Origin of the sequence: Streptomyces californicus (assembly GCF_000717645.1) — a bacterium.
Classification (GTDB): domain Bacteria; phylum Actinomycetota; class Actinomycetes; order Streptomycetales; family Streptomycetaceae; genus Streptomyces; species Streptomyces californicus.
The window spans coordinates 514,512-570,739 of the sequence record NZ_JNZZ01000002.1 but is presented as its reverse complement, the minus strand read 5'-3'; the positions used below and the strand labels follow the sequence as shown (position 1 = coordinate 570,739).

The 56,228-nt window shown below is 73.4% G+C and carries 49 protein-coding genes and 1 pseudogene (2 of these 50 cut by a window edge); 21 read left to right on the top strand and 29 right to left on the bottom strand.

Annotated elements, in window-relative coordinates; all coding sequences use genetic code 11:
* From IF19_RS0104980 to IF19_RS0104965, 4 genes are all read right to left on the bottom strand, one after another.
* On the bottom strand, positions 1-4,629 hold the 5' portion of the coding sequence (locus tag IF19_RS0104980) for a hypothetical protein (RefSeq protein WP_030116071.1). Its footprint begins 567 nt before the window's first position; the window shows 4,629 of its 5,196 coding nt (coding positions 1-4,629); the start codon lies at positions 4,627-4,629; its stop codon lies beyond the left edge, outside the window.
* A complete protein-coding gene (locus IF19_RS0104975; protein ID WP_030116070.1) occupies positions 4,626-5,486 on the bottom strand; it encodes a DUF4132 domain-containing protein in 861 nt (286 codons plus the stop codon). Before IF19_RS0104975 ends, IF19_RS0104980 begins: the two co-directional genes overlap by 4 nt.
* A gap of 471 nt (positions 5,487-5,957) precedes the next feature.
* The gene (locus tag IF19_RS0104970) at positions 5,958-6,737 is read right to left on the bottom strand and encodes a S1 family peptidase (RefSeq protein WP_030116069.1); all 780 of its coding nucleotides are present in this window, start codon (positions 6,735-6,737) and stop codon (positions 5,958-5,960) included.
* Positions 6,738-7,564: 827 nt separating this feature from the next.
* The gene (locus tag IF19_RS0104965; protein WP_030116068.1) at positions 7,565-9,025 is read right to left on the bottom strand and encodes a dihydrolipoyl dehydrogenase family protein; all 1,461 of its coding nucleotides are present in this window, start codon (positions 9,023-9,025) and stop codon (positions 7,565-7,567) included.
* 120 nt (positions 9,026-9,145) lie between these two features.
* On the opposite strand from IF19_RS0104965, the gene trxA reads away from it, so the two are divergent.
* Positions 9,146-9,544 carry a thioredoxin gene (gene trxA, locus IF19_RS0104960; RefSeq protein WP_030116067.1) on the top strand — a complete coding sequence of 133 codons (399 nt, stop codon included), beginning with the start codon at positions 9,146-9,148 and terminating at the stop codon, positions 9,542-9,544.
* Positions 9,545-9,827: 283 nt separating this feature from the next.
* Here trxA and IF19_RS0104955 read toward each other — a convergent pair whose 3' ends face one another.
* Both IF19_RS0104955 and IF19_RS0104950 read right to left on the bottom strand, forming a co-directional pair.
* Positions 9,828-10,103, bottom strand: coding sequence for a hypothetical protein (locus IF19_RS0104955; protein WP_030116066.1), 276 nt, complete (start codon positions 10,101-10,103; stop codon positions 9,828-9,830).
* A 55-nt stretch (positions 10,104-10,158) separates the two neighbouring features.
* On the bottom strand, positions 10,159-11,181 hold the full coding sequence (locus IF19_RS0104950; RefSeq protein ID WP_030116065.1) for a LacI family DNA-binding transcriptional regulator: 1,023 nt from the start codon (positions 11,179-11,181) through the stop codon (positions 10,159-10,161).
* Positions 11,182-11,326: 145 nt separating this feature from the next.
* Here IF19_RS0104950 and IF19_RS0104945 point away from each other — a divergent pair, with 145 nt between their 5' ends.
* On the top strand, positions 11,327-11,794 hold the full coding sequence (locus IF19_RS0104945) for a type II toxin-antitoxin system PemK/MazF family toxin (RefSeq protein WP_030116064.1): 468 nt from the start codon (positions 11,327-11,329) through the stop codon (positions 11,792-11,794).
* Positions 11,795-11,859: 65 nt separating this feature from the next.
* Here the strand turns inward: IF19_RS0104945 and IF19_RS0104940 are convergent, their stop codons facing one another.
* Complete coding sequence (locus IF19_RS0104940) at positions 11,860-12,681, bottom strand: TIGR02452 family protein (RefSeq protein ID WP_030116063.1); 822 nt, start codon at positions 12,679-12,681, stop codon at positions 11,860-11,862.
* 146 nt (positions 12,682-12,827) lie between these two features.
* Here IF19_RS0104940 and egtA point away from each other — a divergent pair, with 146 nt between their 5' ends.
* Genes egtA through egtD form a run of 4 tightly spaced genes read left to right on the top strand, consistent with a single transcriptional unit; the run spans position 12,828 to position 17,417 of the window.
* Positions 12,828-14,285, top strand: coding sequence for an ergothioneine biosynthesis glutamate--cysteine ligase EgtA (gene egtA / locus IF19_RS0104935; protein WP_078580459.1), 1,458 nt, complete (start codon positions 12,828-12,830; stop codon positions 14,283-14,285).
* Positions 14,282-15,703, top strand: a complete 1,422-nt coding sequence (gene egtB / locus IF19_RS0104930) for an ergothioneine biosynthesis protein EgtB (RefSeq protein ID WP_030116059.1) — start codon at positions 14,282-14,284, stop codon at positions 15,701-15,703. Before egtA ends, egtB begins: the two co-directional genes overlap by 4 nt.
* On the top strand, positions 15,703-16,458 hold the full coding sequence (gene egtC, locus IF19_RS0104925; RefSeq protein ID WP_030277961.1) for an ergothioneine biosynthesis protein EgtC: 756 nt from the start codon (positions 15,703-15,705) through the stop codon (positions 16,456-16,458). The genes egtB and egtC overlap by 1 nt, the downstream gene beginning before the upstream one ends.
* Complete coding sequence (gene egtD / locus IF19_RS0104920) at positions 16,455-17,417, top strand: L-histidine N(alpha)-methyltransferase (protein WP_030116056.1); 963 nt, start codon at positions 16,455-16,457, stop codon at positions 17,415-17,417. Before egtC ends, egtD begins: the two co-directional genes overlap by 4 nt.
* On the opposite strand, the pseudogene IF19_RS1000000135870 reads toward egtD, so the two are convergent.
* From IF19_RS1000000135870 to IF19_RS0104900, 3 genes and pseudogenes are all read right to left on the bottom strand, one after another.
* Positions 17,360-18,240, bottom strand: a pseudogene (locus IF19_RS1000000135870) (lysophospholipid acyltransferase family protein). The gene egtD and the pseudogene IF19_RS1000000135870 overlap by 58 nt on opposite strands.
* Positions 18,237-19,061, bottom strand: a complete 825-nt coding sequence (locus IF19_RS0104905) for a GNAT family N-acetyltransferase (RefSeq protein ID WP_030277959.1) — start codon at positions 19,059-19,061, stop codon at positions 18,237-18,239. Before IF19_RS0104905 ends, IF19_RS1000000135870 begins: the two are co-directional and overlap by 4 nt.
* Before the next feature lie 320 nt (positions 19,062-19,381).
* Complete coding sequence (locus tag IF19_RS0104900; protein ID WP_030116053.1) at positions 19,382-20,641, bottom strand: extracellular solute-binding protein; 1,260 nt, start codon at positions 20,639-20,641, stop codon at positions 19,382-19,384.
* 205 nt (positions 20,642-20,846) lie between these two features.
* Between IF19_RS0104900 and IF19_RS0104895 the strand changes: the two genes are divergently transcribed.
* Positions 20,847-21,062, top strand: coding sequence for a dodecin (locus IF19_RS0104895; protein WP_030116052.1), 216 nt, complete (start codon positions 20,847-20,849; stop codon positions 21,060-21,062).
* Positions 21,063-21,082: 20 nt separating this feature from the next.
* Here the strand turns inward: IF19_RS0104895 and IF19_RS0104890 are convergent, their stop codons facing one another.
* Entirely contained in the window at positions 21,083-21,571 is a 489-nt protein-coding gene (locus tag IF19_RS0104890; protein WP_030116051.1) for a phosphatase domain-containing protein, read from the bottom strand.
* A gap of 158 nt (positions 21,572-21,729) precedes the next feature.
* On the opposite strand from IF19_RS0104890, the gene IF19_RS0104885 reads away from it, so the two are divergent.
* Complete coding sequence (locus IF19_RS0104885) at positions 21,730-22,782, top strand: MsnO8 family LLM class oxidoreductase (RefSeq protein ID WP_418952759.1); 1,053 nt, start codon at positions 21,730-21,732, stop codon at positions 22,780-22,782.
* Between the two features lie 105 nt (positions 22,783-22,887).
* On the top strand, positions 22,888-25,305 hold the full coding sequence (gene uvrA / locus IF19_RS0104880) for an excinuclease ABC subunit UvrA (protein ID WP_030116049.1): 2,418 nt from the start codon (positions 22,888-22,890) through the stop codon (positions 25,303-25,305).
* A gap of 173 nt (positions 25,306-25,478) precedes the next feature.
* Here the strand turns inward: uvrA and IF19_RS0104875 are convergent, their stop codons facing one another.
* From IF19_RS0104875 to IF19_RS0104865, 3 genes are read right to left on the bottom strand one after another with little or no spacing between them, the layout of a single operon-like run.
* Positions 25,479-26,225, bottom strand: coding sequence for a succinate dehydrogenase/fumarate reductase iron-sulfur subunit (locus IF19_RS0104875; protein ID WP_030116048.1), 747 nt, complete (start codon positions 26,223-26,225; stop codon positions 25,479-25,481).
* Positions 26,222-28,171 carry a fumarate reductase/succinate dehydrogenase flavoprotein subunit gene (locus IF19_RS0104870; protein WP_030116047.1) on the bottom strand — a complete coding sequence of 650 codons (1,950 nt, stop codon included), beginning with the start codon at positions 28,169-28,171 and terminating at the stop codon, positions 26,222-26,224. The genes IF19_RS0104875 and IF19_RS0104870 overlap by 4 nt, the downstream gene beginning before the upstream one ends.
* A gap of 1 nt (position 28,172) precedes the next feature.
* On the bottom strand, positions 28,173-28,841 hold the full coding sequence (locus IF19_RS0104865; protein WP_030116046.1) for a succinate dehydrogenase cytochrome b subunit: 669 nt from the start codon (positions 28,839-28,841) through the stop codon (positions 28,173-28,175).
* 132 nt (positions 28,842-28,973) lie between these two features.
* Between IF19_RS0104865 and IF19_RS0104860 the strand changes: the two genes are divergently transcribed.
* Entirely contained in the window at positions 28,974-29,858 is an 885-nt protein-coding gene (locus IF19_RS0104860) for a LysR family transcriptional regulator (protein ID WP_030289865.1), read from the top strand.
* 104 nt (positions 29,859-29,962) lie between these two features.
* On the opposite strand, the gene IF19_RS0104855 is transcribed toward IF19_RS0104860, so the two are convergent.
* Positions 29,963-32,137, bottom strand: a complete 2,175-nt coding sequence (locus IF19_RS0104855) for a putative bifunctional diguanylate cyclase/phosphodiesterase (RefSeq protein ID WP_030118229.1) — start codon at positions 32,135-32,137, stop codon at positions 29,963-29,965.
* Entirely contained in the window at positions 32,134-32,952 is an 819-nt protein-coding gene (locus IF19_RS0104850; protein WP_030118228.1) for an SAM-dependent methyltransferase, read from the bottom strand. Before IF19_RS0104850 ends, IF19_RS0104855 begins: the two co-directional genes overlap by 4 nt.
* Before the next feature lie 983 nt (positions 32,953-33,935).
* Here IF19_RS0104850 and IF19_RS1000000137570 point away from each other — a divergent pair.
* The 3 genes from IF19_RS1000000137570 to IF19_RS0104835 all read left to right on the top strand — a co-directional run bounded on the left by IF19_RS1000000137570 (position 33,936) and on the right by IF19_RS0104835 (position 35,638).
* Entirely contained in the window at positions 33,936-34,100 is a 165-nt protein-coding gene (locus IF19_RS1000000137570) for a hypothetical protein (protein ID WP_032745544.1), read from the top strand.
* A gap of 13 nt (positions 34,101-34,113) precedes the next feature.
* The gene (locus IF19_RS0104840; protein ID WP_030118226.1) at positions 34,114-34,878 is read left to right on the top strand and encodes a bestrophin-like domain; all 765 of its coding nucleotides are present in this window, start codon (positions 34,114-34,116) and stop codon (positions 34,876-34,878) included.
* A 196-nt stretch (positions 34,879-35,074) separates the two neighbouring features.
* Positions 35,075-35,638 (top strand): hypothetical protein, encoded by a 564-nt coding sequence (locus IF19_RS0104835; protein ID WP_030118225.1) that lies wholly within the window; start codon positions 35,075-35,077, stop codon positions 35,636-35,638.
* A gap of 91 nt (positions 35,639-35,729) precedes the next feature.
* On the opposite strand, the gene IF19_RS0104830 is transcribed toward IF19_RS0104835, so the two are convergent.
* Positions 35,730-36,209, bottom strand: a complete 480-nt coding sequence (locus IF19_RS0104830) for a hypothetical protein (protein ID WP_030118224.1) — start codon at positions 36,207-36,209, stop codon at positions 35,730-35,732.
* 361 nt (positions 36,210-36,570) lie between these two features.
* Here IF19_RS0104830 and IF19_RS0104825 point away from each other — a divergent pair, with 361 nt between their 5' ends.
* Entirely contained in the window at positions 36,571-37,233 is a 663-nt protein-coding gene (locus IF19_RS0104825) for a class F sortase (RefSeq protein ID WP_030118223.1), read from the top strand.
* Between the two features lie 78 nt (positions 37,234-37,311).
* On the opposite strand, the gene IF19_RS0104820 is transcribed toward IF19_RS0104825, so the two are convergent.
* Positions 37,312-38,163: a polysaccharide deacetylase family protein gene (locus tag IF19_RS0104820; RefSeq protein ID WP_030118222.1), complete on the bottom strand. Its 852-nt coding sequence runs from the start codon at positions 38,161-38,163 to the stop codon at positions 37,312-37,314.
* A gap of 198 nt (positions 38,164-38,361) precedes the next feature.
* Between IF19_RS0104820 and IF19_RS0104815 the strand changes: the two genes are divergently transcribed.
* Positions 38,362-38,829, top strand: a complete 468-nt coding sequence (locus tag IF19_RS0104815) for a universal stress protein (protein ID WP_030121455.1) — start codon at positions 38,362-38,364, stop codon at positions 38,827-38,829.
* A gap of 21 nt (positions 38,830-38,850) precedes the next feature.
* Here IF19_RS0104815 and IF19_RS0104810 read toward each other — a convergent pair whose 3' ends face one another.
* Positions 38,851-40,050, bottom strand: coding sequence for a CapA family protein (locus IF19_RS0104810; protein ID WP_030118220.1), 1,200 nt, complete (start codon positions 40,048-40,050; stop codon positions 38,851-38,853).
* A 267-nt stretch (positions 40,051-40,317) separates the two neighbouring features.
* On the opposite strand from IF19_RS0104810, the gene IF19_RS0104805 reads away from it, so the two are divergent.
* Entirely contained in the window at positions 40,318-40,890 is a 573-nt protein-coding gene (locus IF19_RS0104805) for a sigma-70 family RNA polymerase sigma factor (protein ID WP_030118219.1), read from the top strand.
* Here IF19_RS0104805 and IF19_RS0104800 read toward each other — a convergent pair.
* Positions 40,824-41,021: a zf-HC2 domain-containing protein gene (locus tag IF19_RS0104800; protein WP_030118218.1), complete on the bottom strand. Its 198-nt coding sequence runs from the start codon at positions 41,019-41,021 to the stop codon at positions 40,824-40,826. The two genes, IF19_RS0104805 and IF19_RS0104800, sit on opposite strands and share 67 nt — an antisense overlap.
* Before the next feature lie 112 nt (positions 41,022-41,133).
* On the opposite strand from IF19_RS0104800, the gene IF19_RS0104795 reads away from it, so the two are divergent.
* Positions 41,134-41,649 (top strand): hypothetical protein, encoded by a 516-nt coding sequence (locus IF19_RS0104795; protein WP_030118217.1) that lies wholly within the window; start codon positions 41,134-41,136, stop codon positions 41,647-41,649.
* A 31-nt stretch (positions 41,650-41,680) separates the two neighbouring features.
* Here IF19_RS0104795 and IF19_RS0104790 read toward each other — a convergent pair whose 3' ends face one another.
* From IF19_RS0104790 to IF19_RS0104760, 7 genes are all read right to left on the bottom strand, one after another.
* The gene (locus IF19_RS0104790) at positions 41,681-42,871 is read right to left on the bottom strand and encodes a sensor histidine kinase (RefSeq protein WP_030118216.1); all 1,191 of its coding nucleotides are present in this window, start codon (positions 42,869-42,871) and stop codon (positions 41,681-41,683) included.
* Positions 42,868-44,373 carry a sodium/solute symporter gene (locus IF19_RS0104785; protein WP_030118215.1) on the bottom strand — a complete coding sequence of 502 codons (1,506 nt, stop codon included), beginning with the start codon at positions 44,371-44,373 and terminating at the stop codon, positions 42,868-42,870. The genes IF19_RS0104790 and IF19_RS0104785 overlap by 4 nt, the downstream gene beginning before the upstream one ends.
* The gene (locus IF19_RS0104780; RefSeq protein WP_050490716.1) at positions 44,370-44,732 is read right to left on the bottom strand and encodes a hypothetical protein; all 363 of its coding nucleotides are present in this window, start codon (positions 44,730-44,732) and stop codon (positions 44,370-44,372) included. Before IF19_RS0104780 ends, IF19_RS0104785 begins: the two co-directional genes overlap by 4 nt.
* Positions 44,733-44,860: 128 nt before the next feature.
* Positions 44,861-45,613 (bottom strand): LytR/AlgR family response regulator transcription factor, encoded by a 753-nt coding sequence (locus IF19_RS0104775; protein WP_030118213.1) that lies wholly within the window; start codon positions 45,611-45,613, stop codon positions 44,861-44,863.
* A 177-nt stretch (positions 45,614-45,790) separates the two neighbouring features.
* The gene (locus IF19_RS0104770) at positions 45,791-46,651 is read right to left on the bottom strand and encodes an Fpg/Nei family DNA glycosylase (RefSeq protein WP_030118212.1); all 861 of its coding nucleotides are present in this window, start codon (positions 46,649-46,651) and stop codon (positions 45,791-45,793) included.
* 112 nt (positions 46,652-46,763) lie between these two features.
* The gene (locus IF19_RS0104765; protein WP_030118211.1) at positions 46,764-48,827 is read right to left on the bottom strand and encodes a SpoIIE family protein phosphatase; all 2,064 of its coding nucleotides are present in this window, start codon (positions 48,825-48,827) and stop codon (positions 46,764-46,766) included.
* A gap of 134 nt (positions 48,828-48,961) precedes the next feature.
* Entirely contained in the window at positions 48,962-50,047 is a 1,086-nt protein-coding gene (locus tag IF19_RS0104760) for a DUF6777 domain-containing protein (RefSeq protein WP_030275995.1), read from the bottom strand.
* Between the two features lie 177 nt (positions 50,048-50,224).
* Here IF19_RS0104760 and IF19_RS0104755 point away from each other — a divergent pair, with 177 nt between their 5' ends.
* Genes IF19_RS0104755 through IF19_RS0104745 form a run of 3 tightly spaced genes read left to right on the top strand, consistent with a single transcriptional unit; the run spans position 50,225 to position 53,164 of the window.
* A complete protein-coding gene (locus IF19_RS0104755) occupies positions 50,225-51,097 on the top strand; it encodes a YndJ family protein (protein ID WP_030118209.1) in 873 nt (290 codons plus the stop codon).
* Positions 51,094-51,651: a DUF1990 domain-containing protein gene (locus IF19_RS0104750; RefSeq protein ID WP_050490715.1), complete on the top strand. Its 558-nt coding sequence runs from the start codon at positions 51,094-51,096 to the stop codon at positions 51,649-51,651. Before IF19_RS0104755 ends, IF19_RS0104750 begins: the two co-directional genes overlap by 4 nt.
* 58 nt (positions 51,652-51,709) lie before the next feature.
* Positions 51,710-53,164 (top strand): lipase maturation factor family protein, encoded by a 1,455-nt coding sequence (locus tag IF19_RS0104745; RefSeq protein WP_030118207.1) that lies wholly within the window; start codon positions 51,710-51,712, stop codon positions 53,162-53,164.
* 49 nt (positions 53,165-53,213) lie between these two features.
* On the opposite strand, the gene IF19_RS1000000137565 is transcribed toward IF19_RS0104745, so the two are convergent.
* Positions 53,214-53,390 carry a hypothetical protein gene (locus tag IF19_RS1000000137565; protein WP_156095448.1) on the bottom strand — a complete coding sequence of 59 codons (177 nt, stop codon included), beginning with the start codon at positions 53,388-53,390 and terminating at the stop codon, positions 53,214-53,216.
* A gap of 359 nt (positions 53,391-53,749) precedes the next feature.
* Positions 53,750-55,234 (bottom strand): SDR family NAD(P)-dependent oxidoreductase, encoded by a 1,485-nt coding sequence (locus IF19_RS0104735; RefSeq protein WP_030118206.1) that lies wholly within the window; start codon positions 55,232-55,234, stop codon positions 53,750-53,752.
* A gap of 257 nt (positions 55,235-55,491) precedes the next feature.
* Here IF19_RS0104735 and IF19_RS0104730 point away from each other — a divergent pair, with 257 nt between their 5' ends.
* Positions 55,492-56,228: the 5' portion of an RNA polymerase sigma factor SigF gene (locus IF19_RS0104730; protein ID WP_030118205.1), read on the top strand. Its footprint extends 160 nt past the window's final position; only the first 737 of its 897 coding nucleotides appear in the window; its start codon is at positions 55,492-55,494; its stop codon lies beyond the right edge, outside the window.

The window sequence follows — 56,228 nt, the reverse complement described above, 5'->3', positions numbered from 1 at the left end:
CTCGACCAGGCCGAACGCCGGATCGTCGGGGCCGGTCAGACCGGCCGGGCGGATCAGCAGCTTCTCGCTCTCGCCGTACCCCGGGGTGAGGAGCAGCGCCGTTCCGGCCCGGACCAGTCCGTCGGCGTCGGCGCCGCCGGACTCGGGGAGCCCGTGGGCTTCGCGGATCACAGCACCTATCGAGGTCCCCGATTCGGTCCAGTCCAGGCCGAGGTCCAGCACCAGGCCGGGGTCGGCGAGGCGGTTGCGCAGAGCCGCGAGTCCGACGGGCAGGTGGTCCCGCAGGGGGTGGCCGTACGGCAGCGTGTAGGCGAGCGTGCGCAGGGCGGTCAGGGCGGTCACGATCGCGCCGCGCCCGCTCACCCGGTGAAGGGCCGGGCTCGCGCCGCCGCCCGGTACGGGGGTTCCGTGGGCGAGCCAGGGCCGGGAACCCGTGTTGAGGACCAGGTCGACGGAGGAGGCCAAGGCTCCGGTGAGGTCGAGGTCCAGTTCCTCGGGGACGCGGACGAGGGAGCCCAGGCGCTCGCGCCACACCTCGGCGGCGGCCCGGACGTCGGGGCCCGTGGTCCACAGCTCGGCCGGGTCGGCGGGCAGCAGGGCCTTGAGCACGGTGTGCCGGTCGTCGCGGGGCAGGGCGTCCAGCCGGTCCTGGGCGGCCTCGAAGGCCCGGGTCTTGGCGCCCAGCACGGCCAGCGCCTCGGCGCCGGGCTCCTCGATGGCCGCCGACAGCAGTGCGGTGGCCTGGAGGGGGCCGATTCCGGTGGCCGCGTGGAACGCCTCGGCGGCCTCCGGACGCCAGGGCGCCGCGCCCTTCTCCCGCACCAGCGCGGTGAGCCGGACGAGCCGGTCGGGGGCGATGCCCTCCCGCAGGACGTGCTCGCGGTCGAGGGTGAAGCCGGGAACGGGTCCGAAGGCTCCGGTCGGGTCGTGGTCCAGGGCGAGCCAGCGGGCCGAGTCGCTTCCGCTGTGGCGGCCGTGGTCGGCGAGGATCACGACGGTACGGGATCCCTTGCGCAGCACGTGGCCGAGGCGGTGGACGGCCTCGGGGCGTCCGGTCCTTCCGGGGGTGGTCGTGTCGAGGGGCTCGATGAGTTCCACCCTGCGGACCGTGCCCGCCGGGTCGGCCAGCGGGCCGGCGGCGAGGGCTTCCAGCAGGACGAGGAGGCCGGCTCGGTGCCCGGGGGCGGTGGCCTCCGACGCGGCCCGGTAGGCCAGTTCCGGCAGTCGGTCGAGGAGGTGCGTCCAGGACAGGTTCTCTCCGGGCACCGTGTACGCGTCGCGCTGCCAGCCGTCCACAGGGGTGAAGGGGACCTTAGTCGGAACGGGCGGGCCGAACGCCGGCTCCCCGCCGAAGACGTGGTTGACGGCGAGGACCTGCCGGATCGCCGACCACCGGTCTCCGCCTCCCCACCACGACCCGCGCATCCGCTCGGGGCCCCAGGCGGTGGCCTCCCGCAGGGTCGTGTCGTCGCCGTGCTCGGGCTCGTGGTCGAAGAACATGCCCTTGGTGCGTGCGCTGTCCTGGGGCGTGACCGGCCGCGCGGGGGCGGGCGGCTCCAGGTACCGGGCGACCGATACGGCGCGGTCCACGGCGGTCCGCACGAGTGCGGCGACGCCCGCGCGGAGCCGTGCGTCGGTCACCTCGGGCAGCACCCGGGCGACGGCCTCCTCGGTCAGCTCGCGTGACGAGGGCCCGGTGTACGTCTCGACCGCCCGGAACGCCTCCAGGTGCCGGGCGACCGCCGTCGCGACCTCGTCGAACAGCTTCTCGGCCCGATCGTCGCCCAGCTTCCGCAGGACGGCGGAGCCCTGTCCGTCCCTCGGGCGCAGGGCGTGCCAGTAGGAGACGGGCGGCACGTAGGGGGTGCCCGCCGCGTCGCTCCCGCCGGAGGAGTCGGTGCTGACGGACCACATGCCGGCGGTGCCGTCGGTGTCCGCCGGATGGCCTTCGACGGACCGGTGGCGCAGGATCATGACGGGCCGTGAGCCGCCGGGCAGGGTGAGAGCGCCGAGCGGTGTCACCGAGGCGCCGTCGCGCAGCGGGTGCGGCAGGGAGACCGTGTGTCCGTCGGGAGTGCCGGCGACGGTCCGGCCGGTGCCGGCGGGGTCGGCCGTACCGGGCTCGGTGACGCTGCGGCGGACCCAGCGGCCGAGCACGGCGCCGTCCGTGCCGAAGGGGGTGGTCTCCAGACCGGGCTGGAGGGGCAGCACCTGGCAGTGCTCGGCGAGCAGCCGGGTGCCGTCCTGGATTCCGGAGCGGAGGAAGGCGGGCAGTGACGCGCGGCCGTGCGCGCCGGTGGCCGGGTCGTACTCCAGCCACACGTGCTGGGTGCCCTGGTGGCCCTCCCGCCAGTGGCCTGCGCCGTCGGAGAGCACGGCGCGCTGCGGCGGGAGGGTGGTGTCGCCCGCGTGCAGGGCCTTGCCGCCGGTGGCGCTACCGCCACCGGGCAGCGGCACGGACACCTCGTCCGAGAGGCTGGGGCGGCCCCAGCGGGGGACCTGTTCGCCGCCCACCGCGAACACCTCGGCGGGGCGGTGCGACCAGTAGCCGCGCTGCTTGCCGTCCTCCCACCAGATCACCAGCAGTTCGCCGTCGACGTAGCGGTAGGCGACCGTCCGCCACTGGTCGGTGGTGGGCGGCAGGCGCAGGGTGTGGCGGAGCAGGACGCCTTCCGGTCCGACGACGACGGCCCGTTCGAAGGTGCTCAGAATCAGTGCCGGCCAGGCGCCGGTGACGCCGATGCCCTGCGACCGGTTGTTCCCGCTTCGCGACGCGGCGGCGGCGGCTTCGGCGGCCAGTTCGTCGTAGGTCTCGTCGAGCGCGGGCCAGCCCAGTTCGTCCAGGACGCCGGTGCGCAGGGTGGCGGCGAGCAGCGGCACGATCTCGTGGTCCGCGAGGAGGCGCGCGGCCTCGGGGGCGACGTCCGCGACGACGGCGCGGAACGGCGAGAGCTTGTTGAGCGCGACGCGCAGTCCGGGAAGTCCTCGGGCCGCGGCGTACTCCTCGGCACAGGCGGTCAGCCACTCGCGCAGGAGGACGGAGAGGACCGGGTGGGAGGCGAGCTTCGTCATGCCGGCGTCGCTCAGCCGGCGGCCGTGTCCGTCGCCGAGACCGCCGACCTCCTGGCGCAGCAGGGCGCGGAAGTCCGGGTGGGCGGCGACGGCTTCGAGGTCGCGCCGCCCGGACTCGTCGTCGGCGAGCCAGGGGCCCAGCGCGAAGCCGTGCGACCGCGTGCGGCCGGGGCCGGTGGCCTCGTGGTCCGGTTCGGCCACGGTGATGCCGGAGGCGAGGCAGAGGTCGAGGAGGTCGAGGTCGGCCGTGCGCCGCCAGCGGCCCTGGAACAGGTCGACGGGGCGCCCGTCGGCGCGCAGCCTGTCGGCCATCCGGGTGACGAGGTCCAGGGTGCGCGTACTGCGGCCGGACGTCGCCCGGTTGCGTCGCCGGTACGCCTCCCAGCGGGCGAGCCAGTCCGCCGGGGAGACGGACGCGTCGGGGGCGGCGGACGCCGGGTCGCGGAGAGAGGTCAGCATGTCCTCGGCGCCGGACGCGGCCAGCAGGCCGAGCCAGCCGGATTCGCCGTCCGTGTCCTGGCCGTCCTCGCCGAAGGTCTCCGGGAAGAAGCCGAGGAGCCGGGCCCGCACGGTCTCGTCGGTACGGGCGAGGGCGGTGAGCGCGGAGCCGTACGCCGACCAGAACGAGGCGGGGGCGCGGACGACTCCGGGAGAGCCGACGAGGTCCGCCACCAGCTCGCGTTCGGCGCTCTCGCGGTCCAGGCCGGCGGCCTTGACCAGCGTGCGGACGTCCTGCGGCAGCGCGGCGTAGGGCGGCATGCCCGCGGCGCAGCGCTCCACGAGCAGCCGGCGGAACTGCGACCAGGCGTCCTCGGGGGCGAGCCGCGCCACCAGGTCGCGTACGTACTGCCGCAGCGCCTTCACGGTCAGCGCGCCGGCGAGGGCGAACTCCAGGAAGACGGCCCGCTGCCGGTCCTCGTCCACGACCAGGCCGTGGACCCGCTCGGCTTCACGGGCCTTGCCGAAGAAGGAGGCGGCGTAGGTGGCGTTCTCGGCCTGGAGGAAGAGGCGCGCCACCTGCTCGTAGTAGGTGGGGAGGAAGTGCGGCACGGCACGGCCGAGCCGGGTGCCCAGTTCGTCGAAGCCCTCCTTGGCCGCGCCGGCGCGGGTCTTGGCCTGCCGGCCGAGCCGTTCGATGTCCTTGACCAGGGCCAGTGCGTGGTGGCCGTTGGCCGGGTCGTTGACCAGGGCCCAGGCGGGGAAGCCGAGTGTCTCGCGGCGGACCTGTCCCACGACGGGGGCTTCCTCGGTCCGGGCCAGCCCCAGGAACTCCAGGGCGAGGTCCTCGGCCTCGCCGAGCGTGCCGGGGACGAGGCGGACCAGCGGACGGTCCCCGAGGGCGGTGTGCGTGTAGGTGCGGGCGGTCAGCGCGTCGGCGTCGTCCCGGTCGGTCGTGCCGGCCGGGAGGATCGCGCCCGCGTCCAGCAGGGCGGCCGTACGGGCCCGGGCGGCACGGTCGGAGGCACCGCGGCCGCCGCTCTGGGCGGGAAGGGACGCCGTGTCCGCCGTCGCCGTGTTCGTGCCGGTCTTCGTTCCGGTGTTCGTCGTGGTGCTCATGCCGCCCGCTCCTCGTCCTCCACGTCGCGACCGGCGTAGAGCGCCGCCGCCATGCGCATGCCCTCGGACCACGCCACGGGGCCGACCTCGGCCGCCGTCAGCGCGCGCCCCGAGGCGTCGGTCCAGCCCAGCGGGCCGGTCTCGGTGTCGTACGCGTCGTATCCGTCGTGTTCGCCGATCCAGATCCGCGCCTCGACCGCGGCGCCGTCCTCGACGACCGGACAGACCGCGTAGCCGCCGCGCGACCGGTAGCCGAGCTGGGTGACGCGGCCGTGCAGGAAGCGCAGTTCCTTGAAGACGCCGCCGGCGTACGTGTCCACGGAGGTGGCGTCCGGGGCGAGGTCCGCCGGGCGGTGCCACACCTCGCGGAACAACTGCTCCACGTTCTGGCGCACCTCCAGCTCGACGGCGAACTCCCGCAGTTCGTCGAGGTCCTCCAGCAGGACGGGGTGAGGTACGTGGACGATGTCCGGGGTGATGCGGACCGTGTCGCCGTCCAGGTCGACGAGGCCGAGGCCCCGGTCGGGGTCGACGTCGCGCAGGAATCCGGCGACTCCGCCGTCCGCTCCGGTGACCACCACGTCCCGCAGGGCCGTCTGCCACGCCGGATCGGGCCAGACCCGGGCGAGCACGGCGGTGGGAACGGGCAGCGAACGCACCATCCACTGCTCGACGTCGCTCAGGCAGCGGCGCTCGTGCCGGTCCAGCCACTCGGTCAACTGGCGGAGACCGACGACCGCCGGGTCCTCCTTCAGCTTCGCCGGAACGGACTTCAGCCGCCGGCCCTTCCCGTTGCGGCAGACCACTTTGCCCGCCTCCAGGGCGACTTCGTAGTCGCCCGCCGAGACCCACCCCATGCGCTGTTCTCCCCGTCGTTCCGGATGGCCGCCGCGCCGGCGGCACACTGAAGAATCCCGTCGACGGCGACGCACCGTGACGATTGGGAGAGACTCTAAGCGGAGCCAGTGACAACGCGTCCGGGCCCCTGCCGGACCGGCCCGGAGCAGCGGACGGCCGGGGCGGGGCCGGCGGGTGCGGAAGCGGGCGACGGCCGGGCGGCCGGACGGTCGGCGGCCCGCTCACCGGACCCGAAGGCCGGGCTGCGGGACGGCTCGTGGTCCGAAGGCGGCGGCCCGGTGCGCCCCCGGAGAGCGACGGCCGGCGCCCTCGCGCTCGGCCGCCCTCCGGCAGCACGGCGCAACGGCGACGGCCCCCGGCGGCGAGGCCGGGGGCCGTCGAGGGCGCCCGTGCGGACGGGCGCCCCGGGTGGTTCAGCCGTGATCACCCGAGGGCGACCGGGCCGGGGCGGGGCGGGGCGGGGCGGGGTGTCAGAGGGTGCGGGCCGCCGAGGCGATCGCGGACGCGAAGGTCGAGACCTCGGTGTAGACGCCCGGATAGCCGGGGCGGGCGCAGCCGTAGCCCCAGCTGACGATGCCGACCTGGATCCACTCGCCGGCGTTGTCCTTGCGGAACATCGGGCCGCCGGAGTCGCCCTGGCAGGTGTCGACGCCTCCGGTGTCGGGGTATCCGGCGCAGATCTCCTCGTTGGCCACGAGTTCGCTGCCGTAGGCGGAGCGGCAGGCGGCGTCGGAGACGAACGGGACGTTGGCCTTGAGCAGGTAGCGCTGCTGGCTCCCGCCCTCGCGGTTGGCGCCCCAGCCGGCGACGGTGAACGTGCCCTGGTTGAAGGCGGTGGTGGTGGCGATCTTCAGGGTGGGCTGGTTGATGGGCTGGGCGAGCTTGATGAGCGCCCAGTCCTTGCCGGTGCCGTTGTAGCCCGGAGCCTGGAGGACCTTGGTGGAGCGGACCTTGACCGCGCTGGACGACTGGAGGTCGACGACGCCGCCGGTGGCGGTGATCGAGGTGTTGTTGCCCGATCCGCTCACGCAGTGCGCGGCCGTGAGGACGATGTCCTTGGCGTACAGGGCGCCGCCGCAGCCCATGGAGAGCCGGACCATGAAGGGGAACTCGCCCTGGGCGGCGCGGGTTCCGCCGACGACCGGGTTGGGGGCGGCCGTCGCGGTGGCGGGCTGGAGGCCGACGACCGCGATGGCGACGGTGGCGACGGCGACGGAACATCTCTTCAGCGCACGGAGGAGGTGCTTCACGGGGTGCCTTCTTTCGGTGGGGGGTCGCTGTGGGAACCACGACGGCGCACGGCGACGATGTCGTCATGCACCCGTCAAGGCGATCCGATTGTGAAGACCCGGTGACCCCCGCCACAAGGCACACTTTTCGGCCAATCCCCCACGCGGCCGCGCGAAGGAGTTCGGCGGCCCGGCCACGGGCGGGAAGCCACGGAGTCCGATCACCGGCCAGCGGGGCCGAGACGCGGCGGATGCCGCCGTACGGGCGAAGGGGGATTCGCCGCTCCCTCACGCATGCGGAACTCCCTTGCCCCGCGAGGAGTCCGAAGCGGGATGGCCCGAGCCCGATCCGCGAACCGGAGCCGTTCGCGGCCGGGTCGCTGAACCGTCATGTCGCTGCGACTCGGGAACGATTCCCCCATCAGTACGTGCCGCGGGGCGCCGACCGGGACGTCGACGGCCCGCTGGAGGGCGAACCGTGGCGGGAGGGCCGGTCCCGACTGGACGGCGCCAGTTCGTCCGATCCCCCGCCTCGGAGCGGTCGCCCTGGTGGCCGCGGTCGCCGTGACAGCGGCTCTACGCATATGGGTCTAGGACGTACGGAATCGTCGGCCGGTCGACGTCCCCGGCGGGCCGGTCTCTCTCCCCCCCGCCCGGCTGCGACGCCGTGGTGGTGCTGTCGACGACGGCGGCCGGGACACCTCCGTACCGCACCGCACAACGCCTGCGTCATCAACCGGGGTTACGAGGAACTGGCGGAGGGCACAGCTCGGTGGGCCCCCGGAGTGACTGCCTCCGGGGGCCGACCCGTAGGGGCGTCTCCCGGTGTGTGTACCCGACGGCGGTTCCTACCCCCGGTACGTCTCCAGCAGCCGCAGCCACACCTCGCTGATGGTCGGGTACGCCGGGACCGCGTGCCAGAGGCGGGCGATGGGCACCTCCCCCGCGACCGCGATCGTCGCCGAGTGCAGGAGTTCGCCGATGCCGGGGCCGGCGAAGGTGACGCCGAGGAGGGTCTCGCGGTCCAGGTCCACGACCATCCGGGCGCGGCCCCGGTAGCCGTCGGCGTAGAGGCCGGCGCCGGCGACCGAGCCGAGGTCGTAGTCGACGGCGCGGACGCGGCGGCCGGCGCGTTCGGCCTCGGCGAGGGTGAGGCCGACCGAGGCGACCTCGGGGTCGGTGAAGACGACCTGGGGGACCGCCGCGTGGTCGGCGGTGGCCGCGTGCGCTCCCCAGGGGGCGGTGTCGACGGCGGCCTGTCCGGCGCGGGCCGCGATCGCCGCGCCCGCGACGCGGGCCTGGTACTTGCCCTGGTGGGTCAGCAGGGCGCGGTGGTTGACGTCCCCGACCGCGTACAGCCAGTCCGTGCCCTCGACCCGGCAGCTGTCGTCCACGGTGAGCCAGGCCCCGGGTTCGAGTCCGACCGTCTCCAGCCCCAGGTCGTCCGTGCGCGGGGCCCGGCCGGTGGCGAAGAGGATCTCGTCGGCCTCGACGTGGTCGCCGTCGTCCAGTTCGACGGTGACCGGGCCGCCCGGGTCCCGGCGGCGTACGGCGGTGACGGAGACGCCCGTACGGATGCGGGCCCCGGCCTCCCTGAGCGCGTCGGCGACCAGTTCGCCCGCGAAGGGCTCCATCTTCGGGAGCAGGCCGCCGTCCCTGATCAGCAGGGTCACCTCGGAGCCGAGACCCTGCCAGGCGGTCGCCATCTCCACGCCCACCACTCCCCCGCCGACGACCACGAGCCGGCCGGGCGCCCGGTCGGCGCTGGTGGCCTCGCGGCTGGTCCAGGGGCGGGCCTCCGCGACGCCCGGCAGATCGGGGACGACGGCCCGGGTGCCGGTGCAGACGGCGACGGCGTGCCGGGCGGTGAGCCGGTGCTCCGTGCCGTCCGGGGCGGTGACGGTGACCTCGCGGGGGCCGGTGAGGCGGCCCGTACCCCGGAAGACGTCCGCTCCGACGCCGTCCAGCCAGGCGACCTGGCCGTCGTCCTTCCAGTGGCTCGTCTCCTCGTCCCGGTGGGCGAGGACGGCCGCGGTGTCCAGGGGGCCCCGCACGGCGGCGCTCAGCCCCGGGACCCGGCGCGCGTCGGCGCGGGCGACGACGGGGCGCAGGAGCGCCTTGCTCGGCATGCACGCCCAGTAGGAGCATTCGCCGCCGACCAGTTCCGACTCCACGACCGCCGTGGTGAGCCCGGCGGCACGGGCCCGGTCCGCCACGTTCTCCCCGACCGGCCCCGCCCCGATGACGACGACGTCGTACGGGGAGCCTTCGGTTGTGGTCTTTCCTGCGTCAGCCGTGGAATCAGTCATGGAAACAGTCTCCACATGGGTGTGCGCCCCGGCCACATGGGCAGGCGGAATAGCTCAAGTGCAGTCACCGTTGTGCCGGAGAGGTCCGTCAGGCCACCGGCAGAGGAAGAGGTACCCCGCATGAGCACCGTCGAGCTCACCAAGGAAAACTTCGATCAGGTCGTCACCGACAACGACTTCGTCCTGATCGACTTCTGGGCTTCCTGGTGCGGCCCCTGCAAGCAGTTCGCACCGGTCTACGACTCGGCGTCAGAGCGCCACCCCGACCTCGTCTTCGCCAAGGTCGACACCGAGGCCCAGCAGGAGCTGGCGGCGGCGTTCGACATCCGCTCCATCCCGACGCTGATGATCGTCCGCGACAACGTGGCGGTCTTCGCGCAGCCGGGCGCCCTGCCCGAGGCGGCCCTGGAGGATGTGATCGGGCAGGCCAGGAACCTGGACATGGACGAGGTCCGCAAGTCCGTCGAGGAGCAGAAGCGGGCGGCCGAGGCGGGCGAGGGACAGCCGGAGACCCCGTAGCGGACCGCGACGCGCAGCGACTCGAAGGCCCCGGACGGTGCCATGGGCACGGTGGACGACACCGTGGACCAGGTGCGCGGCCCGGGGCCTTCGCCATGCCGTTCCCGCGAAGCACCCGGCGCACGGCCGCGGCGCTCGGCGCGTACGCGGACGCCTTCCCGAGCGGCGTGCCCGGACAACTCCCCGGGTGCCGTGACCGGACGGCCCCCCGGCGCCGTCACCGGGCGGGTTCCGGGCGGGCCGCGGCCTCGCGTCCGTACGGCAGCGGGGAGCCGGGCCCGCGTCAGCGAGCGGCCGGGCGTTCGCCCTCCGCGTCGGCGACCTGGACCGACATGCCGTAGTCCAGTTCCTCCCCGTCGATGAGGACGGCCTCCACCGTGCGGGTCGCCGGGTCGACGTCCGCCTCCATGCCCTCGCCCGCGTACCGGGGGTAGCCCGAGGCCCCGGTCTCGCCGGTGGCGGCGACGATCGCGGAGCGGATCGGCCGCCCGGGGGCGCCGGAGCGCGTGCGGCTGTGGTCGGGGATCAGGAGCAGCTCGTACCTCTGCGGATGGCTCATGCCTCCGACGCTAGACACGCGCCCCGCCCGGCGCATGTCGTCGCGTCGGAGGCGGTCAGCTGGACTCCCGGTGGACGGCGCTGGTGCGCAGCAGGTCGTGGTGGACCGGCGGCCCGCCCGGGTGCTGGACCATGCGGTCGATCGTCTCGGCCAGCGGCTGCGGCATGGCGAGTTCCATCCGGACGGTGCTCAGCCGGGGACGCAGCAGCCTGCCGATGAGCGAGTCGTCCGCGCCGATCATCGCCGTGTCGGCGGGGACCTCGATTCCCGCGTCCTGGAGGGCCCGCATCAGCAGCATCGCGTACGCGTCGTCGTAGGCGAACACCGCGTCCAGCCCCAGCTCAGGCCAGCGGGCGGCCAGCCGGTGTGCCGACTCCTCCTCGTACCGGAGCGGGAGCGGGCGTATGCGGGCTCCGGCGGCCTCGGCCGCGCGGCGGGCCCCGGCGAGGCGGGTCTCGGCGAAGGACTCCGGGCACGGCTGCTCGGGCATGACCACGCCGATGTGGCGGCGGCCCCGGGCCACCAGGTGCTCCACCGCGCTGCTCCCGACCCGGCGCTGGTCCATGACCAGTCCGTGCGCCCCCGCCACCGGGTCGGGGCCCAGGGTGATCACCGCTTTGGCTCCGGAGCGGGTCAGGATGCCGGTGCCGTGCGGGGTGAGGGCGATGCCCGGCGGTACGACGACGGCGACGGGCCGCAGTTCGGCCCAGGCGGTGGCCGCCTCGTCGGCGGTGAGGCCGGCGCTGCCGTACTGGACGACGGTGTAGTCCAGCCGGCGCAGCCCCGCCTGGAGTTCCTCGAAGAAGTACTGGTGCGGCGGTCCCGCCGGTATGTGTCCGGAGGGCAGCAGGACCATGCGGCTGTGTCCGGCGCGCAGGCTGCGGGCCGCCGCGTGCGGGACGTAACCGAGTTGGAGGGCTGCCTCCCTGACGCGGCGCCGGGTGGGATCGCTGATCCGGACGGTGGCGTTGTTGTTCAGTACGTACGACACGGTGGCCCTGGACACTCCGGCGAGCCGCGCGACGTCGGCGCTGGTCGGGACGGTCACTTCGGCGGGCTGTTTGGGTAACTGGCTCATGGCTCCGGGCAGTCTTCCAGACCCGTGGGAGCGGGTTTCGGCCCGGGGGCGGCAGCATCGGTCACGCTGGCCGGAACGCCGTCCCGCCACCCCGGCGGAGTGCCCCGCTCCGCCGCGCGGGCGGCCGGGGTTCTACGGTGTTGCGATGACGTTCCACGACAACGCCTACCGTTCCGACAACCCCTTTGACGTGCCCGGCAGCAGCGGCCCGACCGCCACGGCGCAGGCCGATCCCGACGACGTGGGTCGCGTGCGCACGTCGTACGCCCCGGATCGCGACGGCGATCCCGACCCCGGCGAGATCGTCTGGACCTGGGTGCCCTACGAGGAGAACGACGGGCGCGGGAAGGACCGGCCGGTGCTCGTCGTGGCCCGTGAGGAGACGGGCACGCTGCTCGCCGTCCAGCTCTCCAGCAAGCAGCATGACGGGGACCACGAGTGGGTGGCGCTGGGCGCGGGCCCCTGGGACAGCTCGGGGCGGCCGTCCTGGGTCGATCTGGACCGGGTCCTGCGGGTCCACGAGGCGGGGATGCGCCGGGAGGCGTGCGCGCTGGACCCGGAGCGGTTCGAGCGGGTCACCGGGCGGCTGCGCGAGCGGTACGGCTGGAGCTGACGCGCACGGCACGGCTGGAGCCCGACGGCGACCGGGCCGGGCCCACGGACGCCCGCACCCGTGGCTCAGGCGAAGAAGCGGTCGAAGGCGGCCCGGACGGGCGATGCGGGGTCCCGGTCCAGGATGCCGAAGACGATCTGCTCGAAGTGGCCGCCGAACCTGCCGCCCTCCCCGAGGTGATTGTGGAAGGCCCCCGCCACATCGGCCGGGTCGTTCCGGAAGACTCCGCACCCCCATGCCCCGAGGACGAGCCTGCGGTAGCCCCGTACGGCGGCGACCTCCAGGACCCGTTCGGCGCGGGAGGCCAGGGCGGCCGGGACACGATGGGCCTCCTCGGGGGTCTGCCGCCGGATCACCCCGGCGTTGGGCGCGGGCGAGGTGAGGAACCCGACCGTGTACGGGGCGTCCAGGAAGGCGCCCCGGTCGTCGCGGAAGACCGGCACCGCGGGCGAGTGGATCACCCGGTCGGTGTAGAAGGCGCTGCGTTCGGCGCGGTGGTGCGCGTAGTAGTCGGGGGCGCGCAGCAGGGTCGCGTGGAGCGCCGATCCCCGGCACAGGGCTTCCTCCTGGGCCTGCGCGCCGTTGAGGTAGCCGCCGCCGGGATTGCGGGCCGAGGCGAAGTTGAGGACGGCGATCCGGCCGGGCGCCTCACCGGCCATCCGGCGGGCCGCGGCCAGACTGCTCTCGCCGGTGACCTCGAAGCGCGGGACGCGGTCGGTGTCCAGGGCCGCGACGTGCACCGGGTCCGGGCCGTAGAGCCGGGTCCCGGACAGGGCGGCGGTCACGGCGCGTTCGATGGACACCTCCTGGCCTGCCGCGTCGCGGTACCGGCCGGCCGCGACGGCCTCTTCCGTGGCGCGCGCGATGCCGCGCAGCCGTGCGCTCATGTGCGCTCCCCCGTGTGGTGCATACGGGGCATGGTCCGGGGGAACCCGGCCTGGGCGCAACCGGGTTTTCGTGGCTCGGGGGCGCCCTTGTGCGATCTCCGGGTACGGGTTTCGCTGGTAGGTACGCAGCTGCGAAGGAGGCCCCGATGGCCCTGGACCACCCCGGCGCGACCGGCTCGCGCCCGGACGACGTCCCCCTCGACGAGAGCGGTGCCGAGGAGTTACTGCGCGGCATATGTTTCAAGACGGGTCCCCCGCGAAAGGTCGGGGTGGAACTCGAATGGCTCATCCACGACCGGGAACATCCCGACCGCCCGGTCGCGCGGGAGCGGCTGGACGGTGCGGTCGAGGCGGTGCGGGCGCTGCCGCTGAGCGCGGCGGTGACGCTGGAGCCCGGCGGGCAGCTGGAGCTCAGTTCGCAGCCGGCCGGCTCGCTCATGGAGTGCGTCGGGACCACCGCCGCCGATCTCGCGGCGGTCCGGGCCTCCCTCGGCGCGGCCGGGCTGGCGCCGGTCGGGCTCGGGGTGGACCCGTGGCGGCGCCCGCGCCGGGTGCTGCGGGAGCCGCGCTACGACGCGATGGAGGCCGCGCTGGACCGCGTGGGCCCCGCCGGGCGCGCGATGATGTGCACCTCCGCGTCGATCCAGGTCTGCCTGGACGCGGGCGAGGAGGAGCCGGGCCCGCTGGGGCTCGGGCGGCGCTGGCAGCTCGTGCACCTGCTGGGCGCGGTGCTGGTGGCGGCGTTCGCGAACTCGCCGTACCGGGGTGGCCGCCGGACCGGGTGGCGCTCCACCCGGCAGTCGCTGTGGGCGAACCTCGACCCGGGCCGTACGCTCGCGCCGCGCCCCGGGCGTCCGCCCCGTGAGGCGTGGGCCGCGCATGTCCTGGACGCACCCGTGCTGTGCGTCCGGTGCGACGAGGGCCCGTGGGAGGTCCCCGAGGGGCTCACTTTCCGCCGGTGGATCCGTACCGGGTCGCCCCGGCCGCCGACGCGGGCCGATCTCGACTACCACCTCACCACGCTGTTCCCGCCGGTGCGGCCGCGCGGCCATCTCGAACTGCGCATGATCGACGCGCAGCGCGGGCCGGACGGCTGGGTGGTGCCGCTCGCGGTCGCCACCGCCCTGTTCGACGACCCGGAGGCCGCCGAGGCGGTGTACCGGGCCGTGAAGCCGCTGGCGGAGACGGCGGGTTCGGCGGTGGCCCCGCTCAACCCGCTCTGGACGACGGCCGCCCGCGAGGGGCTGGCGGACCCGGAGCTGCGGGCGGCGGCCACCGCCTGCTTCGACGCCGTGCACCCGGCGCTGGAGCGGATGGGCGCGAGCGACGGCGTGCGCGGCACGGTGGCCGATTTCGCCGACCGCTATGTCGCCCGGGGCCGATGTCCGGCCGACGACCTGCCCGATCCGGACGCGCTGACCGATCCGGCGCTGCTGACCGAGCCGGGGCTGCTGGACGCTCCGGGCCTGCTCACCGGTCCGCTCCCGCCGGGCGCGCCCGGTGTGTCCCCTCATAGCTCCGGGCGGCCTCCGTACGGCCGCACGGGCGACGCCCCGGGGCCGCCGGCCCTCCCGCCGCACCCCGGAAAGGCGGCCTCCGCATGAACGAGCACGACGAGAACGCCGAGAACCGCACCGGCGCCGGGCGCCGCGAGCGTTCCGACGGTTACGATCCGGAGCACTCCGCCGCGTCGGCCGGTTTCCCGGTCGCGGCGGACGTCGATCCGGAGGCCCTGCGGCGAAGGGCCCTCGACGCCCTGGTCGCCGCGCGGGACCGCACCGCGCTGCTCACCGACAGTGTGGACGACGGCGAACTGACCGCTCAGCACTCGCCGTTGATGTCGCCGCTGGTCTGGGACCTGGCGCACATCGGCAACCAGGAGGAGCAGTGGCTGCTCCGCGCCGTGGGCGGCCGGGAGGCGCTGCGTCCGGAGATCGACGGCCTGTACAACGCCTTCGAGCACTCGCGCGCCTCACGCCCCTCGCTGCCGTTGCTGGACCCCGCCGAGGCCCGGACGTACGCCTCGGACGTACGGGGCCGGGCGCTGGATCTCCTGGAGGCCGCCCCGCTGCACGGGGGCGGACGGCCGCTGGAGCGGGCCGGGTTCGCCTTCGGGATGATCGCCCAGCACGAACAGCAGCACGACGAGACCATGCTGATCACGCATCAGCTCCGGTCGGGGCCGGCCGCGCTCACCGCTCCCCCGCCGCCCGCGCCCGCCGGCGACGAGACCCTGCCCGTCGAAGTCCTCGTTCCCGGCGGCCCGTTCACGATGGGCACCTCCGCCGAGCCATGGGCCCTGGACAACGAACGCCCCGCGCACGAACGCGAGGTGGCGGCCTTCCACCTGGACACCGCGCCGGTCACCTGTGGCGCGTACCTCCGTTTCGTCGAGGAGGGCGGCTACCGCGACGAACGCTGGTGGGCCCCCGAGGGCTGGGCCATGGTCCGCGAACACGCGCTGGAGGCACCGCTGTTCTGGCGGCGCGAGGCGGGCCAGTGGCTGCGCCGCCGGTTCGGGGTGACCGAACCGGTGCCGGACGACGAGCCGGTGCTGCACGTCAGCTGGTACGAGGCCGACGCGTACGCCCGCTGGGCGGGGCGGCGGCTGCCCACGGAGAGCGAGTGGGAGAAGGCCGCCCGGCACGACCCGGTCTCCGGGCGGTCCCGGCGCTACCCGTGGGGCGACGAGGACCCGACCCCGGCCCACGCCAATCTGGGCCAGCGCCATCTGCGTCCGGCGCGGTCGGGGGCGTATCCGCAGGGGCGCTCGCCCTCCGGCGCCGGGCAGTTGATCGGCGACGTGTGGGAGTGGACGTCCAGCGACTTCCTGCCCTACCCGGGGTTCGTGGCGTTCCCCTACCGGGAGTACTCGCAGGTGTTCTTCGGTCCGGGACACAAGGTGCTGCGCGGCGGTTCGTTCGCCGTCGACCGGGTCGCCTGCCGGGGCACCTTCCGCAACTGGGACCTGCCCGTGCGGCGGCAGATCTTCTCCGGCTTCCGTACCGCGCGGGACGCCTGATGTGCCGTCATATCGCCTACGTGGGCGAGCCGGTCACGCTCGGCGAGGTTCTCCTGCGCCCCGAGTACGCGTTGGTGCGGCAGTCGTGGGAGCCGCGCATGCAGCGCCACGGCACGGTCAACGCGGACGGTTTCGGGGTCGGCTGGTACGCGGACGGGGACCCCGAGCCGGGGCGCTACCGCCGGCGGGGTCCCGTCTGGGGGGACGAGACGTTCACCGATCTGGCCCGGGTGGTCCGCAGCCACGCTCTGCTCGCGGCCGTCCGGGACGCCACTGAGGCCGGCGCGGACGGGGAGGCGGCGGCCGCGCCGTACGCCGCGGGGCGGCTGCTGTTCAGCCACAACGGGGCGGTGAAGGGCTGGCCGGGGTCGCTCGCCGGTCCGGCCGCGGCGCTGCCCGCCGAGCGGCTCCTGTCGCTGGCCGCGCGCAACGACTCGGCGCTGATATGGGCGCTGGTCCGCCACCGCGCCGAGGCCGGGGACGACGTGCCGGAGGCCGTCGCGGAGACCGTCCGCGAGGTCGCGGCGGCCGCGCCCGGCTCCCGCCTCAACCTGCTCGTCACGGACGGCGCCACGATCACGGCGACCGCCTGGGGCGACACCCTCTGGTATCTCACGGTCCCGGGCCGCCGCACCGCCGTCGCCTCGGAGCCGTACGACGACGACCCGCTCTGGCACGAGGTCCCCGACCGCACCCTGCTGGTCGCGACCCGCACGGACGTCCTGCTCACCCCGCTCAAGGAGCCCACCGCGTGAGTCCTTTCCTGCTGACCCGCACCCTGCCGGAGGACGCGACGGGCGCGGCGCTGCGCGCCGACGTCCTCACCGGCCTGACCCGGCACCCCAAGTCGCTGCCGCCGAAGTGGTTCTACGACGCCCGCGGCAGCGAGCTGTTCGAGGAGATCACCCGGCTTCCCGAGTACTACCCGACCCGCGCGGAGCGGGAGATCCTGGAGTCCCGCGCCGCGGAGATCGCGGCGGCCTCGGGAGCCAGGACCGTCATCGAGCTGGGTTCGGGCTCCTCGGAGAAGACCCGCCATCTGCTGGACGCGCTCCCCGAGTTGCACAGCTACGTCCCCGTGGACGTGAGCGAGAGCGCCCTGACCGGGGCGGCCGAGTCGCTGCTCGCCGAGCGTCCCGGACTGTCCGTCCACGCGCTGATCGCCGACTTCACCGGCGGTCTGGCCCTGCCGGGGACGCCGGGGCCCCGGCTGGTGGTCTTCCTCGGCGGCACGATCGGCAATCTGCTGCCGGAGGAGCGGGCGGCGTTCCTGCGGTCGGTGCGCGCCCTGCTCTCCCCCGGCGACGCGCTGCTTCTGGGCACGGATCTGGTGAAGGACGAGGACACGCTGGTGGCCGCGTACGACGACGCGGCCGGGGTGACGGCGGCGTTCAACAAGAACGTGCTGAGCGTCGTCAACCGGGAGCTGGGAGCCGATTTCGCGCTCGGCGACTTCGACCACCGCGCGGTGTGGAATCCGGAGGACCGGTGGATCGAGATGCGGTTGCGGGCCCGGCGCGCGCTGACCGTCAAGATCCGGGAGCTGGACCTCGTGGTGCCGTTCGAGGCCGGTGAGGAACTGCGTACGGAGGTGTCGGCGAAGTTCCGGCGGGAGGACGTCCGCGCGGAGCTGGAGGCCGCCGGTATGCGGCCGGCTCAGTGGTGGACGGACGCGGCGGGCCGGTTCGCCCTCTCGCTGGCCACGGCGGTCTGACCGGGGCGGCGGGGCCGCCGGGTCCGAGGACGGCCGACCGTGCCCTGCGGGCCAGAGCACGGCGGTCGCTCTCCCCGGCCGCGGGGAGGGGCGGGAGGACGTCGAGGCGGGCGGTGAGCCCGGCCGCCCGCACCACCCGCCACAGGGAGGCGGCGAGCGGATCGGCGCCGACGAACGCGACGGCCCCGGCGGCCGGTCCCGGGGCGTGCGGTCCGGCGCGGTAGCCGATGCGGACCGGCCGGACGGTCGCGCCGGCGTCGATCGCCGCCTGGAACACGGCGGGCCGGAAGGTGCCGCCGGCCCGGCCGCACCAGGTACTGCCCTCGGGGAAGACCACGACCCGGGAGCCCGAGCGCAGAGCGGCGGCGATGTCCCGTACGGCATCGGGCAGGGCGCGGAGCCGGTCGCGGTCGATGAACAGGGTGCCGCCGAGCGCGGCGAGCGGGCCGAGCAGGGGCCAGTGCCGGATCTCGCTCTTGGCGACCGTCCGGCCGGGCAGCACCGAGGCGATCAGCGGAATGTCGAGCCAGGAGACGTGGTTGGCGACGACGAGTTCACCGCCGGCGACCGGGGCCGCCCCGTGACGCCCGACCGTGACGCGTACGCCGAAGGCCCGTACGACCGCGCGCGCCCACCGTTGGGTCAGCCGGGTACGCGGACCGGTCCCGAGCAGGCGGACCGGGGGGAGGCACGCGACCCCGAGCAGGACCAGCCCGCATCCGGCCAGCAGCCGCAGTGCGGCGGGCAGCGGGGCGCGCACCGCCCCGGTGTGCCGGGCGCAGTCCTGCGGGGTGCACGGGGCGGCGGGCAGCCACACGCTCATCGCAGCGGGGCCAGGGAGAGGAAGTGGCGCAGGTAGCGCGGGTCCGTGCGGCGCATCGAGAGCAGGATGTAGAGGTCGGCGACGTTGAAGTCGGGGTCGTACGCCGGGGCCCCGCAGACCTGGGCGCCGAGCCGGAGGTAGCCGCGCAGCAGGGGCGGGAGGTCGGCCCGGGAGCCGGTCTCCGTACCGTGCGCGGAGGAGTCCCACAGGCGGTGCGGGGTGACCCAGTGCTCCGGGGGCGCGAGGTGGGACGCCCGTACGGTGTTCCAGCTGCGGGCGGCCGAGGCGCCGCCGTCGGCCAGCGGCAGGGAGCAGCAGCCGGCGAGCCAGGTGTGGCCGGTGCGTTCCATGTAGCGGGCGAGCCCCGCCCAGATCAGGGCGATGACCGCGCCGTCGCGGTGCGCGGGGTGGACGCAGGAGCGGCCGACCTCGACGAGGTCGTCGCGGATGGGGGCGAGCCGGCTCAGATCGAATTCGCTCTCCGCGTAGAGGCGGCCGGCCGCCCGGGCCCGGTCCGGCGGGAGCAGCCGGTAGGTGGCCACGACCTCGCCGGTGGCGGACTCCCGGACCAGGAGGTGGTCGCAGTAGGCGTCGAACGCGTCGCCGTCCAGGCCGGGTTCGGGCCCGTCCAGTCGGGCGCCGAGTTCTCCGGCGAAGACGAGGTGGCGCAGGCGCTGGGCCGCGCGCACCTCCTCCCGGCCGGTGGCGAGGGAGACCCGGTAGGCGGGTTCCGGGGCGACGGCGGTCGCCGAGGGCGAGGACGGTGCGGGGGCGGGGACGCGCGAGGGAGCCGGGATCGGGGCGACGGGCAGCACGGTCATGGCGGTCTCCGATGACGGAAGCGGTCGGGGGCCGGGCCGTCGCGGGCGCGACGTTCCGACCCCTCACTTCTTCCGTCATCGGCTTGATTCGACGTGACCGCTGCGGGGAGCGCGGATGTGCGAAGGCTGAATCCCCGGAACTCGGGCCGTGGTGGGGCGCGTCCGCGAGCCGACGCCCGGGGAGGCGCGCGTCCGCGAGCCAGCCGGGGCGGGGGGTGCGCGGCGGGCAAACGGGCGGTGCGTGGCAGGCGGTGCGCCGCAGGCGGGCGGTGCGTGGCGGGTCGGCCGTGCGACGCGTTCCGGGCTTCGCGCGTTCCGGATCAGCCGCCGGTGCCGGTGAGCAGTGCGGTGATGCGCTCGGAGGCGGCCTTGGCCTCCTCGGCCGGGTCGCCGCCCTCCAGCACGGCCGTCATGTACGGCTTGATCGGGTTGTCCGCCTCGACCCTGGCCCAGTGGGACGAGTTGGGGGTGGCACGGCCCCGGGTGGCGCCCTCCGCCATCGCCGCGGTGCCCTCCTCGCCCTCGATGACATGGGCGAGGTTCGCCTTGTTGGGGACGTAGCTCATGCTGCGGGCCAGCTCGGTCTGCCACTTCTCGCTCGCCAGCGCCTTGACGACGGCGATGCCCTCGCTGCGCTGGTCGGCGTTCTTCGGGACGATCAGGTCGGAGCCGCCGGTGAACACCGATCCGGGGGCCTTGGACGTCTTTCCGGGGATGGGGAAGTAGCCGAGCTTTCCCTTGAGTTCGGGATTCTTCTGCTCGATGAGCGCGGCGCTTCCCGGCACCGAGATGATCTGGGCGACATCGCCCTTGGCGAACACGTCGGTCTGCGGGGGCTTTTCCTCGTCGGCGTCGGTCGGGCCGTCGCCGAGCGCCTGGAGCTTCTGGTAGAACTCCATGCCCGCCAGGGCCTCGGGGGTGTCCAGCGCACCCTGCCAGTCGCCGCCGTTCTCGTCGGCGAGTTCGCCGCCCTCGTCCCAGATGAATCCGGCGAGCACGTACCAGTTCTGTCCGGCCAGGTATATGCCCTGGTTCCCGCGGCTGTTGAGCTTCTCGGTGTCGGCGATCCACTGGGCCCGCGTCTTCGGTACGGAGTCGATGCCCGCCTTCTCGAAGACGTCCTTGTTGTAGATCACCACGCGGTTGGCCGCGTACCAGGGGATGCCGTACTGCACGCCGTTGATGCTGCCGGGCTGGGCCAGGCCGGGAAGCCAGTCGTCGCTGCCGAGGTCGCGCATCGACTCCAGGGTCAGATCGCGCAGACCGCCGCTCTCCGCGTACTGGGCGACCTGGGTGTTCCCCACCTCGATCACGTCGGGGGCGTCCTCGCCCTCCAGCGCGGAGGTGATCTTGGGGCCGATGCCGCTCCACTCCTGGATCTTGAACTCCAGGTCGATCGAGGGATTCTCCTCCTCGTACGAGCGGGTGAACTTGTCGAGGAAGCCCGGCGAGACGCTGTCCTTCATCAGCCAGACCGTCACCGTACGGCCGCCGCTGCCCGAGTCCGATATGTAGCCGCATCCGCCGAGCGCGACGGACGAGACGAGCGCGATGGCTCCGGCCAGGATGCGGTTCTTCACGTGGTCACACCTTCTGCGAAACGGCACAACGGAATCACGACCCGATGTGGGGGGATTGCGGGCGTCGCTCGCACGGGTGGTTGGCCGAATTTTGGTATGGACCATTCGGGAGGTCAAGGCGTTCGCCCGCGCCGATCCCCGCGGTCTCCGATCTCGCGGGACTCCTCGAATTGATGCACCGTGGTCACAGGAGAGGAGATAAACCATGGCGAACCACACCTATCGGGTCACCGAGATCGTAGGAACCTCCCAGGAGGGCATCGACGAGGCGATCCGGAACGGCGTCGCAAGAGCCGCGGAAACGTTGCACAATCTCGATTGGTTCGAAATCAACCAAGTCCGCGGGCATATCGAGGATGGCCGAATCGCGCACTATCAGGTCGGCCTGAAGGTGGGCTTCCGACTCGACGAGAACGCCTGATCGCCGCCGGAAGAACCTGATCAGGTGCGTCCCTCGCGCTCCTGGGCATCCTTCAGCGCGGCCGACGGATCGGCCCAACGGGCCCGTACCACAGTGAATCCGGCCACTTCGGCCGCGTCACAGACGAGTTCGTCGTCGTCCACGAGCACGCGCACCGGGCGCGACCGCCCCAACCGCTTCAGAACGTCCAGCTTCGTCCGGCGTGCGGGGCGCCGGTCGTCGTTGCGCCGCATGAGCAGTTCGCCCTGCGGAAGCCCCTGCCGGTCGAGCCAGCGCACGGTGTCGCGGCGGCACCGCTCGGGCCGCCCGGTGAGATAGACGATGCGGCACTCCTCGGCGCTCGCGAGCACCATCCGGACGCCCTCCGCGAGCGGCGGGTCGTCCGGGGCCGCGGCGAAGAACCCGGCCCAGTCCCGCCGGGGGCCCTCCAGGAAGTGCTGCCGGTGGGCGGTGTCCGCGAGCGTGCCGTCCAGGTCGAATACGGCCAGCGGCCGTGTGTCGTCGTTCACTCCCCCAGCTTAGGAAGGCCGCCGGCGGAAGGCACCGGCTCGGGAAGGCCGCCGGTGGAAGACGCCCGCCCGGCTCCGGAGGGCTGACGGCCGGAGCCGTCGCGCGGGGCCCCCGCCGTGTGCGGGAATCCTGGGCGGGCGGCGGTGTTGAAGAGAGCGTGAGCTCTGTGATCGCCTCGACCCGATTCTCCGTCCTGGACCGCTCGCGCACCCGTGAGGGGCAGGACGCCTCCGAAGCGCTGCTCGCCACCGTGGAGCTGGCCCGGGAGGCGGAGGCGCTCGGCTTCCACCGCTTCTGGGTCTCCGAGCACCACGGGGTCCCGGGGGTCGCGGGATCCGCCCCGACCGTACTGGCCGCCGCCGTCGCCTCGGCGACCTCGGCCATCCGGGTCGGCACCGGCGGGGTGATGCTGCCCAACCACCGGCCGCTGGTGGTCGCCGAGCAGTTCGGGGTGCTCGCCTCTCTGTTCCCCGGCCGGATCGACATGGGCCTCGGCCGCTCCGTGGGGTTCACCGACGGGGTCCGCCGGGCGCTCGGCCACGGCAAGGAGGACGCCGAGGACTTCCCCGGGCGCCTGGAGGAACTCCTCGGCTGGATCGACGGCACCCAGAAGGCCCACCCCGGGGTGCGCGCCCGCCCGGCGGAGGGCCTGGACATCCCCGCGTACGTCCTGGCGGTCGGGGAGGGCGCGTCGGTCGCCGCAGCCGCCGGGCTGCCCCTGGTCATCGGCGATCTGCGCGGCCGGGAGAAGGTCCTGCGCGCCATCGAGGTCTACCGCCGCGACTTCCGCCCCTCCGCCCGCGCCGAGCGGCCCGAGGTGATCGTCGCGGGCACGGTGGCGGTCGCGGAGACCGAGGAGGCGGCCCGCCGGCTGCTCGTACCGGAGGCGTGGGCCATGGCGTACGCCCGGACGCGCGGGGAGTTCCCGCCGCTGGCGTCGGCCGGCCGCGTCGAGGCCCTCACCATGACGGCCAAGGAGCGGACGCTGTACGAGCGGGGGCTCGACGGGCACATCCACGGCACCGAGGAGCAGGTGGCCGCGCTGTTGGAGCGGGCGATCGAGGAGACCGGCGCCGACGAGGTGCTGGTCACCACCAGTACGTACGACCGTGAGGCCCTGGTGGGCTCGCTGCGCGGCCTCGCCCGGATCGCCCGCCTGCCGGACCGTACCGGGTGCCCCGCGGCGCTCCACAGCGGCGGCGCCCGGTAGCGGCCCGGGCCGCGCTCCCCCAGGGCCGCGTGGCGCGCCGACGCCTAGAATCGAACTGTTTGTCCCTCCCGGCGCGATCCCCCCACCTGTACGGAGCCGAGCCCCATGCACTCCCCCCACGATCCGTACGTCCGGGTGCGCGGCGCCCGCGAGCACAACCTGAAGGACGTGCGGGTCGACATCCCACGCGACACGCTGACCGTCTTCACCGGCGTGTCGGGGTCCGGGAAGTCCTCCCTGGCCTTCGGGACCATCTACGCGGAGGCGCAGCGGCGGTACTTCGAGTCCGTCGCCCCGTACGCGAGGCGGCTCATCCACCAGGTGGGCGCGCCGGCCGTCGGGGAGATCACCGGGCTGCCGCCCGCCGTCTCGCTGGAGCAGCGGCGCTCGGCGCCGGGGTCCCGGTCGTCGGTGGGGACGGTGACCACCCTCTCCAACTCGCTGCGGATGCTCTTCTCCCGCGCGGGCGACTATCCGCCGGGGGCCGAGCGCCTGGATTCCGACTCGTTCTCGCCCAACACGGCGGTCGGGGCGTGTCCGGAGTGCCACGGACTGGGGCGGATCCACCGCACGGACGAGGGGCTGCTGGTGCCCGACCCCTCCCTGTCGATCCGGGAGGGGGCGATCGCCGCCTGGCCGGGCGCCTGGCAGGGCAAGAACCTGCGGGACGTCCTGGACGCGCTCGGGTACGACGTCGACCGGCCGTGGCGCGAGCTGGACGCGAAGGACCGGGAGTGGATCCTGTTCACCGACGAGCAGCCGGTGGTCACGGTGCATCCGGTGCGGGACGCGGGACGGATCCAACGCCCCTACCAGGGCACGTACATGAGCGCCCGGCACTATGTGCTGCACACCTTCGCCGACACGAAGAGCCGGTCCTTGCGGGCGAAGGCGGAACGCTTCCTCACCAGCGCCCCGTGCCCGGTCTGCGGGGGCAGCCGGCTGAGGCCGGAGGCGATGGCGGTGACGTTCGCTGGGCGGACCATCGCGGAGCTGGCCGGGTTGCCGCTGTCCGTACTGGCCGAGGTGCTGGAGGGGGCGGACGGCGAGGAGACGGCCCGGGTGCTGACGGCCGATCTGCTGGCGCGGATCGGGACGGTGACGGAGCTGGGGCTCGGCTATCTGAGTCTGGACCGCACGGCTCCGACGCTCTCCTCGGGCGAGCTGCAACGGCTGCGGATGGCCACGCAGCTGAGGTCGGGCCTGTTCGGTGTCGTCTACGTCCTGGACGAGCCGTCGGCCGGGCTGCACCCCGCGGACACGGAGGCGCTGCTCGGCGTGCTGGGGCGGCTCAAGGAGGCGGGGAACTCGGTGTTCGTGGTGGAGCACCAGATGGACGTGGTGCGGCGGGCGGACTGGCTGGTGGACGTGGGCCCGCTGGCCGGGGAGCACGGCGGGCGGGTGCTGCACAGCGGGCCGCCCGAGGGGCTGGCCGAGGTCCCGGAGTCGGCGACGCGCCGCTTCCTGTTCCCCGAGGCCGGCCCCGGCGCCGCACCGGTACGGGAGAAGCGGGCGCCGTCCGGATGGATCCGGCTCACCGGGGTGGAGCGGCACAACGTGCGGGGCGTCGACGCGGCGTTCCCGCTCGGGGTGTTCACGGCGGTGACCGGAGTCTCCGGTTCGGGAAAGTCCACGCTGGTGGGCCAGGTGCTCGCCGGGGCGCTGGCGGACCGGGAGGCGGGCGAGGAGCCGGTGGCGGGTGACCGGTACTGCGCGACGGCCACCGGGCTGGAGGCGGTGGACCGGCTCGTGCAGGTGGACCAGAAGCCCATCGGGCGGACGCCCCGCTCCAATCTGGCCACGTACACCGGCCTGTTCGACACGGTGCGCAAGCTGTTCGCGCGGACGGAGAAGGCCCGGGGGCGGGGGTACGGCGCGGGGCGGTTCTCGTTCAACGTGAGCGGTGGGCGGTGCGAGACCTGCCAGGGCGAGGGGTTCGTCTCGGTGGAGCTGCTGTTCCTGCCCAGTACGTACGCGCCGTGCCCGGACTGCCACGGCGCGCGCTACAACCCGGAGACCCTGGAGGTCACCCTGGAGGGTCTGACGATCGCCCAGGTCCTCGATCTGACCGTGGAGTCGGCGGCGGAGTTCTTCTCCGGCACGCCGGCCGCCGAGCGCCCGCTGCGGACCCTGCTGGACGTGGGGCTCGGCTATCTGCGGCTCGGACAGCCCGCCACGGAGCTGTCGGGCGGCGAGGCGCAGCGGATCAAGTTGGCGGCCGAGCTCCAGCGCACCCGGCGCGGTCACACGCTGTATCTGCTGGACGAGCCGACGACGGGGCTGCATCCGGCCGATGTCGAGGTGCTGATGCGGCAGTTGCACGCGCTGGTCGACGCCGGGAACACCGTGGTGGTCGTGGAGCACGACATGGCGGTGGTGGCGGGCGCCGACCACGTCGTGGACATGGGGCCGGAGGGCGGGGACCGGGGCGGCCGGATCGTCGCGGCCGGAACGCCCGAGGAGGTGGCCAAGTCGGCCGGAAGCCGTACGGCGCCGTACCTCGCGAAGGCGCTGCGCCGCTGACGGGGCGGCGTCCCCCCGACCTGAGCTGCCGGGGAGACGCCGCCCGGGACCGGCCGCGCCGGGGAACGCCCCCGTGCCGGCGGACGGCCAGGGGCGTCACCCGCGCCGACGGACGACCGGGGATGCCCCCGGGCCCGCGGGCGGCCGGGACGTCACCCGGGTCGGTCACCTCCTCAGCGGCGGACCTTGCGGGTCGCCCGCAGCCACTCCTTGTTCATCGCGGCGATCGACGGCAGCGGGATGCCCTTGGGGCAGGCCGTGGCGCACTCGCCGGTCAGGGTGCAGCCGCCGAACCCCTCCTCGTCCATCTGGGCCACCATGTCCAGGACGCGGGTCTCGCGCTCGGGTGCGCCCTGCGGAAGGACGTTCAGGTGGTTGACCTTGGCCGAGGTGAAGAGCATGGCCGAGCCGTTGGGGCAGGCGGCGACGCAGGATCCGCAGCCGATGCACTCGGCGTGCTCGAAGGCGAAGTCGGCGTCCGGCTTGGGCACCGGGGTGGCGTGGGCGTCCGGGGCGGTGCCGGTGGGAGCGGAGATGTAGCCGCCGGACTGGATGATGCGGTCGAACGAGGAGCGGTCCACGACCAGGTCCTTGATGACCGGGAAGGCGGAGGCCCGCCAGGGCTCGATGTCGATCGTGTCGCCGTCTGCGAACGACCGCATGTGGAGCTGGCACGTGGTGGTGCGCTCCGGGCCGTGGGCGTCGCCGTTGATGACGAGGCTGCACGCGCCGCAGATGCCCTCGCGGCAGTCGTGGTCGAAGGCGACGGGTTCCTCCCCGGCGAGGGTGAGTTCCTCGTTGAGGGTGTCGAGCATCTCCAGGAACGACATGTCGGCGGAGATGCCGTCGACTTCGTAGGTGGCCATGGCGCCGGGCTCTTCGGCGTTGCGCTGACGCCAGACGCGCAGGGTGAGCTTCATGCGTAGCTCCGCTGGGTGGGGTGGACGTACTCGAAGACGAGGTCTTCCTTGTGCAGGACGGGGGCGTCGCCGGTGGCGGTGAACTCCCAGGCGGCGGCGTAGGAGAACTCCTCGTCGCGGCGTTCGGCCTCGCCGTCCGGGGTCTGGGACTCCTCGCGGAAGTGGCCGCCGCAGGATTCGGCGCGGTGGAGGGCGTCGAGGCACATCAGCTCGGCGAGCTCCAGATAGTCGACGATGCGGTTCGCCTTCTCCAGCGACTGGTTGAACTGTTCGCCGGTGCCGGGGACCTTGATCCGGCGCCAGAACTCCTCGCGGATCTCGGGGATCTTGGCGAGCGCCTTGCGCAGGCCGTCCTCGGTGCGGGCCATCCCGCAGTACTCCCACATGAGTTCACCGATCTCGCGGTGGAAGGAGTCGGGGGTGCGGTCGCCGTCGACGGAGAGCAGCAGGTTGATCCGGTCCTCGGTCTCCGCCACCGCCTCGGCGACGGCGGGGTGTTCGGCGCCGACGTGCTCGGTGTGGGGGTTGCGGGCGAGGTAGTCGTTGATGGTGGAGGGCAGGACGAAGTAGCCGTCGGCGAGGCCCTGCATCAGGGCGGAGGCGCCGAGCCGGTTGGCCCCGTGGTCGGAGAAGTTGGCCTCGCCGATGGCGAAGAGGCCGGGAACGGTGGTCTGGAGGTCGTAGTCGACCCAGAGGCCGCCCATCGTGTAGTGCACGGCGGGGTAGATCCGCATGGGGACCGTGTAGGGGTCCTCGTCGGTGATCCGCTGGTACATGTCGAAGAGGTTGCCGTACTTCGCCTCCACCGCCTTGCGGCCCATCCGCTGGATGGCCTCGGCGAAGTCGAGGTAGACGCCCTGCCCGCCGGGGCCTACCCCGCGCCCCTCGTCGCAGACGTTCTTGGCCGCGCGGGAGGCGATGTCGCGGGGCACCAGGTTGCCGAAGGCGGGGTAGACGCGCTCCAGGTAGTAGTCGCGCTCGTCCTCGGGGATCTCGTCGGCCGGGCGGGTGTCGCCCTTGGCCTTGGGGACCCAGATGCGGCCGTCGTTGCGCAGCGACTCGCTCATCAGCGTCAGCTTGGACTGGTGGTCGCCGGTGCGCGGGATGCAGGTGGGGTGGATCTGGGTGAAGCAGGGGTTGGCGAGGTACGCGCCGCGCCGGTGGGCCCGCCAGATCGCGGTGGCGTTGGAGTTCATGGCGTTGGTCGACAAGTAGAAGACGTTGCCGTAGCCGCCGGTGGCCAGGACGACCGCGTCGGCGAAGTAGGTGTCGATCTTCCCGGTGACCAGGTCGCGGGCGACGATGCCGCGCGCCTTTCCGTCGACCACGATCAGGTCCAGCATCTCGGTGCGGGCGTGGAGTTCGACGCCGCCCGTGGCGATCTGCCGGGAGAGCGCCTGGTACGCGCCGAGGAGGAGCTGCTGTCCGGTCTGGCCGCGTGCGTAGAACGTACGGGAGACCTGGACGCCGCCGAAGGAGCGGTTGTCGAGGAGGCCGCCGTACTCGCGGGCGAAGGGCACGCCCTGGGCGACGCACTGGTCGATGATCTCGACGGAGATCTGGGCGAGCCGGTGGACGTTGGACTCCCGGGCGCGGAAGTCGCCGCCCTTGACGGTGTCGTAGAACAGCCGGTGGATGGAGTCGCCGTCGTTGCGGTAGTTCTTGGCGGCGTTGATGCCGCCCTGGGCGGCGACCGAGTGGGCGCGGCGGGGCGAGTCCTGGAAGCAGAACTGGACGACGTGGTAGCCCTGTTCGGCGAGGGTGGCCCCGGCGGCTCCGCCGGCCAGCCCGGTGCCGACGACGATGACGGTGTGTTTGCGCCGATTGGCGGGGTTCACGAGTTTCGCTTGGAAGCGGCGGGTGTCCCAGCGTTCGTTGACGGGCCCGTCGGGGGCCTTCGTGTCGATCACGGGCTCGCCCGTGGCGTACTGCGTGTAGTCGGGCATGTCAGCTCACCACTCCGGTCATGACGGCGACGGGTACGGAGATGAAGCCCACCGTCAGCACCGCTGCGAGGAGGTTGGCGAGGGTCTTCAGGATGCGGTCGCGGGTCGCGTTGCCGACGCCGAGGGTCTGCGCGGCGCTCCAGAAGCCGTGCTGGACGTGCAGGCCCATGGCGAGCACCGCGACGATGTAGATGACGTTGCCGTACCAGGTGGAGAAGGTGTCGATGACGTTCTGGTACGGGTGTCCGGCCTCGAAGCTCGTGTGCACGGTGCCGGTCGTCAGGTCGAGGATGTGCCAGACGATGAAGAGCGCGAGGATGACGCCGCCCCAGCGCATGGTGCGGGTGGCGTAGCTCGCGCGGGGCCTCTTGTGGACGTACTTGGCCGGGCGCGCCTTGATGTCGCGGCGGCTGAGCTGGTACGCCGAGACGCCGTGGAGCACGACGGCGGCGACGAGCCCCACGCGGACGATCCAGAGCGCCCATTCATGGTGCAGGACTGGGGCGCCCATGGTGCGCAGCCAGTGGGCGTACCCGTCGAACTCACCGGGTCCGAAGAAGATCTTCAGGTTGCCCACCATGTGGGCGACGAGGTATCCGAGCATGACCAGACCGGTCACGGCCATGATCGTCTTCTTGCCGACGGTCGAGTCCCAGAGCGTACGCGTCATCGACGGCCGTCGGTCCGTCCGCGTTGCCAATGCCATGCACACGACCGTAGGCGCGGGCCCCCCGATCAGTCCAAGACATGGAGTGGCTGATCTCCATAGGCGATGGCTATCACCTCACGTTATCGTCGGTGTGTGCACTTCCAGCAGCTCACCTATTTCGTGGCCGTCGCCGAGACCCGGCACTTCACCCGGGCCGCCGAGGCGGTGCATGTGTCGCAGCCCTCCCTCTCCCAACAGATCCGGGCGCTGGAGACGGAGTTGGGCGCGGACCTCTTCAGCCGGGCCCGGGGCAACATCACCCTCACCGACGCCGGCGAGGCGCTGCTGCCGCTGGCCCGGCGCATCCTCGCCGACGCGGAGACCGCACGCCAGGAGGTCCAGGAGGTGGTCTCGCTGCGCAGCGGCCGGGTGCGGCTGGGGGCGACACCGAGCCTGTGCACCGGGCTGCTGCCGGATGTGCTGCGCGCCTTCCACGACCGGCACCCGGGGGTGCGGCTGCTGCTGGAGGAGGGCGGCTCGCACGACCTGGTGCGCCAGCTCGCGCGGGGCGCGCTCGATCTGGCCCTGGTGGTGCTGCCGCTGCCCGCCGCCTCCCCCGCGCTGACCACGGTGGAGCTGCTGCGGGAGGACCTGGTGGTGGTGTCGGCGGCGACGGAGCCGCCGCCGGGGCGGGGCGGCTCGATCCGGGTCGCGGATCTGGAGGGGGCTCCGCTGGTGATGTTCCGCCACGGCTACAACCTGCGGGAGCTGACGCTCGCCGCCTGCCGCGCGGAGGGCTTCGAGCCCTCGTTCACGGTCGAGGGCGGCGAGATGGACGCGGTGCTCGGATTCGTACGGGCGGGGCTCGGCATCGCCGTGGTGCCGAGCATGGCCGCGGCCCGGGCCGGTCACGACCTGCGCAGGACCCGGCTGGCGGGCGACGGGCTGCGGCGCACGATCGCGCTGGCGCACCGCAGCGACGTGGACCCGCCGCGGGCCGCGCGCGAACTCCAGCGGATGCTGCTGGAGCAGGGCTGACGGCCGGGTGGGCGGCGGCCCAGGGCTGACGGCCGGGTGGGCGGCGGCCCAGGGCTGACGGCCGGGTGGGCGGCGGCCCAGGGCTGACGGCCGGGTGGGCGGGCTCAGACCGCGTCCGCCAGCAGCAGGGAGTGGATGCGGTCCGGGGCGCCGGGGCGGGCGTAGTACCAGCCCTGGGCGGTGTCGCAGCCCAGGGCGCGCAGCTGCTCGGCCTGGGCGCCGGTCTCCACGCCCTCCACGGTGACCGCCAGCTCCAGGCTGTGGGCCAGGGAGACGATGCCCTCGACGATCTTCAGATCGACCGGGTCCGCCGGGTGCTGCTGCATGCCCCGGGTGAAGGAGCGGTCCAGCTTGAGCACGCTCACCGGCAGCCGGCGCAGGTTCGCCAGGTTCGAGTACCCGGTGCCGAAGTCGTCGAGCGCGATGTCGACGCCCATCTCGGCGAGCTGGCACAGCGGCTTGAGGAGGTCGTCGTCGGCGCCGATCAGGGCCGACTCGGTCACCTCCAGGCAGAGCGCGCCCGGCTCCAGACCGGACCGCTCCAGCACGTCCACCGTCTCCGCGACCAGCCGGGGGTGGTGGAGCTGGGTCGGCGACAGGTTGACGTTGATCCGCAGCGGGCCCCCGTCGCTGTGCCGCTCCTGCCAGAAGTTCGCCTGGCGGACCGACTCCTCCAGCACCCAGCGCCCGAGCGGCACGATGAGCCCGGTGTGCTCGGCGAGCGGGATGAACCGGTCCGGGCCGAGTACCCCGTGCTGCGGGTGGCACCACCGTACGAGCGCCTCGGCGCCGTGCACCGTGCCGTCGCCGAGGTGGACGAGCGGCTGGTACTCGATGAAGAACTCGCCCCGGTCGAGGGCGGCCGGGAGCGAGGTGGTCAGCCCGTGCCGGGTGATGGCGCGCGCGTCGGCCTCGGCGTCGGCGAGCTGGAACCGGTTGCCGCCCGCGGCCTTGGCCCGGTACATCGTGATGTCGGCGCTGCGCAGCACCTCGGCCGCGCCGCGCTCGCCGGAAGGCCCTTCCACGATGCCGATCGAACCGCGGACGGTGAGTTCGCGGCCGTCGATGCGGATCGGGGTGGCGAGGGCGTTCAGGATGCGGCCCGCCAGCTCGTGGACTTCCTCCGCGGTGCCCGGTCCGGTGGTCAGGGCGACGAACTCGTCGCCGCCGAGCCGGGCGACCATCTCGCCGGGGGCGGTGGCGCAGCTCTGGAGCCGGTCGGCGACCTCGACCAGGAGGCGGTCGCCCGCGGCGTGGCCGAGGCTGTCGTTGATCGCCTTGAAGCCGTCGAGGTCCAGGTAGCAGAGGCCGAAGCGGACGCCGTGCTTGGCGGTGAGGGCCTTCTCCAGACGCTCGAAGAACAGTGTCCGGTTGGGCAGCCCGGTGAGCGCGTCGTGCGTCGCCTCGTAGCGGAGCCGCAGATTCAGCAGCCGCCGTTCGGTGGTGTCCTCGATCAGCGCGAGCTGGTACTGGGGGTTGCCCTCGGAGTCCCGCAGCAGCGAGACCGTGAGGTTGGTCCACAGGACGGTGCCGTCGTTGCGGTAGTACGCCTTCTCGGTCCGGTAGTGCTCGCGTTCGCCGCGTACCAGCTCGTCGTAGTACCGCCACACCTGGGGGGAGTCCTCGGGGTGGACCCACTCGTTCACCTTGTGGCTGCGGACGTGGTGCTCCAGTCCGCCGAACATCCGGGTGAGCGTGTCGTTGATCTCCAGGATGTTGCCGTCCAGGTCGGCGATGCCGATGCCGATGGCCGCGTCCTTGAAGACCGCGCGGAACCGCGCCTCGGTGGCGTGCAGGGCCTGTTCGGCGTGCGAGCGGGCGGTCAGCGCGGAACGGGCGATGGCCTCCTGCTCGGTGAGGGTGCGTTCGCGCAGGGCCGCGGTGAACCCGGCGGCGAGGGTGTGCTGGATGCGGGCGCAGCGGGCCCGGCCGTCCTCGGTGGAGAGCGTGCCGGGGCCGTTGCCGCCGCAGTACAGGACGAGGTAGGAGTCGACGACGCCGAGCGTGGAGCTGAGGGCGTCCGGGTCGGTGCAGTGCGCCTCGACGAGGGCGGCGCCGACGCGTTGCGCGGGCGAGGCGTCGAAGGGGTGGGCGTGCAGGATGCCGTTCAGCTCGCGTGCCAGGGGCAGGAGATGCTGTTCGAACTCGGGCCGGGTGAGGGAGGTGGCCGTCAGGGGGAAGATGGCGCGGCTCCAGATCCTGGCGAATCTGCGCAGCCGGCCCTCGGGGCCGTCGGGCTCCGCGTCCGGCTCTCCGGACGCCTGGGCGGGAATGCTCACGCCTTGCGCCCGACCCCTGCGAAGCCCGAGAAGGTGTACGGGTCTTCCTGCTCCGGCGCCTGCGAAACGTCGGGCCGCCATTCGGGCATCGGCACGAGCCCGGGCTCGACCATCTCGTAGCCCTCGAAGAAGCGGCCGATCTCCTCGCGCGAGCGCATGATCAGCGGGTTGCGGATGTTCTTGTAGACGCCGACCGTGCCGGCCGCCCCGTCCTTGAAGTGCGGTATGCCCTCGTACGAGGCGTGGGTCAGGACGAGCAGGCTGCCGGGGGCCAGCGCCTCGCGCAGTTCGGCGACGGCCGCGCGGGGGTCGTCGGCGTCCTCGATGAAGTGGAGCACCGCGACGAGCAGCAGGGCCACCGGGCGGTCCAGGTCGAGCAGTTCGGTGACCTGGGGGTTGTCCAGGATCTCCCGGGGGCGGCGCAGGTCGGCGGCGGCGATGACGGTCCCGTCGTTCCCCTCCAGCACGGCCTGGCTGTGGGCGACGGCCACCGGGTCGTGGTCGACGTAGGCGACCTTGGCCTTGGGGTCGGCGGCCTGGGCCACCTCGTGCACGTTGCCGAAGGTCGGGATGCCGGAGCCGATGTCCAGGAACTGGTCGATGCCCGCGTCGACGGCGTGGCGGACGGCCCGGCGCATGAAGGCGCGATTGGCCTGCATGATCTTGGGAAGGCCGGGAAGAAACTCCATCGCCTTGCGCGCGGCTTCCCGGTCCACCTCGAAATTGTGCGATCCGCCCAGATAGAAGTCGTACATGCGAGACACGCTCGGCACCGAAATGTCAATGCCCTGCGGTGCCCAGGCGGGACGCTCCATCGATGTCTCCAACAAGTCGCCACGGCGATCCGGCCATGTTCATGGTCAGTGTTGACCAGAGGCTACTGATGGACCGCCAAGAGAGCGAGTGGAAACGGAAATTCGCGATCCGTTATTGGTCACACTCCGATGGCATCTACACCCGGTCCGTCGCCGCACGTATACGGACAGCGACGGGTCGGGCCTTCTGGCGACGTTCTCCCGGCGATTCGGGGCCACTTGGGACCGCTGGGCACGGTTCTACGGGGGCGTGACGGTTTCGGGGCGCGGCCGGAGAATTGGCCGGTTCCATCGGGGCGGGCGCCCCTGCGGTGCGGGGTGGAATCGGCGACCGTACGCCGTCGGGTTCGTGAGGCGGACCGGGGGGCGCCTTCGGCCGCGACCGGGGTAAGTCCGTAAAGACGCGGCCCCGCCGGGTACGCGCCCGGTAAACCCGAATGGCCCAATAACCGCACGATCAGGCGAATCAGGTCGGCGGACGGCGTGCCCTCCCCCACCCCGGACCATGCTCCCCGTCGTGCACGGATCACGTATCGCGCGACTCTCGACGGTCGCCGCCCTCCTCTGGCTGTCGGCCGTCCCCCTGCCGGCGACCGCCGACAGCTGCGCGGTGGCCGTCGTCGGGCAGGGCGAGGGCAGTACGGCGGTGGCCTGGGCGGGGAACGGGGACTGCGGCGCGGTCACCGAGCCACCGTCACCGCGGCGCGGCCCCCGCGCCCCCGCCCCCCCCCCCCCCCCCCCCGCCTCCACCGCCGCCTCCGAAACCCTCGCCACCACCGCCCCCTCCTCCGAAGCCCGCACCACCGCCGCCTCCGGAGAAACCCGCTCCTCCGCCCCCGCCGGCGCCCGCGCCACCCCCCGTGGCCGCCGCACCACCGCCCGCGCCTCTCCCTCCCTCTCCGCCGCCTCCCTCACCACGGCCGCCTGCACCGCCCCCGGCCGCCGCTCCCCCGCCGAAGCCATCGCCCTCGCCGAAGCCGCCGGTGCGGACCGAACCGCCGAGGCCCCGGGCCGTCGCGCTGCCGACGTACCGCAAACCCGCCCGCAAGCAGCCGCGGAGCGGGCCTTCGCTGGTCTCCCTGACGCTGCTCATCACCGCCCCCGCGGTGTTCGCCGTCGCGGTGCTGCGCCCGCGATCATCCCGTTGACCTGGAGAGACGCATGTCCGAGTGGCTCGTCCTGAGCATTGCCATGGCGTCCGCCTGCGCGGTCGTCCTGACCATCGCCGTTCTGAACAACCGGCGGGTCGGGGACGACGACGATCCGTCCGAGACGCCTGACGTCATCGAGTACATGACGATGATGATCGGCGTGGTCTACGCGATCGTCCTGGGCCTCGCCATCGCCGGCGTCTGGGAGGGGCGCAGCGCCGCCCAGGAGTCGGTCCGCGTCGAGGCGCAGGCGCTGCACGAGGTGCGGGCGCGTGCCTCGGTCTACCCGGCGGAGGTGCGCGACCGCATCCGGGCCGACGTGGACGCCTATGTCGCCCATGTGGTCCACGACGAATGGAAGGTGATGTCCGAACGCCACACGCTCACCGAGCGCGGCACCGAACTGCTGGACCGGGTGAGGGCGGACGTGACCGACTACGTCCCGAAGAACGACCACGAGGGACAGGCGTACCAGCCGCTGGTCGACCAGGTTGCGGCGGCGGACGACGCCCGCAGCTCGCGGGCGCAGAACGCCGGGGCGACGATGCCGGGGGTGGTCTGGTTCGGGCTGATCATCGGGGCGCTGGTGACGGTGGGGCTGATCTTCACCCTCCAGATCCGCAGGACGTTCCGCGAACTGCTCCTGGCGGGCCTGTTCAGCGCGCTGATCGCCTTCCTGCTCTTCCTCATCTGGGACTTCGACGCGCCCTTCGGGCGGGGCATCTCGGCAACCGCCGAACCCTTCCTCGACATGTTCCCGGGGGTCACGGGATAGGGCCCGCCCCTCCTGGTGGCGTACGGGCGGGGCGACCCGCGTGTGGGCCGGTCGGGGTACGGCGCTGACCCGTTCGCCGGACCCCGATCGCGGGGTGGGGGGACCCCTCCTAGCGTGTCGGGCATCGAGGTGCATTTTTCCTGCTATGTGGAAATTCGTTCCGCAGCTGCCCCTCGGGGAACCCGGAGGATCCACCATGCGCGCGATACGTGTCGCACCGCTCGCCCTGCTCGGCGCCGGCGCGCTGACGCTCGTCGCCCCGTCCGCCGCCTTGGCCTCGCCGGGCGGAGGCACCAGCACGTTCAACCCGACCATCACCCCCTCCGTCATCGCGCCGGGCGGCCGGGTGACCCTCGGGTCCGGCGGCTGCACGGGCGAGACGACCATCAGCTCGGGCGTCTTCGACACGACCGTGATCCCGAGCGGCAGCACGACGGGGTCCGCCACCGTCGACACCGGCGCACGCCGGGGCGCCGTCTACGCGGTGACGTTCCGGTGCGGCTCCACCGGCACCTCCCGGAACGTCAACCTGACGATCACCGGCGGCGCCACGAGCACCCCCACCCCGACCGCGACGCCGACCACGGTCCCCACCGCCAGTTCGACGGCGCTCGTTCCGGGCGGTGTGCGCGGCGGCCTCGGCGGCAGCGCCGGCTCCACGGACACGGCGCAGGTCGCCGCCGGAGCGGCCCTGGTGGCCGCGGCGGCCGGAGGCGCCCTCTACTTCGCGCGCCGCCGCACCGCCGCCCGCCGCCACTGACCGCGCCCGTGCCGCGCACGGCAGTCGCCCCGGGTCCTGGTCCAGGACTCGGGGCGACGGGCGTATCGGGCCGGGCGGGAGGTTCGACGCCCTAGAACGCCGCATGGCTCGTCCGACGACGACGGACGAGGAAGACCGCACCGCCGACCGCCGCGGCGGCCACGAGACCGCCGCCGACCTGCATCTCGACGGAGCTGGGGCCCATCGACCCGCCGAGCCCGCCCTGCGCGCCGTTGCCGGCGAGCACGGTGAACTTGTGCGTCTCGATCCGGCTGTTGTCGTTGCACTTCACCGAGAGGTTGTAGTGCCCCGGCGTGGTGTTGTGGCGGATGTGCGCCGTCGCGTATCCCGTGCCGCCCGCGGAGAGCTCGGTCGTCGGGAACGCGTTCGACCAGACCTTGCCGCCGTGCCCGCAGCCCTGCGCCGTGACCTTCATGGTCGCGCCCTGGTGGACCGAGTACGGGTTGACGGTGATGTTGCTCGGGCCGTTGGTGGCGGCGGCCATCGGAGCCGCCAGCCCGACGGCCGCGAAGGCGGTCGCGGTGACCGCGAGAGCGCGTGAAGCACGCATCGTGTGAACCTCCAGCGGGAAACGCCCCCAGGGGCTTCTCCCCCGGGGATGGATCGACGTGAACGCCTCCCATGACGAACACTCACCAGTCGACCGATGCGTCGCACTTCGGCGTTGCGCCACCCCGGTGACGCGACACGCCGTGCGGAGGGCTCCGAATCTGACGGATCCGCAGGTCACAGACCGTCAGAACTTTTATCTGCTCATTACTCCGATGGGCAGCACCCCTGCGGGCGCCCGGGGCTTCGACGGGCAGGGTCCGGCCGGGCGGCGGGCGCCCCCGCCACCCGTTCGCCCCGCTCTGATCGCCGCCCCCGCGCACCGCCCCTAACGTTCACAGCGTCGCGACGAAGGGAGAACCATGGGCCGGGACTACACCGGTGGCGAGCGGACCGGACGGGTGCCATGGGGGGCGATCGCCCTGGTGCTGCTCAGCGGGCTCGCCCTGATGCGCAACGGCACGGAGTTCGGTGACGCGGGACCGCCGCAGCCCGCCGCGGCCGCTTCGCTCGACCGGGGCGGGGACGCCGCCGGACCGCCGGTGGAGGGCGAGCCGGTCCAGCCGCTGCCGTACGCCCCGGCCTCCCGGGTGAAGATCTCCTCCATCGACGTGGACGCCCCCATCATCGACGTCAACCTGGACGCCAACGGCTGGATCGACGCCCCGCCCGCCGAGGACCCCAACCTCGCGGGCTGGTACCAGAACGGCATCGCTCCGGGCCAGCGCGGCACCGCCGTCGTCGTCGGCCACGTCGACAACAAGTCGGGCCCCGCCGTCTTCTACGGTCTCGGCTCGATCCGGAAGGGCCATCGTGTGGAGGTCACCCGCTACGACGGCCGGGTCGGCGTCTTCGAGGTGTACGGGGTCGAGGTCTTCTCCAAGAACGACTTCCCCGGCGCCCGGGTGTACGGCGACACCGGCCACGCGGAGCTGCGGGTCATCACCTGCGGCGGCGGTTACACGAAGGCGGACGGCTACGACGGCAACGTCGTGGTCTTCGCCCGGCTCGTCGACACCCGCTGACCCCGCGCGGGCCGAGGAGCCCCCGCACCCCCGCAGGACGGTGCCCCGGCGAACGCCGGGGCACCGTCCTGCGCGCGCTCAGACGCGGTGCGGCACCGTGACGCGGTAGCCGCGCTCCAGCAGCCGGGGCAGGTAGCGGCTCAGCGCCGCGACGCTCTGCGAGCGGTCGCCGCCCGCGTCGTGCGAGAGGACGACCACGCCGGGCGCGGCCCCGTCCAGCACCCGCCGGACGATCGTGCCCGTCCCCGGCGTCTCCCAGTCCAGCGTGTCCACGGTCCACGCCATGGGTTCCATGCCCAACGCGGCCCCGATCTCGAAGGAGTTGCGGTTCCACGCGCCGTAGGGGGCGCGGTACCACAGCGGCGGCTCCCCGATCGTCCGGTCCACCGCTTCGCTGGTGCGCCCGAGTTCGTCGCGGATCGCGGCGCGGGAGAGCTTCGGGATCAGCGGGTGGGACCAGGAGTGGTTGCCCACCACATGCCCATCGTCGGCCATCTCCCGCAGCAGGTCCGGGTTGCTCTCGGCCATCTCGCCGCAGACGAAGAACATCGCGCGGACCCGGTGCCGGCGCAGGGTGGCGAGGATGTCCGGGGTGTACCGGGGGTCGGGGCCGTCGTCGAAGCTGAGGACCATCGAGTGGCCGAGGTCCGGAAGGTGCTCGAAGGGCCGGATCCGCACGGGCGGCCGGGCGGGTCTGAACCGGGGCGGGGCGTGGCCGGTCATGGGGGCGAGCCGGTACGGGGAGGGACGGCCCCGGACGCTGGCCGGGGGGCCCGCGGCAGCGGCGGGCAGCGTTCCGGCGGTCGGCGCGGGGCGGGTGGGCGTCGACGCCGGGTCGGCGGCGATCAGCCGGACGGCGGTGGCGGTCCCGAGCGCGAGCGCGATCCTCAGCAGCGTGCGGCGTTCGGGCCGGGGGTGATCACTTCTCATGGCCAACTGCTCGCACGACGGGACGCCCCGCCCGGCCGCCGACACCGCCCGAAGAGCGTTTTCTACCCAATGGAACCAGTATGTTCATCATATTTAGGGCCTGCCATCGGGCTGTCACCGGGTGGGCCACAAGCCCGTCCATGAGCCCGTCGGGGTCCCGGAGCAACGCCCTCCGGTGGAGCCGATAGCCTCGGGGCCGTGACAGAGCAGCAGCCTCATCCTCATCGGTTCGAACGCGGCACGGACGGCCCCAAGGTGATCGTCGCCGGGCTGGACGGCTCCGACTCGTCGATGCGCGCGGCGGCCTACGCCGCCGGTCTCGCTCGCCGGCAGAACGCGATGCTGGCCCTGGTGTACGTCCAGCCGGTCATTACGGCGGGCGCGGCGCTGGGCGTACCGGTGGGCGACACCACGAGCGAGGTCGCGGAGGGGCTGGTCTCGGAGATCCGCGAGGCCGCGGAGCGGTTCCGGGACGCGTGGGACGTGCGGTGGGAGTTCCACACCTTCCGGGGCGACCCCTACAACGGCCTGGTGACGGCGGCCGATGAGCTGCGGGCGGACGCGGTGGTGGTCGGGGCGTCGGAGTCGGCCGGGCACCGCTTCATCGGCTCGGTGGCGGTGCGCCTGGTGAAGGCGGGGCGGTGGCCCGTCACGGTCGTGCCGTAGCGGCTGCCGCCGGACCCGCCCTCAGCGGCCCATGCGGAGCCCGTCCGCCTCCGCTCCCCGGGCGAGGACGACGGTGCGGATGCGGTCGCGGACCGCGCGCAGGTGCTCGGCCCCGTCGTCGATCGCGGTGCTGAGCGCGATGGCGCGGCCGGTGCCGGTGTCGTACCACTGGGGGACGAACTCGGCCTTCTTCACCGCCCAGCGTCCACCGGGTTTCGCGGGCGGGGCGAAGGTGAAGCGGCCCATGGAGCTCTGATTGCCGCGCGGGTCCTGGGCGCCCTCGTGGTTGATCATCGCCCCGGCGATCTGGTCGCCCATGCCGTAGACGACCCAGGTGCCGTTGACCTTCTCGTACGCCTGGGGAACGTGGGCGTGCGTGCCGATGATCAGATCGATGTCGGGGCGGCCCCGGTCGGTGGAGGCGGTGAGCCGCCGGGCCAGATCCAGTTGGGTGGCGTCCGGTTCGTCCTGCCATTCGGTGCCCCAGTGGGCGGAGAGGACGACGACGTCCGCGCCCGCCCGGCGGGCCGCCCTGGCCTCGTCGATGATCCTGCGCTCGTCGGTCACGTCGACCGTCCAGGGCCGGTCGGCGGGGACCGGGATGTCGTTCGTGCCGTAGGTGTACGCGAGGTGGGCGACCCTGGCCGCCCCCTTTCCGGGCCCGGCGGGCAGGATCGTGGGCCGGGCGGCCTCGGCGGCGGTACGGGCGGAGCCCGCGTGCCGGACGCCCGCCTCGTCCAGGGCGTCGAGCGTGCGCCGGACGCCCTCGGGCCCGTCGTCGAGGGTGTGGTTGGAGGCGGTGGAGCAGGAGTCGAAGCCGGTGGTGCGCAGCGCCGCGGCGATCTCGGGCGGCGACTTGAAGCTGGGGTAGCCGGTGTAGGGGCCGCCCTTCTCGCCGTAGACCGTCTCCATGTGGCAGAACGCCAGGTCCGCTCCGGAGACGACCGGGGCGACGCCCGCCAGCATCGGGGCGAAGTCGTAGCCCGCGCCGTTCGCGTCGGCGGCGGCCCGGTCGATCACCGAGGAGTGCGGGAGGACGTCGCCCGCGGCGAGCAGGGTGAACGGGCGGGGCCCCTCGGCGTCCTGGCCGCCCGCGCCCCGGGCCGCGGCGGGAGGACCACTCGGCGCGGGGGCCGCGGGCCGCTGCCCGGCGCAGCCGGTGGCCGCGGCGAGCAGGAGGGCGAGGGCGGCCACCGCGCCCGGTCGGATGCGCTGGGTCATCTGCTCGACTCCATGGTCGGGTGATTAAGACCATCCGACTAGACAGATCGTCATATCGCAGAAGCAAGGAGCATTGCCGCATACCTAGCTGAACTGGTCGTACCGGCCGACCCCGACGGCCCCTCGACCGTTCACCGCACCATTCGCCGCACTGAGCGACCGCTCGTCGCACGGCCCGGCGCACCGCCTGTTCCCGCGCCGCCGAATGCGTTCGTATACGCCAGTCGGCAACGAGGCCGCCAGGGGCCTCGGCGGGAGAGGACGTTCATGAAGACCACCACGACGACCGATGAGCGGACCCTGGCCGAACTGCAGCGCGAACACGGCCCCGCCCTGTTCCACTTCCTGCTCGGCCTGACCTTCGGGGACCGGCAGCGGGCCGAGGACCTGGTGCAGGAGACCCTCGTACGCGCCTGGCAGCACCCCGAGGCGTTCGACGCCCCGTACGACTCGATGCGGCCGTGGCTCTTCACCGTCGGCCGCCGCCTCGCCATCGACGCGCGGCGCTCCCGGCAGGCCCGTCCGGTCGAGGTCAGCGACACCGTGCTGGAGACCACACCGGACGCCCGGGACACCGCGGACAGCGCGGTGCGCGCCCTCGACGTCCGCGAGGCGGTCCGCACCCTCAGCCCCGAGCACCGCGCGGTGCTGGTGCAGATCTACTTCCGCGGGCTGAGCGTCGGCGAGACGGCCGAGGTGCTCGGCATCCCCGCCGGCACCGTGAAGTCCCGCTCGTACTACGCCCTCCGGGTCCTCGCGCGCACCCTGCCCGGCTACTCGCGCAGGTCCTCCGCTTGCAACAGCGCCAGCAGGGCGGACGCCTCGGCCACCTCCACGTAGTCCCGGGTGCAGCCGTCGCAGCTCCTCAGGTGCCGGGCGACGCGGCACGTCTCCTCCGGGTCCAGGGCGTCCAGGACGTACGCGCCGAGCAGCGGGCGCACGTGCGGGTCGTCGCCGGGGTCGGCACTCATTCGCAGCCTCGTATCTCCTGGGCGATCCTCCCCTTCTGCCCACGCGGGGCGTCCGCCCCCGGTTCAATGCTGCGTGAAGCCCGGCACCGAGCACGGAAAGAGGCGAGACGGGATGCGCCCCGAGGATACGGATGGGACCGGTGGGAACGGGCTCCGGGTACCGATGGCCTGGCTGGCCACCGAGTACGTCGCCGACGAGCTGTTGCGGACCGGTGATCTGATGGAGCCGACGACCCTGGAGTTCCGGGCGGGGCGCGACGCGCTCGCGCTGACGATGTTCCTGTGCGACCGCCCCGGGGAGGCGCCCGCCCCCGCGGCCCTGCCCGGATCGCGGGTGGACGAGCTGCGGACGCTCACGGCGTACGAGGGCGCCTGGCGCGGCTGGATCTGCGAGCGGCTGGCGGAGGCGGAGCGGGGCACGGACCCCGGGGACCCCGATCTGGCGCTGGCGCGGGCGGCCTGGCGCTGGCTGGAGGAGACCGAGCTGCTCGCGGCCGACCTCGACGCGATCGGCCCGGGCTCCTGGGAGGCCGGGGCCGGTCCGGCGGCCGACCGGGAGGTCCGGATCTGGACGCCCGCCTGGCAGTTGGGGCTGCCGCTCGGCCATCTGGCCGTCCATCTGTGCTGAGCGGGCCCGGGTCCTGGACCCGGTGCGGGCATCAGGAGCCGTGCACCCCGGCACGGTACTTGGGCAGCCGCAGCGTGATCTTCATGCCCGCCCCGACCCTCGTCTCGATGACGAGGCCGTAGTCGTCGCCGTAGACCTGGCGCAGCCGCTCGTCCACGTTGAGCAGCCCGATGCCGGTGGAGGCGTCGCCCTCGCCGCGCAGGATCCGCCGCAGCCGCTCGGGCTCCATGCCCGTGCCGTCGTCCTCGATGACCACTTCCGCCTCCGAACCCGCGTCCAGGGCGCTGATGGTGATCCGGCTGCGGGTGACCGCTCCTTCGAGACCGTGTTTGACGGCGTTCTCCACCAGTGGCTGGAGACAGAGGAACGGCAGCGCGACCGGCAGCACCTCCGGGGCGACCTGGAGGGTCACGGCGAGCCTTTCCCCGAAGCGGGCCCGGACGAGCGCCAGATACTGGTCGATGGAGTGCAGTTCGTCCGCCAGCGTGGTGAACTCCCCGTGCTGACGGAACGAGTAGCGGGTGAAGTCGGCGAACTCCAGCAGCAGTTCCCTGGCCTGCTCGGGATCGGTGCGGACGAACGAGGCGATCGCGGCGAGGGAGTTGAAGATGAAGTGCGGGGAGATCTGCGCCCGCAGGGCCTTGATCTCCGCTTCGATGAGCTGGGTGCGGGAGCGGTCCAGTTCGGCCAGTTCGAGCTGGACGCAGACCCAGCGCGCCACCTCCCCCGCCGCCCGGGCCAGCACCGCGGACTCGCGCGGGGCGTAGGCGACGAGCGCGCCCAGGACCCGGTTCTCGACGGTGAGGGGTACGGCGACGGCCCAGCGCAGCGGGCAGTCGAGGTCGGCGCAGCCGCTGTCGAAGGCGGTGCCGCGGCCGGTGTCCAGGAGCACCTTCAGGTGCTCCATCACGTCCTTGCCGTGGTGGTGGCCGGCCCCGTCCCAGACCAGCACCCGGTCCCGGTCGGTGAGGCAGAGGGCGTCCGTGCCGAGCAGGGAGCGCAGTCTGCGGGCGGCCCGCCGGGCGCTCTCCTCGGTGAGCCCGGCCCGCAGCGGCGGCGCGGCCAGCGACGCGGTGTGCAGGGTCTCGAAGGTGGCGTGCTCGACGGGGGTGCCCACGTCGCTGGGGCGCAGCGGCCGGGCGGTGCGGCGGCCCAGCAGCAGGCCGGCCCCGAACAGCAGCACGGCGAGCACGACGAGGACGGCGGCCCCGGCCCCGGTCACCGCTCCCTCCCGGCGGCCGGCCGTGCCGAGGACAGGGCCTCGGGGAGGTGGAAGCGGGTCATGGCGGCGTTGGTGCCCGCCGGTATGCGCCCGGGGGTGGCGAGCGAGACGAGGATCATCGCGAGGAAGCCCACGGGCACGGACCAGACGGCGGGCCAGGCGAGCAGGGCGTGCGGCCAGCCGGGCGGGCGTACGGCCCCGCTGACGGTGATGGCGACGGCGAGCAGGGCCGACCCGCCGCCGAGCAGGAGCCCGGCCACCGCGCCCGGCGGGGTGAGCCGCCGCCACCAGATGCCGAGGACGAGCAGCGGGCAGAAGGATGAGGCGGAGACCGCGAAGGCCATGCCCACGGCGTCGGCCACCGGAACCCGGCTGACCAGCAGCGAGATCAGCAGGGGTACGGCGATGGCGAGGACGGTGGCGAGGCGGAAGTGGCGCACCCCGCGCGAGGGCAGCACGTCCTGGGTGATCACGCCGGCGACGGCCATGGTGAGCCCGGAGGCGGTGGACAGGAACGCGGCGAACGCCCCGCCGGCGAGCAGCGCGCCCAGGAAGTCGCCGCCGACGCCGCCGATCATCCGGGCGGGCAGCAGCAGGACGGCGGCGTCGGCGTCTCCCCCGTACCGCAGCTCGGGGGTGTAGAGGCGGCCGAGCGCGCCGTAGACCGGCGGCAGCAGGTAGAAGAGGCCGACCAGGGCGAGGACGGCGACGGTGGTGCGGCGGGCGTCGCGGCCGTTGGGGCTGGTGTAGAAGCGGACGACGACGTGGGGCAGGCCCATCGTGCCGAGGAAGGTCGCCACGATCAGCCCGTAGGTGGCGTAGAGCGGGTGGTCGGCGCGGAAGACGGCGAGTTGCTCGTCGAGGCCGACCCGGGGCCGGCCGTCGCCCTGCCAGGCGAGGACCAGGAAGAGGGCGGGGACCAGTAGGGCGGTCAGTTTCAGCCAGTACTGGAAGACCTGGACGAAGGTGATGGAGCGCATGCCGCCCGCCGCGACGGCCGCGGTGACGACGGTGGCGACGAGCACGTCGCCGAGCCAGCCCGGAGCGCCGGTGAGGATCTTCAGGGTCAGCCCGGCGCCCTGGAGCTGGGGAACGAGGTAGAGCCAGCCCGCGCCGACGACCAGGGCGCTGACCAGCCGTCGGACCTGCCGCGATTCCAGCCGGCCCTCGGCGAAGTCGGGCAGGGTGTACGCGCCGGAGCGGCGCAGGGGCGCGGCGACGAAGACGAGGAGCACCAGGTATCCGGCGGTGTAGCCGACCGGGTACCAGAGCATGTCGGGGCCGTGGACGAGGACGAGCCCGGCGACGCCGAGGAAGGAGGCGGCCGAGAGGTACTCGCCGCTGATCGCGGCGGCGTTGAGGCGGGGTCGCACGGTGCGGGAGGCGACGTAGAAGTCGGAGGTCGTACGGGAGATGCGCAGGCCGAAGCCGCCGACGAGGACGGTGGCGAGGACGACGAGGGCGACCGCCACCCAGGACGCCGTGTGGTCGGGGGCGCTCACGGTGCGGGGCGGCCCTCCACCAGCCGGGCGAAGTCGCGTTCGTTGCGTTCGGCCCGGCGGACGTACCACCAGGCGGCGAGGGTCAGCGGAGGATAGGCGGCGAAGCCGAGCACGCCCCAGACCAGGGCGGAGCTGTCCAGCGCGGCGAAGAGCAGCGGCAGGGTGCCCGCGACGAGGGCGAGCACGGCGAAGACGGTGAGTCCGGCGCGCAGTTGGCCGCGCATCAGCGAGCGTACGTAGGCGCCGCCGAGGGCGGTCTGCTCGTCGATCTCCGCCTGCGTGCGGTAGCGGGGCAGCGGGCGCACCCGGCGCGGCTGACCCGTGACCACTTCCCGCCGGGGGGTTGGCTCTGCGGACATGGGCTCGGAGTGTAGGCGTCGGCGGGCCGCACTGGGAAGGGATCGCTTATGGTCTCCCCTGGTCAGCGGCGGGGCCGTACGGTCGTCCAGGACCCGGCCGGCGCTCTCCCGCGAGGCGGTCGGGAAGGTCAGCGGCCGCCCTGGCGCATCAGGAGGTCGCGCAGTGCGCGGGTGTGGCGGCGGCTGACGGCGAGCTCGGCCTGCCCGATGCGTACGCTCATGCTGCCCGCGTCCAGGCGCAGTTCGTCGATCCGGCCGAGGGCCACCAGGTGGCGGCGGTGGATGCGGACGAAGCCGCGGGAGCGCCAGCGCTCCTCCAGGGTGGTGAGCGGGATGCGGACGAGGTGGCTTCCGGTGGCGGTGTGCAGCCGCGCGTAGTCGCCCTGCGCCTCGGCGTACGCGATCTCGTCGATGGGGACGAAGCGGATGACGCCGCCGAGTTCGACGGGGATCTGGTCGCCCGCGCCGTCGTGGACGGGGGCGGACCGGTCCCCCACCTGCTCGGCGACCCGGCGGACGGCCTCGGCGAGGCGTTCGCGGCGGACCGGTTTGAGGACGTAGTCGACGGCCTTGAGGTCGAACGCCTGGAGGGCGAAGCCCTCGTGCGCGGTGACGAAGACGATGAGCGGCGGTGCGGCGAACCCGGCGAGGAGCTGGGCGACGTCGAGCCCGGTGAGACCGGCCATGTGGATGTCGAGGAAGACGACGTCGATCGCGGACGGGTCGTCGGGTCCCGCGTCCACCGCGCCGCCGATGCGGCGCAGCGCCTCGGTCGCCCCGGTCGCGCCCTCCGCGCTGCGGACCCGGGGGTCGGCGCGCAGGAGGTAGAGCAGTTCCTCCAGGGCGGGTGGTTCGTCGTCGACGGCGAGTACGCGCAGCATGAGGCCGGAGTGTAGGTGCTCCCGGGGCCGTTGGCGCGGGTGATGTGCGGCTTGTTCCCGTACCGCAGCACTTGCCGGCGCCCCTGCCGCCGGGGGGTTCCCGGACGGGCCCGCGCGCGGCGGGAACGGCGTCGTGGGAACACGCGGCGGCGGTCCCGTTCGCGGTGCGCCCGGCCCTCACTTCAGGAACTTGGAGAGCCTCCGGTCGGCCAGCGGTTTGCCGCCGGTCTGGCAGGTGGGGCAGTACTGGAGCGCGGAGTCGCTGAAGGAGACCTCCAGGACGGTGTCCCCGCAGACCGGGCACGCCTCGCCGGCCCGCCCGTGGACCCGCATCCCGGTCTTCTTCTCGGCCTTCAGTTTGCCCGCCTCGACTCCGCTGGAGCGGTCCACGGCGTCCTCGAGCGTGGTGCGCAGCGCGGTGTACAGGCGGGTGACGTCGTCCTCGCGGAGGTCGGCGGTCCGTTTGAACGGGGACATCTTCGCGACGTGCAGGATCTCGTCGCTGTAGGCGTTGCCGATGCCCGCGATCAGCGACTGGTCCCGCAGCGCGCCCTTGATCTGGCGGCGTTCCCCGGCGAGCAGCGCGGCGAACGCGTCCCGGTCGAAGGCGTCGGCCAGCGGGTCCGGGCCGAGCCGGGCGATGCCCGGGACCTCCATGGGGTCGTGGACGAGGTGGACCGAGAGGCGCTTCTTGGTGCCCATCTCCGTCAGGTCGAAGCCGTCGCCGTCGGTGGTGACCAGGCGCAGGGCGAGCGGCCCCTTGCCGGGACGCGGCGGGGCGGCGGGGAAGGAGTCCTTCCAGCGCAGCCAGCCGGCTCGGGCGAGGTGCGTGCAGAGGTGCAGCCCGCCCGCCTCGATGTCGAGGAACTTGCCGTGCCGGGCGACCGAGGTGACGGTCGTGCCGTCCAGGGCGCTCAGCGGCGGGTCGTACGTCTTGAGGACGCTGATCGCCAGCGGCAGGACGCGGGCGATCTCCTTGCCGACCAGGCGGTCGTCGAGAAAGACCCGCAGGGCTTCGACTTCGGGCAGTTCGGGCATGGTCCCAGACTGCCGCAGCCGGGGGCCGGCTGCCTGTCAGGAGACCTGTGCGCGGTCCGCGCCGACGTCCGGCGGACCGGAGCTCAGCGCGCCGGCGCTCGCCGGACCGGGCTCAGCGCGCCGGGATGAGGAACTCGCACCACACGCACTTGCCGCTGCCGCGCGACTCCACGCCCCAGGCGTCGGCCAGCCGGTCCACCAGCATCAGGCCGCGCCCCGACACCCCGTCCTCGCCCGCGTCGCGGCGCCGGGGCAGCGCGCTGGAGCGGTCCTCGACGTCCACGCGCAGCCGCCGCTCGGCTCCGGTGAGGACCCGGACCGTGACGATCGCACCGCCGTCGGTGTGCATGAGCGCGTTGGTGGTCAGCTCGTCGGCCGCGAGCTCGATCTCGTCGGCCCGGTCCTTCGCGCCCCAGGCCCGCACCGCGGCCCGGATCATGTGCCGGGCCGAGCTCAGCGCCGCGGGGTCGTTCTGGGCGACGTGCTGCTGGAGCCGGCCGCCCGACTGCGGGGCGTGGGCGGCGCGGCGGCGCAACAGCAGGACCGCGACGTCGTCCTGGCCGCCGTGGCCGTCGACGGCGTCGCAGAGCAGGTCGGCCAGCTCCTGCAGGTCCCGCGGGCCGTCCGCGACGAGTGCGGTGAGCCGCTGCATGCCCTCGTCGAGGTCGGAGCCCGGGAGTTCGACGAGTCCGTCGGTGAACAGGATCATCGTCTGGCCCGGGTCGAGTTCCACCGTCGCGACCGGGTACTCCAGCCGCCCGAACTCCGCCGAGAGGCCCAGGGGCAGCCCGCCCTCGGCCACCACCCTGCGGCAGGCGCCGTCCACGTCCCGCACCACCGGGTCGACATGGCCGGCGCGGACCACCTGCACGACCCCGGTGGTGAGGTCGGCCTCGGCGTAGGTGCAGGTGGCGAAGCGGTCGGTGTCCAGTTCGTGGAGGAAGACGGAGGCGCGGGCCATCACCGTGGCGGGGCTGTGCCCCTCGGCGGCGTACGCGCGCAGGACGATCCGCAGCTGTCCCATGACGGCGGCGGCGTGCGTGTCGTGCCCCTGCACGTCCCCGATGACGGCGCCGACACGGCCGCCGGGCAGCGGGATCAGGTCGTACCAGTCGCCGCCGATGTCCCGGCCGAGGCGGGCGGAGCGGTAGCGGACGGCGACCTGTGCGCCGGGCACGGCGGGGATCCGGCGCGGGAGCATCGCCTGCTGGAGCCCCTCGGCGAGGTCGTGCTCCTGTTCGTAGAGCATGGCGCGCTGGAGACTCTGGGCGATCGAGGTGCCGAGCGCCATCAGGAGGTTGCGTTCGTCGGCGGTGAAGCCGGCCTTGTCGCTGTAGAGGAGGCCGAGCGCGCCGATCGGGCGGGCCTGGGCGATCAGCGGCATGTAGGCGGCGGAGGTGATCCCGAGGCGGCTGATGCCGGGCCACAGGATCGGGTAGGAGGCGGCGAACTCCTCGGCGGACTCGATGAAGCGGGGGGCCAGCGTGCGGACCACCTCGCTCATCGGGTACTGCTCGTCCACCCGGGTGTACCGGGTGCCGGGGACGTGCGCGGCCTCCGGGCCGTCGGCCACGAGGTGGATGCGGCCGGACTCCAGCAGGCCCATGACGAGGCTGGTGGCCCCGAGGTGGGCGAGCCCCTGGGAGTTCTTGAGGACGGCGATGACGTCCTTGACGGTACGGGCGTGGGCGAGCGCGGCGGTGGTGCCCTCGACCAGGCTGGTGCGCCGGCGGCGCTCCTCGTCCAGTTCGTGCCGGGCGGTGGAGTCGGCCAGTTCCTGGGTGGCGTCGCGGACGATTCCGATGATGCGGCGCGGCCGGCCGGTCTCGTCGCGGCGGACGAACCCCTGGGTGTGGGTCCAGCGCAGGGTGCCGTCGCGCCGCTGGACCCGGAAGTACGCGCCGTAGTTCACCCGGCCGCTCTTGAGGGCGTGCGAGACGAGCCCGTCCAGGCGCTGCGCCTCGTCCGTGGGCACGCGCGGGGCGAGCGAGGCCGGCCGGTCGTCGTATTCGTCCGGGGTCAGGTCGAACACGTCGAGGGCGGGCCGGTCCATGTGCATGAGGCCGGTGTCGAGGTCCCAGTCGAAGCTGCCCATACGGTTCAGGGCGAGGCTGAGGTCCGGGTGGGCGGGCCAGTCGTCGGGGAGCGACAGGGCGCCCGCTGCCCGATCATCCATGTCGGCCACTCTTCCACCATCTGTCGGATTCTTCTCGTCCGGCGCCGTCCGCCTCCGGTCCGATGCCGCCGTGCCCCGGTACGGCGGCCGGTGGTGCGGGCCGCCATACCGGGGTCAGGTTTCGTACGGTCCGCTCAGCCGGTGAAGCCGTCGCCGAGGCCCGCTTCCATGGGCTCCTCGTCGGGGGCGGCGGGCTCGTCCGGTTCGGCGGGGAAGACCTGGGTCGGCTCGGGCGCGACGTCCGGTACGCCCTCCTCGAACTCCCACGGATCGCCGGGCGGCGGGTCGCCGGAGTCGTCGGACGGCTCTCCGGGGCCGGGGTCCGTGGGCTCCCGAGGCGCCGAGGGGTCGGACGGGGTGGGTTCCGCAGGCGCGGATTCGGTGGGGCGGCCGGGCGAGGGGAAGAGCAGTTCGGCGTCGGGCTCGAACGGCGGCGGGTCGTCCGGGGTGCGGTCGCGGCCGCCGCTGTCGCCCACGGTCCGCTGGATCCAGGTGTTGTCGTCGGTGTCGGCGATGATCAGGCTGGTGGCCGCCCGCGGGCCGGGATCGACGGCCGCGACGCGGGCGGGGTCGTAGCCGGGCCAGCGTTCGCCCCGGTGGGCGGCCTTCCCGTCCGCCGTCCCGGCCGGCTTCAGCGGGTTGCCGCAGGCGCACCGGACGCGGGGCATTCCCCGGCCGTCGACCAGGACGGCGGTGCCCGCCTGGAGCACGGCCTGGAAGGCGGTGGCCGATCCGCCGCCGTAGCCGTGGTTGGTGACCTGGGTGTCGACGCTGAGGACGACCGGGGTGAGCGACTTCAGGTAGCCCGGGATCTGGACGGCCTCGATGTCGGACGCCTCGGCGAAGGCGCGCCCCTTGCCCTTGTCGTCGGCGAGCAGACGCGTCTGCCGCTCGACGTCGCAGGCGGCGACGGAGCGGCTGCCGCTGTAGAGCCCCGGAGCGGCGCCCGAGACCCGGTGGACCGTACGGGTGGCGGAGGGCGGGGCGGAGTCCGGGGTGGCGGAGGGGGCCGGAGAGGCCGGCGCCCGAGCCGTGGACGCGGTGAACGGTCCGGGGCCGGGGGAGGCGAGCGGCTGGAGGAGGACGTCCTTGGCCTCCGCCGTGCCCGTGGTGCCCTTCGCCGTCCGGTCGCCGCCTTCGGCGCAGCCCGCGACGGCGAGCAGCACTCCGGCGGACAGCGCGGCGAGCGCGGTCCGCCGGATACGTCTGGGTGAGCGCACAGAGCTCTCCTGCCTGTCTCCGGAAAACGGATGGTGTCGTCACCATCTGTGCCGCACCGCGCACGGACCCGCAAGCCGACGACTGCCCGGCACCCCGCCTTGAACGCGTTCAAGAAACCCTCTACTCTCACCTCAGAACTTGAACGCGTTCAATTCGCGGAGTCGTGGGGGTCAGCCGTGTCCGTCCTGGTCAACGTCATCGTCATGCTGGGCATGCTCGTCGTGGTCCCGGCGGGGCTCCGGCTGACCGAGCTGCGCGAGCTGGACCGGATACGCCGGCTCTGGCCCCTGTTCGCCGTGCCCGGCGCGATCGCCCTCTGGCTGCCGCGCGGCGGGCCGGCCACGGCTCTCGCGTGCTGCTACGCGCTGGGCACCGTCCTGCTCGCGCTGTACGCGCCACGGCGGGCGGCCCGAGGGCGGGATCTCGGCCCGGCCGGAATCGCCCTCCTCACCGCCCTGGTCACCCCGGCCGTCGCCGCGACCGCGCTGGTGGCCGAGCGCTCGGGCCACCAGCTGTTCGGCTTCGACCTCGGGATCCTGGCGCTGACCGTGCCGCACTTCCACTTCGCCGGATTCGCCGCCGCGCTGATCGCGGGCCTGGTCTGCCGGGTCTCCGACGGTCCGGCGGGCCGGTTCGCCGCCCTGAGCGTGCCCCTGGGCACCCTGCTCGTCCTGGCCGGCTACTTCATCGGCGACTGGGCCGAACTCGTGGGAGCGGTCGTCCTCACCGCCGGGATGTGGACGGTGGGGCTGCTGACCTGGCGCCTGGGCCGCGCCGCGGGCCGGGACCGGACGACCCGGTACCTGCTGCTCGCCTCCGCCGCCGTCCTGGTGGCCACGATGCTGCTGGCGCTGAGCTGGGCGGTCGGCGAGGCGACCGGACTGCCCCACCCCTCCTTGACCTGGATGGCCGCCACCCACGGCCTCGGCAACGCGCTGGGCTTCGCGCTCTGCTCGCTGCTGGCCTGGCGGCGCCTGCGCACCCGCACCCCCGCCCGTACGGAAGCCCTCGCCGGCCCCCGTACCCTCACCGAAGGCAGGACCGCATGAGCACCTTCACCTACCCGGAGACCGGCGCGACCCGGCACGGCCCGCTCCCCCGGGGCTACCACCACCTCCACCACCGCGCCCCGGTCGGCCGCGGCGAGGCGGACCTCGCCGCCGCCGGAGCGGCGATCACCGAGTGGCGGATGCACCGGGCCTCGGGAGCCGGGGTGGAGGCGTCGGCGCGGCGCGCGGAGCCCGGCGGAGACGTCCGGGTCTCCCTCGGCCTGGGCCCGCTGCGCTTCACCGCCCCGTGCGAGGTGGTCTGGACGGCGTACGGGGAGGAGGGCCGCACCGGGTTCGCCTACGGCACCCTGGCCGGGCATCCGGAGCGCGGCGAGGAGTGCTTCGTGGTGGAGCTGGCGGACGACGGGACCGTGTGGTTCACGGTGCTGGCGTTCTCGCGCCCCGCCGCCTGGTACACCCGGCTCGCCGGACCGCTGGTACCGCACGTCCAGCGCTGGTACGCCCGACGGCTCGGCCGCACGCTGCGCCGGCTCGTCGCCGGCGGGCGGGGTGCGTCCGGCGGACCCGGTCACGAGCCGCCGGGAGCGCCCTGACGCGCCCCGGCGCCGCGCGGAAGGGTCACCGGCCGGCTCCTGGCCGATACTGGCGGGGATGGACTGGTTCACCGCGGACGGCTACTGGCTGAGCCGGCTGGTCTTCCAGCGGGCACTGGCCGTGGTCTATCTGGCCGCCTTCCTCTCCGCCGCCCTCCAGTTCCGGGCGCTGATCGGCGAGCGCGGCATGACGCCCGTGCCCGAACTGCTGCGGCGCACCTCGTGGCGGGCAGCACCGGGGCTGTTCCGGCTGCACTACTCAAACCGTCTCTTCGCGACCGTCGCCTGGATCGGTTGCGCCCTCTCGCTCGCCCTTCTCGCCGGGGTGGACGGCCTGCTGCCGCTGTGGGGCGGCATGCTGCTCTGGGCGCTGCCGTGGGTGCTGTACCTGTCGATCGTCCAGGTGGGCCAGGTCTGGTACGGGTTCGGCTGGGAGTCGCTGCTGCTGGAGACGGGCTTCCTGGCCGTCTTCCTGGGCACCGGCGACACGGGCGCTCCGGTCCTGGTGCTGTGGCTGCTGCGGTGGCTGCTGTTCCGCGTGGAGTTCGGCGCGGGGCTCATCAAGATCCGCGGGGACGCGTGCTGGCGGAGGCTGACGTGCCTGGACTTCCACCACGAGACCCAGCCGATGCCCGGACCGCTGAGCTGGTTCTTCCACCACCTGCCCCGGCCGGTGCACCGGGTGGAGGCGGCGGCCAACAACGTCACCCAGCTGCTGGTGCCCTTCCTCCTGTTCACCCCGCAACCGGTGGCGGGCGCGGCGGCCGGCCTGATGGTCCTCACCCAGCTCTGGCTCGTTCTGTCGGGGAACTTCGCCTGGCTGAACTGGCTCACCATCGCGCTCGCGCTCTCCGCGATCGACTGGTCCTTCCTCACCGGGCCGCCACCGGTCCGGGCGGAGCCGCCGCTCTGGTACGTCGTGGTGGTCGTCGCCGTCACCCTGCTGGTCCTGGTGCTCAGCTACCGCCCGGCACTCAACCTGCTCTCCCGGCGGCAGGCGATGAACCGGTCCTACGACCCCCTGCACCTGGTCAACACCTACGGGGCGTTCGGCTCGATCAGCCGGATGCGGCTGGAGATCGTGGTCGAGGGGAGCGCCGACCCGGCGGATCGGGAGGACGCCGAGTGGCGGGAGTACGGCTTCAAGGGCAAGCCGGGCGATCCGCGCCGGATGCCGCGCCCCTTCGCCCCGTACCACCTGCGGCTCGACTGGATGATGTGGTTCGCCGCGCTCTCCCCCGCTTACGCCCGGCCCTGGTTCGGGGCGTTCGCCGAACGGCTGCTGGCGGGCGACCGGGACACGCTCCGGCTGCTCGGGCACAATCCCTTCCCGGACGAACCGCCCCGTCGGGTGCGCGCCCGGGTGTTCCACTACCGGTTCACCGGGCTCCGGGAGCTGCGGGCCACCGGCCGCTGGTGGCACCGGACCTGTGTCCGGGAGTTCCTGCGGCCCGTCTCCCGGCCTCTGCCGCCTGAGCGGAGGGACGGGGAGACGGGCCGCGGAAGGCGCTGACCGGCCGGCCGGGGCCGACGGGTCCGGCGCCTGAGGCGATCCCGGCGGATCAGTCGATGCCGGGCAGGATGTGCGGCTCGGCGAGGTCGTCCTCGTATCCGGCGAGCCGGATCGGGGCGGACCGGGCCCAGACCTCGATGTTCCGCAGCTTCTCGGGGCGGCCGGGCCGTCCGTGGGTCCGTTCGGCGGGGCGCATCTCGCGCTCGGTCAGTTCCGGTGTCGTCACCGCGCACTCCTCTGTGTCGCGTCACTCGGGGCGTCGCCGACGCTCCGGCACCGATGCCGGAGCGCGACCGCCCCCGAGCGGGGCAGGGATGGTGATATGTCGGTCGCGGTGGCGCCGGTTGAGGGCGGAACAGCGATCGGGTTACCGATCGTGTCCCAGGACGGTCGAGGAGCCTTCGTGGGCCCCTGGATGGCGTCCGTTCGCCTCAGCGTAACCAAATGAGCGCCGCCACGCTCGATAGAACGTGTGCAGTGGGTCACTTTCGGCCACCGATACAGCGGAAACCCGGCCCTGGATTCATCCTGGGCCGGGTTTCCGGGCCGCCGCGCGGAGGCGGACGGGAGGTTGAGCCGTTCGGGCTACCAGTTCGCGGGGGCGTAGTCCTTGAGGAAGCAGCCGTACAGGGCCTCGCCGCTCTCGCCGCGCACGATCGGGTCGTAGACCCGGGCCGCGCCGTCGACCAGGTCGAGGGGGGCGTGGAAGCCCTCCTCGGCGAGGCGCATCTTGTCCGGGTGCGGCCGCTCGTCGGTGATCCAGCCGGTGTCCACGGCCGTCATCAGGATGCCGTCCTTCTCGAACATCTCCTGGGCGCTGGTGCGGGTCAGCATGTTGAGCGCGGCCTTGGCCATGTTGGTGTGCGGGTGGCCCGCACCCTTGTAGCCGCGGCTGAAGACGCCCTCCATCGCGGAGACGTTGACGACGTACGCGTGCTTCGCGGCCGTCGCCGCCATCGCGGGACGCAGCCGGCTGATGAGGATGAACGGCGCGGTGGAGTTGCAGAGCTGGACCTCCAGCAGCTCGATCGGCTCGACCTCCTCGACCGTCTGGATCCAGCTGTTGGTGTCGTGCAGGTCGGGGACGAGGCCGCCCGCGTCGATCGCGGTGCCCGCGGCGATCCGGGCCGGGGAGGCGGAACCGGTGACCAGGGCGAGGTCGGTGACCTCCTGGGCGCTCAGCCCCTCCTTCCGGGCGCTCGGCAGCGCGGCGACCCGGTCGACCGTGCCGCTGTTGAAGGTGCCGATGACCTCGGCGGCGGGCAGTTCACCGGCGGGCAGCGGGGCCGACTCGGCGTTGACCAGCTCGCTGTAGGCGCCCGGGGAGCGGCGCACGGTCTGGGCGGCGTTGTTGATCAGGATGTCCAGCGGCCCCTCGGCGGCGACCGAGTCGGCGAGCGCGACGACCTGGGCGGGGTCGCGCAGGTCGATGCCGACGATCTTCAGCCGGTGGATCCACTCGTCGCTGTCCTCCATCGCCTTGAAGCGGCGGATCGCGTCGTTGGGGAAGCGGGTGGTGATCGTGGTGTGCGCGCCGTCGCGCAGCAGCCGCAGCGCGATGTACATGCCGATCTTCGCGCGTCCGCCGGTCAGCAGGGCCCGTCGTCCGGTCAGGTCGGTGCGGGCGTCGCGGCGGTCGCGGTTGTCCTTGGCGCACGTCCGGCAGAGCTGGTGGTAGAAGGCGTCGACCTCGACGTACCGCGTCTTGCAGATGTAGCAGGAGCGGGGGCGCTGGAGGATGCCCGCGATCTCGGCCTCGGCGGAGGACGAGGGCAGCACGCCCTGGGTCTCGTCGTCGATGCGCTCGGCCGACCCGGTCGCCGTGGCCTCGGTGACGGCCCGGTCGTGGGCGGTCTTCGCGGCGCGGCGCTCCTGACGGCGGCGCTGCTTCACGGTGCGGTAGATCCCGGCGGTGGCCCGGCGGACCAGGATGGCGTCCGGGTGGTCCACCTCGATACGGTCGAGCTCGTCGAGCACGCTCAGGCAGACGGCCAGCCGCTCCGGGTCGATACCGGGGCCGAACTCCTCGACGCCGGGAGCGAGCTCCGGGCCGTCCTCTGTCACCGTCATTGCCGTTCCTCTGTCATCTTCTCGCCGCGGGTCGTGGTTCACCGCAGGCCGAAACACCCCGATCAAGTCTGCCATGCGCGGCCCACTGCTCCGTTCGAGCGGTGTACGGGGGGCTCTGCCCTGTCGGACCCGGCGGGCGGGACGTCCGGGAGGGTCCGTGGAAAAAGCGCGAAGAAAACCTGAAGAAGACAGGAATGACTCCGCGATGACGGGGCAGGCGACGGTCCGACACATTGGGTAGCAGGGAGGGTGACACCATGACGGCGATGTCAGTGCAGGCCGCCGGGACGACGACGCCGCAGAGCGGTGACCGGATCGGTGCGCGGGCCGCGGACGTCACCGGTGAGCTGCCCTGGGTCGAGGACGCCGGGAAGGTCGCCCCCCAGGACGCGCGGGCCCTGTCGAAGATCTTCTTCGACAAGCTCCAGGTTCTGGAGGAGGGCACGCACGAGCACCAGTACGCGCGGAACACCCTGATCGAGATGAACCTCTCCCTGGTGCGGTTCGCGGCCTCCCGGTTCCGCAACCGGGGCGGCGACGACACCGAGGACATCATCCAGGTCGGCACGATCGGCCTGATCAAGGCCATCGACCGGTTCGACCTGTCGCGCGAGGTCGAGTTCGCCACCTTCGCCGTGCCCTACATCGTCGGTGAGATCAAGCGGTTCTTCCGCGACACCACCTGGTCGGTGCACGTGCCGCGGCGCCTCCAGGAGCTGCGGGTGGACCTCGCCAAGGCGAAGGAGCAGCTCTCGGCGAAGCTCGACCGCGACCCGACCGTCAAGGAGCTGGCCGCCCACCTCGACCTCCCGGAGGAGGAGATCATCGAGGGCCTGGTCGCCGCGAACGGCTACTCGGCCGGCTCGCTGGACACCCCCTCGGCCGACAGCGACTCGGGCCAGGAGCAGCGTGCGTACGCCGACGTGCTGGGCGAGGCCGACCCGGGCATGGAGGCCGTGGAGAACCTGCACGCCCTGGCCCCGCTGCTGGAGCA

Bases quoted from the DNA above. Each gene is read 5' to 3' on its own strand.
- IF19_RS0104950 (WP_030116065.1), bottom strand. From the start codon at position 11,181: ATGAGCCAGTTACCCAAACAGCCCGCCGAAGTGACCGTCCCGACCAGC.
- IF19_RS0104765 (WP_030118211.1), bottom strand. From the start codon at position 48,827: ATGGATGATCGGGCAGCGGGCGCCCTGTCGCTCCCCGACGACTGGCCC.
- IF19_RS0104810 (WP_030118220.1), bottom strand. From the start codon at position 40,050: ATGACCCAGCGCATCCGACCGGGCGCGGTGGCCGCCCTCGCCCTCCTG.
- IF19_RS0104875 (WP_030116048.1), bottom strand. From the start codon at position 26,225: ATGAAGCTCACCCTGCGCGTCTGGCGTCAGCGCAACGCCGAAGAGCCC.
- IF19_RS0104750 (WP_050490715.1), top strand. From the start codon at position 51,094: ATGAGCACCTTCACCTACCCGGAGACCGGCGCGACCCGGCACGGCCCG.
- IF19_RS0104805 (WP_030118219.1), top strand. From the start codon at position 40,318: ATGAAGACCACCACGACGACCGATGAGCGGACCCTGGCCGAACTGCAG.
- IF19_RS0104745 (WP_030118207.1), top strand. From the start codon at position 51,710: ATGGACTGGTTCACCGCGGACGGCTACTGGCTGAGCCGGCTGGTCTTC.
- IF19_RS0104905 (WP_030277959.1), bottom strand. From the start codon at position 19,061: ATGACCGTGCTGCCCGTCGCCCCGATCCCGGCTCCCTCGCGCGTCCCC.
- IF19_RS0104850 (WP_030118228.1), bottom strand. From the start codon at position 32,952: ATGGAGCGTCCCGCCTGGGCACCGCAGGGCATTGACATTTCGGTGCCG.
- egtC (WP_030277961.1), top strand. From the start codon at position 15,703: ATGTGCCGTCATATCGCCTACGTGGGCGAGCCGGTCACGCTCGGCGAG.
- IF19_RS0104895 (WP_030116052.1), top strand. From the start codon at position 20,847: ATGGCGAACCACACCTATCGGGTCACCGAGATCGTAGGAACCTCCCAG.
- IF19_RS0104795 (WP_030118217.1), top strand. From the start codon at position 41,134: ATGCGCCCCGAGGATACGGATGGGACCGGTGGGAACGGGCTCCGGGTA.
- IF19_RS0104775 (WP_030118213.1), bottom strand. From the start codon at position 45,613: ATGCTGCGCGTACTCGCCGTCGACGACGAACCACCCGCCCTGGAGGAA.
- uvrA (WP_030116049.1), top strand. From the start codon at position 22,888: ATGCACTCCCCCCACGATCCGTACGTCCGGGTGCGCGGCGCCCGCGAG.
- trxA (WP_030116067.1), top strand. From the start codon at position 9,146: ATGAGCACCGTCGAGCTCACCAAGGAAAACTTCGATCAGGTCGTCACC.
- IF19_RS0104835 (WP_030118225.1), top strand. From the start codon at position 35,075: ATGCGCGCGATACGTGTCGCACCGCTCGCCCTGCTCGGCGCCGGCGCG.
- IF19_RS0104940 (WP_030116063.1), bottom strand. From the start codon at position 12,681: ATGAGCGCACGGCTGCGCGGCATCGCGCGCGCCACGGAAGAGGCCGTC.
- IF19_RS0104820 (WP_030118222.1), bottom strand. From the start codon at position 38,163: ATGAGAAGTGATCACCCCCGGCCCGAACGCCGCACGCTGCTGAGGATC.
- IF19_RS0104975 (WP_030116070.1), bottom strand. From the start codon at position 5,486: ATGGGGTGGGTCTCGGCGGGCGACTACGAAGTCGCCCTGGAGGCGGGC.
- IF19_RS0104865 (WP_030116046.1), bottom strand. From the start codon at position 28,841: ATGACGCGTACGCTCTGGGACTCGACCGTCGGCAAGAAGACGATCATG.
- IF19_RS0104770 (WP_030118212.1), bottom strand. From the start codon at position 46,651: ATGCCCGAACTGCCCGAAGTCGAAGCCCTGCGGGTCTTTCTCGACGAC.
- IF19_RS0104870 (WP_030116047.1), bottom strand. From the start codon at position 28,171: ATGCCCGACTACACGCAGTACGCCACGGGCGAGCCCGTGATCGACACG.
- egtB (WP_030116059.1), top strand. From the start codon at position 14,282: ATGAACGAGCACGACGAGAACGCCGAGAACCGCACCGGCGCCGGGCGC.
- IF19_RS0104965 (WP_030116068.1), bottom strand. From the start codon at position 9,025: ATGACTGATTCCACGGCTGACGCAGGAAAGACCACAACCGAAGGCTCC.
- IF19_RS0104800 (WP_030118218.1), bottom strand. From the start codon at position 41,021: ATGAGTGCCGACCCCGGCGACGACCCGCACGTGCGCCCGCTGCTCGGC.
- IF19_RS0104825 (WP_030118223.1), top strand. From the start codon at position 36,571: ATGGGCCGGGACTACACCGGTGGCGAGCGGACCGGACGGGTGCCATGG.
- IF19_RS0104955 (WP_030116066.1), bottom strand. From the start codon at position 10,103: ATGAGCCATCCGCAGAGGTACGAGCTGCTCCTGATCCCCGACCACAGC.
- IF19_RS0104830 (WP_030118224.1), bottom strand. From the start codon at position 36,209: ATGCGTGCTTCACGCGCTCTCGCGGTCACCGCGACCGCCTTCGCGGCC.
- IF19_RS0104735 (WP_030118206.1), bottom strand. From the start codon at position 55,234: ATGACGGTGACAGAGGACGGCCCGGAGCTCGCTCCCGGCGTCGAGGAG.
- egtA (WP_078580459.1), top strand. From the start codon at position 12,828: ATGGCCCTGGACCACCCCGGCGCGACCGGCTCGCGCCCGGACGACGTC.
- IF19_RS0104840 (WP_030118226.1), top strand. From the start codon at position 34,114: ATGTCCGAGTGGCTCGTCCTGAGCATTGCCATGGCGTCCGCCTGCGCG.
- IF19_RS0104780 (WP_050490716.1), bottom strand. From the start codon at position 44,732: ATGTCCGCAGAGCCAACCCCCCGGCGGGAAGTGGTCACGGGTCAGCCG.
- IF19_RS0104945 (WP_030116064.1), top strand. From the start codon at position 11,327: ATGACGTTCCACGACAACGCCTACCGTTCCGACAACCCCTTTGACGTG.